At 65.8% G+C, this 54691-nt stretch carries 58 protein-coding genes and 2 pseudogenes (2 of these 60 running past the window's edge); 27 read left to right on the forward strand and 33 right to left on the reverse strand.

Going from position 1 to position 54691, the window contains the following annotated elements:
- Positions 1–99, reverse strand: partial view of a hypothetical protein gene (locus LRS09_RS09200; protein ID WP_257805449.1) — the beginning only. It extends 240 nt beyond the left edge of the window; only the first 99 of its 339 coding nucleotides appear in the window; its start codon is at positions 97–99; its stop codon lies off the left edge, out of view.
- 176 nt (positions 100–275) lie between these two features.
- On the opposite strand from LRS09_RS09200, the gene ftsE reads away from it, so the two are divergent.
- From ftsE to LRS09_RS09220, 4 genes are all read left to right on the forward strand, one after another.
- Positions 276–935 carry a cell division ATP-binding protein FtsE gene (gene ftsE / locus LRS09_RS09205; protein ID WP_257805450.1) on the forward strand — a complete coding sequence of 220 codons (660 nt, stop codon included), beginning with the start codon at positions 276–278 and terminating at the stop codon, positions 933–935.
- Complete coding sequence (locus LRS09_RS09210; protein ID WP_257805451.1) at positions 928–1899, forward strand: ABC transporter permease; 972 nt, start codon at positions 928–930, stop codon at positions 1897–1899. The genes ftsE and LRS09_RS09210 overlap by 8 nt, the downstream gene beginning before the upstream one ends.
- A 74-nt stretch (positions 1900–1973) precedes the next feature.
- Positions 1974–2672 carry a YdcF family protein gene (locus tag LRS09_RS09215; protein WP_257805452.1) on the forward strand — a complete coding sequence of 233 codons (699 nt, stop codon included), beginning with the start codon at positions 1974–1976 and terminating at the stop codon, positions 2670–2672.
- A 64-nt stretch (positions 2673–2736) separates the two neighbouring features.
- A complete protein-coding gene (locus LRS09_RS09220; RefSeq protein WP_257805453.1) occupies positions 2737–3537 on the forward strand; it encodes a 1-acyl-sn-glycerol-3-phosphate acyltransferase in 801 nt (266 codons plus the stop codon).
- Here LRS09_RS09220 and LRS09_RS09225 read toward each other — a convergent pair.
- Entirely contained in the window at positions 3528–4055 is a 528-nt protein-coding gene (locus LRS09_RS09225) for a gamma-glutamylcyclotransferase (protein ID WP_257810161.1), read from the reverse strand. The two genes, LRS09_RS09220 and LRS09_RS09225, sit on opposite strands and share 10 nt — an antisense overlap.
- A 66-nt stretch (positions 4056–4121) precedes the next feature.
- Between LRS09_RS09225 and LRS09_RS09230 the strand changes: the two genes are divergently transcribed.
- Positions 4122–5120 carry a DUF2125 domain-containing protein gene (locus LRS09_RS09230; protein WP_257805454.1) on the forward strand — a complete coding sequence of 333 codons (999 nt, stop codon included), beginning with the start codon at positions 4122–4124 and terminating at the stop codon, positions 5118–5120.
- Positions 5121–5124: 4 nt separating this feature from the next.
- Here the strand turns inward: LRS09_RS09230 and LRS09_RS09235 are convergent, their stop codons facing one another.
- From LRS09_RS09235 to LRS09_RS09285, 11 genes are all read right to left on the reverse strand, one after another.
- A complete protein-coding gene (locus LRS09_RS09235; RefSeq protein WP_257805455.1) occupies positions 5125–5646 on the reverse strand; it encodes a superoxide dismutase family protein in 522 nt (173 codons plus the stop codon).
- Positions 5647–5746: 100 nt separating this feature from the next.
- Positions 5747–6790 carry a signal peptidase I gene (gene lepB, locus LRS09_RS09240; protein WP_257805456.1) on the reverse strand — a complete coding sequence of 348 codons (1044 nt, stop codon included), beginning with the start codon at positions 6788–6790 and terminating at the stop codon, positions 5747–5749.
- 8 nt (positions 6791–6798) lie between these two features.
- Positions 6799–7191, reverse strand: coding sequence for a F0F1 ATP synthase subunit epsilon (locus tag LRS09_RS09245; protein ID WP_257805457.1), 393 nt, complete (start codon positions 7189–7191; stop codon positions 6799–6801).
- Between the two features lie 248 nt (positions 7192–7439).
- Positions 7440–9035, reverse strand: a complete 1596-nt coding sequence (gene atpD, locus LRS09_RS09250; RefSeq protein ID WP_257805458.1) for a F0F1 ATP synthase subunit beta — start codon at positions 9033–9035, stop codon at positions 7440–7442.
- Between the two features lie 52 nt (positions 9036–9087).
- Positions 9088–9969, reverse strand: a complete 882-nt coding sequence (locus tag LRS09_RS09255) for a F0F1 ATP synthase subunit gamma (protein WP_257805459.1) — start codon at positions 9967–9969, stop codon at positions 9088–9090.
- Positions 9970–10002: 33 nt separating this feature from the next.
- On the reverse strand, positions 10003–11532 hold the full coding sequence (atpA, locus tag LRS09_RS09260) for a F0F1 ATP synthase subunit alpha (protein ID WP_257805460.1): 1530 nt from the start codon (positions 11530–11532) through the stop codon (positions 10003–10005).
- Positions 11532–12092: a F0F1 ATP synthase subunit delta gene (locus LRS09_RS09265; protein ID WP_257805461.1), complete on the reverse strand. Its 561-nt coding sequence runs from the start codon at positions 12090–12092 to the stop codon at positions 11532–11534. The genes atpA and LRS09_RS09265 overlap by 1 nt, the downstream gene beginning before the upstream one ends.
- 227 nt (positions 12093–12319) lie before the next feature.
- Positions 12320–12715 (reverse strand): DUF4345 family protein, encoded by a 396-nt coding sequence (locus LRS09_RS09270; protein WP_257805462.1) that lies wholly within the window; start codon positions 12713–12715, stop codon positions 12320–12322.
- 92 nt (positions 12716–12807) lie between these two features.
- Positions 12808–13503 (reverse strand): aspartate/glutamate racemase family protein, encoded by a 696-nt coding sequence (locus tag LRS09_RS09275; RefSeq protein WP_257805463.1) that lies wholly within the window; start codon positions 13501–13503, stop codon positions 12808–12810.
- Entirely contained in the window at positions 13500–13859 is a 360-nt protein-coding gene (locus LRS09_RS09280; protein ID WP_257805464.1) for an ASCH domain-containing protein, read from the reverse strand. The genes LRS09_RS09275 and LRS09_RS09280 overlap by 4 nt, the downstream gene beginning before the upstream one ends.
- A gap of 8 nt (positions 13860–13867) precedes the next feature.
- On the reverse strand, positions 13868–16051 hold the full coding sequence (locus LRS09_RS09285; protein WP_257805465.1) for a primosomal protein N': 2184 nt from the start codon (positions 16049–16051) through the stop codon (positions 13868–13870).
- A 125-nt stretch (positions 16052–16176) separates the two neighbouring features.
- Between LRS09_RS09285 and fsa the strand changes: the two genes are divergently transcribed.
- Together fsa and LRS09_RS09295 are read left to right on the forward strand one after the other, a co-directional pair.
- On the forward strand, positions 16177–16830 hold the full coding sequence (fsa, locus tag LRS09_RS09290) for a fructose-6-phosphate aldolase (RefSeq protein WP_257805466.1): 654 nt from the start codon (positions 16177–16179) through the stop codon (positions 16828–16830).
- Between the two features lie 5 nt (positions 16831–16835).
- Complete coding sequence (locus LRS09_RS09295) at positions 16836–17645, forward strand: 2-keto-4-pentenoate hydratase (protein WP_257805467.1); 810 nt, start codon at positions 16836–16838, stop codon at positions 17643–17645.
- Between the two features lie 20 nt (positions 17646–17665).
- Here the strand turns inward: LRS09_RS09295 and LRS09_RS09300 are convergent, their stop codons facing one another.
- From LRS09_RS09300 to leuS, 4 genes are all read right to left on the reverse strand, one after another.
- Positions 17666–18232 carry a hypothetical protein gene (locus LRS09_RS09300; protein WP_257805468.1) on the reverse strand — a complete coding sequence of 189 codons (567 nt, stop codon included), beginning with the start codon at positions 18230–18232 and terminating at the stop codon, positions 17666–17668.
- Between the two features lie 56 nt (positions 18233–18288).
- On the reverse strand, positions 18289–19200 hold the full coding sequence (locus tag LRS09_RS09305) for a 1-acyl-sn-glycerol-3-phosphate acyltransferase (protein WP_257805469.1): 912 nt from the start codon (positions 19198–19200) through the stop codon (positions 18289–18291).
- Between the two features lie 120 nt (positions 19201–19320).
- Positions 19321–19878: an LPS assembly lipoprotein LptE gene (gene lptE / locus LRS09_RS09310; RefSeq protein ID WP_257805471.1), complete on the reverse strand. Its 558-nt coding sequence runs from the start codon at positions 19876–19878 to the stop codon at positions 19321–19323.
- A complete protein-coding gene (gene leuS / locus LRS09_RS09315) occupies positions 19865–22483 on the reverse strand; it encodes a leucine--tRNA ligase (RefSeq protein ID WP_257805474.1) in 2619 nt (872 codons plus the stop codon). Before leuS ends, lptE begins: the two co-directional genes overlap by 14 nt.
- A gap of 199 nt (positions 22484–22682) precedes the next feature.
- Between leuS and LRS09_RS09320 the strand changes: the two genes are divergently transcribed.
- Genes LRS09_RS09320 through LRS09_RS09330 form a run of 3 tightly spaced genes read left to right on the forward strand, consistent with a single transcriptional unit; the run spans position 22683 to position 24149 of the window.
- Positions 22683–23420: a YggS family pyridoxal phosphate-dependent enzyme gene (locus LRS09_RS09320; protein WP_257805475.1), complete on the forward strand. Its 738-nt coding sequence runs from the start codon at positions 22683–22685 to the stop codon at positions 23418–23420.
- A 52-nt stretch (positions 23421–23472) separates the two neighbouring features.
- Positions 23473–23736, forward strand: coding sequence for a type II toxin-antitoxin system Phd/YefM family antitoxin (locus LRS09_RS09325; RefSeq protein WP_257805476.1), 264 nt, complete (start codon positions 23473–23475; stop codon positions 23734–23736).
- 11 nt (positions 23737–23747) lie between these two features.
- Positions 23748–24149 carry a type II toxin-antitoxin system VapC family toxin gene (locus tag LRS09_RS09330; protein WP_257805477.1) on the forward strand — a complete coding sequence of 134 codons (402 nt, stop codon included), beginning with the start codon at positions 23748–23750 and terminating at the stop codon, positions 24147–24149.
- 30 nt (positions 24150–24179) lie between these two features.
- Here the strand turns inward: LRS09_RS09330 and LRS09_RS09335 are convergent, their stop codons facing one another.
- The gene (locus LRS09_RS09335) at positions 24180–26168 is read right to left on the reverse strand and encodes a PhoX family phosphatase (RefSeq protein WP_374684826.1); all 1989 of its coding nucleotides are present in this window, start codon (positions 26166–26168) and stop codon (positions 24180–24182) included.
- Positions 26169–26361: 193 nt separating this feature from the next.
- On the opposite strand from LRS09_RS09335, the gene LRS09_RS09340 reads away from it, so the two are divergent.
- Positions 26362–27411, forward strand: coding sequence for an aldo/keto reductase (locus tag LRS09_RS09340; RefSeq protein ID WP_257805485.1), 1050 nt, complete (start codon positions 26362–26364; stop codon positions 27409–27411).
- A gap of 286 nt (positions 27412–27697) precedes the next feature.
- On the forward strand, positions 27698–28663 hold the full coding sequence (locus LRS09_RS09345; protein WP_257805488.1) for a helix-turn-helix domain-containing protein: 966 nt from the start codon (positions 27698–27700) through the stop codon (positions 28661–28663).
- Between the two features lie 51 nt (positions 28664–28714).
- Here LRS09_RS09345 and LRS09_RS09350 read toward each other — a convergent pair whose 3' ends face one another.
- The gene (locus LRS09_RS09350) at positions 28715–29485 is read right to left on the reverse strand and encodes an SDR family NAD(P)-dependent oxidoreductase (protein WP_257805489.1); all 771 of its coding nucleotides are present in this window, start codon (positions 29483–29485) and stop codon (positions 28715–28717) included.
- Between the two features lie 178 nt (positions 29486–29663).
- Positions 29664–30098, reverse strand: a complete 435-nt coding sequence (locus LRS09_RS09355; RefSeq protein ID WP_085467305.1) for a nuclear transport factor 2 family protein — start codon at positions 30096–30098, stop codon at positions 29664–29666.
- 133 nt (positions 30099–30231) lie between these two features.
- On the opposite strand from LRS09_RS09355, the gene LRS09_RS09360 reads away from it, so the two are divergent.
- Positions 30232–30375: a hypothetical protein gene (locus LRS09_RS09360; RefSeq protein ID WP_257805492.1), complete on the forward strand. Its 144-nt coding sequence runs from the start codon at positions 30232–30234 to the stop codon at positions 30373–30375.
- On the opposite strand, the gene LRS09_RS09365 is transcribed toward LRS09_RS09360, so the two are convergent.
- On the reverse strand, positions 30356–31270 hold the full coding sequence (locus LRS09_RS09365) for a LysR family transcriptional regulator (protein WP_257805494.1): 915 nt from the start codon (positions 31268–31270) through the stop codon (positions 30356–30358). The genes LRS09_RS09360 and LRS09_RS09365 overlap by 20 nt on opposite strands.
- 108 nt (positions 31271–31378) lie before the next feature.
- On the opposite strand from LRS09_RS09365, the gene LRS09_RS09370 reads away from it, so the two are divergent.
- Both LRS09_RS09370 and LRS09_RS09375 read left to right on the forward strand, forming a co-directional pair.
- Positions 31379–32554, forward strand: coding sequence for an MFS transporter (locus LRS09_RS09370; RefSeq protein ID WP_257805496.1), 1176 nt, complete (start codon positions 31379–31381; stop codon positions 32552–32554).
- Positions 32555–32610: 56 nt separating this feature from the next.
- Positions 32611–33645 (forward strand): aldo/keto reductase, encoded by a 1035-nt coding sequence (locus tag LRS09_RS09375; protein WP_257805499.1) that lies wholly within the window; start codon positions 32611–32613, stop codon positions 33643–33645.
- Between the two features lie 59 nt (positions 33646–33704).
- Here the strand turns inward: LRS09_RS09375 and LRS09_RS09380 are convergent, their stop codons facing one another.
- Complete coding sequence (locus LRS09_RS09380; RefSeq protein WP_257805501.1) at positions 33705–33977, reverse strand: usg protein; 273 nt, start codon at positions 33975–33977, stop codon at positions 33705–33707.
- 310 nt (positions 33978–34287) lie between these two features.
- Here LRS09_RS09380 and acs point away from each other — a divergent pair, with 310 nt between their 5' ends.
- Both acs and LRS09_RS09390 read left to right on the forward strand, forming a co-directional pair.
- Positions 34288–36243 (forward strand): acetate--CoA ligase, encoded by a 1956-nt coding sequence (gene acs, locus LRS09_RS09385; protein WP_257805505.1) that lies wholly within the window; start codon positions 34288–34290, stop codon positions 36241–36243.
- Positions 36244–36652: 409 nt separating this feature from the next.
- On the forward strand, positions 36653–37228 hold the full coding sequence (locus LRS09_RS09390) for a cupin domain-containing protein (protein WP_257805507.1): 576 nt from the start codon (positions 36653–36655) through the stop codon (positions 37226–37228).
- A gap of 16 nt (positions 37229–37244) precedes the next feature.
- Here the strand turns inward: LRS09_RS09390 and LRS09_RS09395 are convergent, their stop codons facing one another.
- From LRS09_RS09395 to LRS09_RS09405, 3 genes are all read right to left on the reverse strand, one after another.
- Positions 37245–37544, reverse strand: a complete 300-nt coding sequence (locus LRS09_RS09395) for a CcdB family protein (protein WP_257805508.1) — start codon at positions 37542–37544, stop codon at positions 37245–37247.
- Positions 37544–37786, reverse strand: coding sequence for a type II toxin-antitoxin system CcdA family antitoxin (locus tag LRS09_RS09400; protein ID WP_257805510.1), 243 nt, complete (start codon positions 37784–37786; stop codon positions 37544–37546). The genes LRS09_RS09395 and LRS09_RS09400 overlap by 1 nt, the downstream gene beginning before the upstream one ends.
- Positions 37787–37869: 83 nt before the next feature.
- Positions 37870–38115 (reverse strand): type II toxin-antitoxin system CcdA family antitoxin, encoded by a 246-nt coding sequence (locus LRS09_RS09405; protein WP_257805511.1) that lies wholly within the window; start codon positions 38113–38115, stop codon positions 37870–37872.
- A 220-nt stretch (positions 38116–38335) separates the two neighbouring features.
- On the opposite strand from LRS09_RS09405, the gene LRS09_RS09410 reads away from it, so the two are divergent.
- A complete protein-coding gene (locus LRS09_RS09410; RefSeq protein ID WP_257805512.1) occupies positions 38336–39058 on the forward strand; it encodes a hypothetical protein in 723 nt (240 codons plus the stop codon).
- Positions 39059–39222: 164 nt separating this feature from the next.
- Here the strand turns inward: LRS09_RS09410 and LRS09_RS09425 are convergent.
- Positions 39223–41041 (reverse strand): annotated as a pseudogene (locus LRS09_RS09425) (ABC-F family ATP-binding cassette domain-containing protein).
- The gene (locus LRS09_RS09430) at positions 41041–41682 is read right to left on the reverse strand and encodes a thiamine diphosphokinase (protein WP_257805514.1); all 642 of its coding nucleotides are present in this window, start codon (positions 41680–41682) and stop codon (positions 41041–41043) included. Before LRS09_RS09430 ends, LRS09_RS09425 begins: the two are co-directional and overlap by 1 nt.
- A 116-nt stretch (positions 41683–41798) precedes the next feature.
- Between LRS09_RS09430 and LRS09_RS09435 the strand changes: the two genes are divergently transcribed.
- Positions 41799–42359, forward strand: a complete 561-nt coding sequence (locus tag LRS09_RS09435; protein WP_257805517.1) for an MgtC/SapB family protein — start codon at positions 41799–41801, stop codon at positions 42357–42359.
- 225 nt (positions 42360–42584) lie between these two features.
- Positions 42585–43994, forward strand: a complete 1410-nt coding sequence (gene leuC, locus LRS09_RS09440) for a 3-isopropylmalate dehydratase large subunit (protein WP_257805519.1) — start codon at positions 42585–42587, stop codon at positions 43992–43994.
- Between the two features lie 61 nt (positions 43995–44055).
- On the opposite strand, the gene LRS09_RS09445 is transcribed toward leuC, so the two are convergent.
- Positions 44056–44361 (reverse strand): hypothetical protein, encoded by a 306-nt coding sequence (locus tag LRS09_RS09445; RefSeq protein WP_257805520.1) that lies wholly within the window; start codon positions 44359–44361, stop codon positions 44056–44058.
- A 116-nt stretch (positions 44362–44477) separates the two neighbouring features.
- Here LRS09_RS09445 and LRS09_RS09450 point away from each other — a divergent pair, with 116 nt between their 5' ends.
- Entirely contained in the window at positions 44478–45704 is a 1227-nt protein-coding gene (locus LRS09_RS09450; RefSeq protein WP_257805521.1) for a GGDEF domain-containing protein, read from the forward strand.
- Positions 45705–45710: 6 nt separating this feature from the next.
- Here LRS09_RS09450 and LRS09_RS09455 read toward each other — a convergent pair whose 3' ends face one another.
- Positions 45711–46073 (reverse strand): hypothetical protein, encoded by a 363-nt coding sequence (locus tag LRS09_RS09455; protein WP_257805523.1) that lies wholly within the window; start codon positions 46071–46073, stop codon positions 45711–45713.
- Positions 46074–46333: 260 nt separating this feature from the next.
- Here LRS09_RS09455 and LRS09_RS09460 point away from each other — a divergent pair, with 260 nt between their 5' ends.
- The 6 genes and pseudogenes from LRS09_RS09460 to LRS09_RS09485 all read left to right on the forward strand — a co-directional run bounded on the left by LRS09_RS09460 (position 46334) and on the right by LRS09_RS09485 (position 50805).
- The gene (locus LRS09_RS09460) at positions 46334–46684 is read left to right on the forward strand and encodes an MliC family protein (protein ID WP_257805524.1); all 351 of its coding nucleotides are present in this window, start codon (positions 46334–46336) and stop codon (positions 46682–46684) included.
- A gap of 196 nt (positions 46685–46880) precedes the next feature.
- Positions 46881–47291, forward strand: coding sequence for a succinate dehydrogenase, cytochrome b556 subunit (gene sdhC, locus LRS09_RS09465; RefSeq protein ID WP_257805526.1), 411 nt, complete (start codon positions 46881–46883; stop codon positions 47289–47291).
- Positions 47288–47677 (forward strand): annotated as a pseudogene (gene sdhD / locus LRS09_RS09470) (succinate dehydrogenase, hydrophobic membrane anchor protein); the annotation flags it as partial. The gene sdhC and the pseudogene sdhD, both read left to right, overlap by 4 nt.
- An 11-nt stretch (positions 47678–47688) precedes the next feature.
- Entirely contained in the window at positions 47689–49566 is a 1878-nt protein-coding gene (gene sdhA / locus LRS09_RS09475) for a succinate dehydrogenase flavoprotein subunit (protein WP_257805537.1), read from the forward strand.
- Positions 49530–50024 carry a hypothetical protein gene (locus LRS09_RS09480; protein WP_257805538.1) on the forward strand — a complete coding sequence of 165 codons (495 nt, stop codon included), beginning with the start codon at positions 49530–49532 and terminating at the stop codon, positions 50022–50024. The genes sdhA and LRS09_RS09480 overlap by 37 nt, the downstream gene beginning before the upstream one ends.
- A 1-nt stretch (position 50025) precedes the next feature.
- Positions 50026–50805 carry a succinate dehydrogenase iron-sulfur subunit gene (locus LRS09_RS09485; protein ID WP_257805539.1) on the forward strand — a complete coding sequence of 260 codons (780 nt, stop codon included), beginning with the start codon at positions 50026–50028 and terminating at the stop codon, positions 50803–50805.
- 254 nt (positions 50806–51059) lie between these two features.
- Here the strand turns inward: LRS09_RS09485 and LRS09_RS09490 are convergent, their stop codons facing one another.
- The 4 genes from LRS09_RS09490 to LRS09_RS09505 form a co-directional block, all read right to left on the reverse strand.
- A complete protein-coding gene (locus tag LRS09_RS09490; RefSeq protein WP_257805541.1) occupies positions 51060–51716 on the reverse strand; it encodes a LysR family transcriptional regulator in 657 nt (218 codons plus the stop codon).
- Positions 51717–52147: 431 nt separating this feature from the next.
- Positions 52148–53881, reverse strand: coding sequence for an asparaginase domain-containing protein (locus tag LRS09_RS09495; RefSeq protein ID WP_257805543.1), 1734 nt, complete (start codon positions 53879–53881; stop codon positions 52148–52150).
- A gap of 23 nt (positions 53882–53904) precedes the next feature.
- Positions 53905–54210 carry a hypothetical protein gene (locus LRS09_RS09500; RefSeq protein WP_257805544.1) on the reverse strand — a complete coding sequence of 102 codons (306 nt, stop codon included), beginning with the start codon at positions 54208–54210 and terminating at the stop codon, positions 53905–53907.
- Positions 54211–54218: 8 nt separating this feature from the next.
- Positions 54219–54691, reverse strand: partial view of an ABC transporter substrate-binding protein gene (locus LRS09_RS09505; RefSeq protein ID WP_257805545.1) — the final stretch only. Its footprint extends 520 nt past the window's final position; the window shows 473 of its 993 coding nt (coding positions 521–993); its start codon lies off the right edge, out of view — the gene reads right to left on this strand; the stop codon is at positions 54219–54221.

Genomic DNA, 54691 nt, shown 5'->3' on the forward strand with positions numbered 1-54691 from the left:
CACGTCCGCGCCGGCCACGGTCTGGGTCTGCGCGTCCCGAGGCGCATCGCCAGCCATGATTTCGCCGGAGAGCGGCGGCATGTTCGCGGTGTCGCCCATTCGGCGCGGCCATCCTCTTCGGTTTGCCTGTCCCGGACCTTGGTCCGGCGCATACTGCGAAATGGTTAATGCTTCGCAACCATTCGCATTCCGGGGCGGGAATTTAACCCCGCATTAACCATGCGGGACGAATGGTCGGAGCGGTTGCTTCGCCGCAGTTTGTCCGGGAACGAGCCTTGATCCGTTTCGAGAATGTCGGCCTGCGCTATGGAATGGGACCGGAGATCCTCCGCGACATCACGTTCCATATCCCGCCGAAGTCGTTCCAGTTCCTCAGCGGTCCCTCCGGCGCGGGGAAGACCACCTTGCTGCGCCTGCTGTTCATGTCGCTGAAGCCGACGCGCGGGCTCATCACCGTCTTCGGCAAGGACCGCGCCGGCATCGCCCAGCGCGACCTGCCCGCGCTGCGCCGGCGCATCGGCATCGTCTTCCAGGATTTCCGCCTGCTCGACCACATGACGACCTATGAGAACGTCGCGCTGCCGCTGCGCGTGCGCGGCAAGGAGGAGATGTCCTACCGCAGCGACGTCATCGAGCTGCTCAAATGGGTCGGGCTCGGCGAGCGCATGCATGTGCTGCCGCCCGTGCTCTCCGGCGGCGAAAAGCAGCGCGCCGCGATCGCCCGCGCGCTGATCGAGCAGCCGGAGATGCTGCTCGCCGACGAGCCGACCGGCAATGTCGATCCGCCGCTCGCCCGCCGCCTGCTGCGCCTCTTCATCGAGCTCAACCGCTCCGGCACCGCCGTCGTCATCGCCACCCACGACCTGGCGCTGATGGACCAGGTCGACGCCCGGCGGATGATCCTCGCCAACGGACGGCTGGACATCCATGACTGATCCCGTCGCCGTGAAGGTCGCCCAGGCCAGGCCGGAAGCCGCGCCGCGCAAGATGCAGCCGATCGTGCCGGCCGGCACCGTCGCCGGCAACGCGCTGGTTCTGGTCATCGCGATCATGACCTTCCTGTCCTGCCTCACGCTCGGCGCCGTCACGCTTGTGCGCGACACCGCCTCGATGTGGCAGAGCCAGATCTCGCGGGAGGCGACGATCCAGGTCAAGCCGGCCGATGGGCTGGACATGGAGGCCGCGCTCGTGACCGTGCAGGAGATCGTCCGCGAATTTCCGGGCGTGCGGGAGGCCCGCATCGTCGACCGCGAGGCGACGGCCCGCCTTTTGTCGCCCTGGCTCGACGAAGGGCTCGATCTCGACGAGCTGCCGGTGCCGCGGCTGGTGATCGTGACCATCGACGAGAGCGCGCCGCCCGATTTCGCCGCGATCCGCGCCGCGCTCGCCCAGGAGGTGCCCGCCGCCAAGCTCGACGACCACCGCACCTGGATCGACCGGCTCATCTCGATGGCGCGCACCACCGTCGCCATCGGCATCGCGACGCTGGGGCTGATCCTCGCCGCCACCGTGCTGACCGTCGTCTTCGCCACCCGCGGCGCCATGGCCGGCAACGGCCAGATCATCGAGGTGCTGCATTTCGTCGGCGCGGAGGCGAGCTTCATCGCCAGCGAGTTCCGCCGCCATTTCCTGCTGATCGGCGCCAAGGGCGCGGCCGCCGGCGGCTTGGCGGCGATCCTGGTCTTCATCGCCTTCGGCTGGTGGTCCTCCCGCAACATGGCGACGCCGGAGGCCGACCAGGCCGCTGCCCTGTTCGGCAATTTCGCCATCGGCCTCGCCGGCTATCTCGGCGTCGCCGTCATCGTCGGACTGGTCGCCGTGCTCACCGCCGCCACTTCCCAGGTCACGGTCGTGTCCTATCTGCATGACATAGACGTGCCCGGACGGAGCGAGATGTGACAATATCCGTTTCGCCACATTCTGCTGGTTCCGGCTGTTCAAGGACGGCTTTCGGGATTAACCATGGAAGCGCAATGAAGGGGCATTCCGAACAGGGCCCGCACGCCGCCATCGTGACGAAGAGCGCGCGGCGCGGCCCATGGTTTTTTGTGCGCTGGCTCGCGGCCGGCACGTTCGGCTTGTGCCTGCTTTTCCTGCTCGGCTTCGCCACCTTCGCCAGCCATATCGGCAGCCTCACGGCCCCCAGTAACGTGCGCGCCGCCGACGCCATCATCGTCGTGACCGGCGGACAGTCGCGCATCGACGCCGCGGTCGACCTGCTCAGGAGCGGCAAGGGCAAGCGGCTGCTGATCAGCGGCGTCAACCCGATGGCGAAGCGCGAAGACCTGCGCGCGGCCACCGGCGGCGACCGCGGCCTGTTCGCCTGCTGCGTCGACATCGACCACGCCGCGCTCGACACGATCGGCAACGCCGAGGAAAGCGCCAAATGGGTGCGCGGCCACGCCTATGGCAGCGTCATCCTCGTCACCAACAACTACCACATGCCACGCACCATGCTGGAAATGCGCCGGCTACTCGACCACGAGGACCTGCAGCCCTATCCGGTGGTGAACACCCGCCTCGACGGCGGCGGCTGGCTGACAAAGCCCAAGGCGCTGCGCGTCCTGTTCACCGAATACACCAAATACCTCGCCGCCCTGGCGCGCGGCGCCTTCCCCGCCCCCGCCACGCATGGCGACGTCGAGATGGTCAACGCGCGGACCGCGAACTGAGCCCGCATCATTGCGTTTTCCGCCGGCTGGTGTAACCACGGCCGGGTTCTTCCGGGCAGGCCAAATGACCGTCATCCGCTCCGTCGTTTTCAACGCCGCGTTCTATCTGAACCTGATCGTCCAGATGATCCTGTGGACGCCGATCTACTTCCTGTCGCCGCGCAAGTTCGCCTGGTTCGTGCCGCGGTTCTGGTCGCGCTCCAGCCTGTGGCTGCAACGCTGGCTCGCCGGCACGAAGTCGCATATCACCGGCACGGAGAACCTGCCCGAGGGGCCGTTCATCCTCGCGCCGAAGCACCAGTCCTTCTGGGACACGATCGCCTTCTTCCCCTATCTCGACGACCCGCTCTACATCCTCAAGCGCGAGCTGACCTGGATCCCCTTCTTCGGCTGGTACATCCAGAAGATGCGGATGATCCCGGTCGACCGCGGCAAGCGCTCGGTCGCACTGAAGGCGGTCATCGCCGCCACCAACAAGGAAATGGCGCGCAACCCGCGCCAGCTCATCATCTATCCGGAAGGCACCCGCCGGCCGCCCGGCGACGTGCCGGACTACAAGCACGGCATCGTCGAGCTCTATGCCGGGTTGAACCTGCCCGTCGTGCCCGTGGCGCATATGGCGGGCCTCTACTGGCCGAGGCGCAAGTTCCTGCGCCACTCCGGCACGATCGTCGCCCGTTTCCTGCCACCGATCCCGGCGGGCCTCTCGAAGGCCGAGTTTCGCCGCCGGCTGATCAGCGAGACCGAGGCTGCCTGCGACGCGATCCTGGTCGAGACCGCGACCGGCCCGAACCCGCCGCCGCTGCCGCCCACCGCGCAGCGCCGGCTGCAGGAGCTCGGCGTCGCCCTTCCCGCTCAGGGCTGAGGCGGAACCAGCCGCTCCGCCACGCCGTCCAGCCAGTGGTCACGGATACCGAGCGCCTTGAGATGCGCGACGGTGTTGAGCACATATTCCTCGTTTGCCCCCGACAGGCCGACCGCGCCCGACACGCGCCGCGCCGCCTCGTCCACGTCCAGCGCGCCTGCATACTGCTCGTGCGCGCGATCCACGATATAGGTCAGCGCCGGCACGGTCCCGCCGCCGTCGAGCCGCACCGGCAGCAGCCGCTCCAGATAGACCAGCGTCACCAGCTCGCGCGCGCGCAGATAGCCCACCACCTCGTCCCGCAGGTCGCCGGGCACGCGAAAGGCGAGCCCGAGGCAGGAACCGCCGCGGTCAAGCCCCAGCACGAGGCCGGGCCGCTCCGGCGTGCCCCGGTGGACATGCGAGGTGACGCAGAGCGCTCGGCGATAGCCGTGCAGCCGCGCCCGCTGCGTCTCCACATGCGCGAAGCCGGGCCGCCACATCAGCGACCCGTAGCCAAACACCCAAAAATCGCCCATATCGCCTGACCGGATCGTTTGACGGCGCACGACCGCCTCGGACGACCGAGTTAGGAATCCAACCCGATGACGTCAAGCGACCACAACGCCAACAGCACCGCCGCCGCGCAACGAGGCATGAGCCGGCGTTTCGCCTGGTTCGCCTTCGCCATCGTGGCGGCGATCGGCCTCTACACGGCCGGCTGGTTCTACGCCGCCCAGCGCCTCGAGACGGCGGTGGCGCAGGCGATCGGTGATGCGCGCGGGCGCGGGGCGGAGGCCGACTGCACCAAGGCCCAGGCCCGCGGCTACCCCTTCCGCATCGGCCTGTTCTGCGACGGCATCGCCTATTCCGACCGCCGCTCGGGCATCGCGGTCTCGGGCACCGGCCTGCGCAGCGCAGCGCAGATCTATCAGCCGACGCGGGTCGTCGGCGAGCTCGACACGATCTCGATCGATCTCGCCCGCGCGGGGCTCGAGCTCGACCTGTCCGACATCCGTTATTCGACCCATTTTGCGCGCCCCCTGCCCGAGATCCTCTCGGTTGCCGGCACCGGCCTGTCGGCGGCGGAGATTGCCGGCAGCAAGCTGGCCGGGGCCTCCCAGGCGCAGTTCCACATGCGCCCGCGCGGCGCCGACATCGACCTCGCCGGCACCGTCTCCGCCCTCCGCATCGAGCCTTCGGCGGACATTCCTCCCAACCTGCCGCCGATCGACGGCGAATGGGACGTCACGCTCAGCGACGGGATCGCGCGCCTGCGCCAGGGTTCCGACAGCCTGCGCGGCGTGGCGGGCGAGATCCGCGCCCTGACGGCGCGCTCGGGCAAGGCGGGCATCGGCCTAAGCGGGCCCGTCGCCGTCGATCAAGACGGGCTGGTCGACGCCGACCTGACGGTCGCGATCTCCGATCCCGCGGCCCTCGTGGCGATCCTGCGCAAGGCGTTTCCGGCCATGCGACCGCAGCTCGGCCAGGCCGAGGTGCTCTTGACCGCGATGGGCGACAGCCCACGCCTGCCGCTCTCCATCTCGAAGGGCGAGATGCGCATGGGCTTCTTCTCGATCGGCCGCATCCCGCCGCTCGACTGAGGCGTCAGGACGGCTGCTCGATCACGCCGCAGGCGATCCGGTTGCCGGCATGGCCGGCGGGAGCGCTCGCATAGTCGTCGGGCTCGGCGTGCAGGATCACTGCCGAGCCGTCGCTATCCAGCAGCGGATTGGTGCCGCCCTCGCCGAGCGAAAGCTGCGTGGTGAAGAACTCCGCCTTCAGCACGCCGTTCTCGCCGACATGGACGTTCGGCAGGTCGCCGGCATGCGGCCCGTTCTCGTTGTTGATCCCGTGCTCCTTGCCGCCCGCATAGTGCCCGCCCGCGCTTTCGAAGCCGCCGGCCGCATCGCAGGCGCCTTTCTCATGGATGTGCAGGCCATGCGAGCCGGGCGCGAGATTGGTCATCTCGACGATGATATGCAGCACGCCGGACTTGGTCTGCGTGAAGGTGACAGTGCCCGCATCGGCCCCGTCCGCCCCAGCCATCTTCGCCGTCGCAGACATCTCCTGCGCGAAGACGGGGGTGGCGAGGCAGAGGGCGGCTGCAGCAATGATGTCTCGTCTCATGGTCTTGCTCCTTGGCTCTGTGGAGGAGCAACGAACGGTCAGCGGAATGGTTCGGGACGGAAACAAAAAGGCCGGCGCGCGAACCTGCGCCATCCTATAGTCAGCGGCCCTGTTCGATCCGCGTGCTTCGATCACCAATGGGCGTGCCGCGTGAGTTCCAGAATATCCTGTCGACACGGCCGACCAGATTCTCGAAGGGAACCAGTCCCCAGACGCGGCTGTCCGCCGAGTTGTCGCGATTATCGCCCAGCACGAAAACCATGCCATCTGCGACGACAATCTCCCGCGTGTTGTCCAGTGGGCCGTCGGCGCCCCTGTCCAATGTGTCGTAGCTAACTCCGTTCGGAAGCGTCTCGCGATAAACTGCGACGGCCTCAGGGCTGCCGGTCAGCTCTTCGTCGTCAATCAGCCCCGCCTGGACGCGGTTGATTGGCCGACCGTCGACATGAACAACGCCGCCGATCATCTGTATCCGTTCGCCGGGCAGGCCGATGACGCGTTCGACATAGTCGAGCGAAACGTCGCGCGGGTATTTGAAGACGATCAGATCACCGCGTTCCGGCGCTTTTTCCAAGACCCGGCCATCGAACGAAATTGCACTAAAGGGGAGACTATGGCGGCTGTAGCCATATGGCCACTTCGACGCTGCCACATAGTCGCCTGCCACCATGCCCGGCGCCATCGAAGAAGAGACGATGGAGAACGGATGGAATGCTAGGGTGCGAACGAGCAGCGCCGCGATGGCGATCGTCCCGAAGAAAGCCAACGCAGCCGGCAGAACCATCCAGCCCCTCGAATACCATCGCGTCGGCTCCGACGTCGGAATGAAAGCCAGCACGAGGAGCACCGACGCGATCGAGACTGCAAGTGCAGCGATGTCCGAGTATGGATTCGGGAAGACTGCCGCCGGAAACTCCGACGGCACCGGAGGCCCAAGATCCAGGAGCCCGCTCAGAACGGCGACGAATCCTGCAATCAGCAAGCCGCCGGCCACCCCGAGATAGAGAAGCGCCAGCCTGCCGCGCCCGATCCACAGGAACCCCGCAAAGGCAGTGAAGAAGAAGCTTATGATCGCGGAGGACAGAAATCCGCGGCGGCGCGGAGCCGTATCAGACGAAACCGTTGAAGCCTCGTCTGTCCCCATCGCCGCTCCTACACCGCGTCGTGCAGCGTCGCGAGATGGTTGAGGAATTCCTCGGCCTTGGTGCGCTCTTCGTCGGTCTTGGCGTCGGCGAGGTCGTCCTTTGCGTCCTGGATGCGGCTCGCAAGGTCGGCCTTGTTGATGTCGCCGACCGCGACTGCGGATTCGGCCAAAAGCGTGCAGCCTTCCGGCAGGATGTCGGCGAAGCCGCCGAACACCACATAGCGCTGCTCCGCGCCGGACACCGGCTTCACGGTGACGACGCCCGGCTTCACCGTCGCCATCACCGGCGCATGGTTCGCCATCACCGTCATCTCGCCCTCGGTGCCGGGGATGACGACGGACTCGACTTGCTCGGAGACGAGAAGTCGCTCAGGAGAAACGAGTTCGAAGGTGTAAGCCATCACTTCTTCCGTTCAATCCAGCTTGGCGGAACCCAAACCCATCGCAGCGGCGAGCCGCCGCTCCATCGTGGGTATAGCAGCTCTACCGTCCCGCTCTCCTCGTGCGGTCCCTCGACGATCCATGTTCGACCGACCAGGGACTTCAGAGCGGCAATGTCTTCGTCGTCCATGCCTGAGAAGAAACCGTCCTCAAGCCGGACCAGCCGAACCCGCTCGCCCTTCCGGAAAGCGGGTCCAGCCAATGTGCCTTAGGCAGCTTCCGCCGCCAGCTTCTGCGCCTTGGCGATGGCCATCTCGATCGAGCCGACCATGTAGAAGGCCGCTTCCGGCAGGTGGTCGTATTCGCCGTTCACGAGGCCCTTGAAGGAGCGGATCGTGTCCTCGAGCGGGACGAGCTGGCCCGGCGAACCGGTGAACACCTCGGCGACGAAGAACGGCTGCGACAGGAAGCGCTCGATCTTGCGGGCGCGGGCGACGGTGAGCTTGTCCTCTTCAGACAGCTCGTCCATGCCCAGGATCGCGATGATGTCCTGCAGCGACTTGTAGCGCTGCAGCGTCTGCTGCACCTGGCGGGCGATCTGGTAGTGCTCCTCGCCGACGACCTGCGGGTCGAGCATGCGCGAGGTGGAGTCCAGCGGGTCCACCGCCGGATAAATGCCCTTCTCGGAGATCGCACGCGACAGCACGGTCGTGGCGTCGAGGTGGGCGAACGAGGTCGCCGGCGCCGGGTCGGTCAGGTCGTCGGCGGGCACGTAGATGGCCTGCACCGAGGTGATCGAGCCCTTGGTCGTCGTGGTGATGCGCTCCTGCATCTGGCCCATGTCGGTGGCCAGCGTCGGCTGATAGCCCACCGCCGAAGGAATACGGCCGAGAAGCGCCGACACTTCCGAACCCGCCTGGGTGAAGCGGAAGATGTTGTCGACGAAGAACAGCACGTCCTGGCCCTGGTCCCGGAAATGCTCGGCGATGGTGAGACCGGTCAGCGCGACGCGGGCGCGCGCCCCCGGCGGCTCGTTCATCTGGCCGAACACCAGCGCGCACTTGGAACCTTCGGTTGAGCCGCCGTGCTCGTGCGGGTCCTTGTTCACGCCCGACTCGATCATCTCGTGATAGAGGTCGTTGCCCTCGCGGGTCCGCTCGCCGACGCCGGCGAACACCGAGTAGCCGCCGTGCGCCTTCGCGACGTTGTTGATCAGTTCCTGGATCAGCACGGTCTTGCCGACGCCGGCGCCGCCGAACAGGCCGATCTTGCCGCCGCGGGCATAGGGTGCCAGCAGGTCGATGACCTTGATGCCGGTGACGAGGATCTGCGCTTCCGTCGACTGCTCGACATAGGCCGGCGCGTCCTGGTGGATCGCGCGCTTGCCCTTGGTCTTGACCGGGCCGGCTTCGTCGACCGGCTCGCCGATGACGTTCATGATGCGGCCGAGCGTCTCGTCGCCGACCGGAACCATGATCGGCGAGCCGGTGTCGACCACCGGCTGGCCGCGCACGAGGCCTTCGGAGGAGTCCATCGCGATGGTGCGGACCGTGTTCTCGCCGAGGTGCTGGGCGACTTCGAGCACGAGGCGGTTGCCGCCGTTCATGGTCTCGAGCGCGTTCAGGATCGGCGGCAGCGTGCCCTCGAACGACACGTCGACGACGGCGCCGATGACCTGCGAAATCTTGCCGGTGGCCTTGCCGCCCGACATCGTGCCGCCGGACGTGGTCACCGCGGCGAGCGAGGACGCCGCCTTCGCGGCCTTGGGAGCGGCTGCCTTCGCAGTTGCCGCCTTGGGAGCGGCGGCTGCCTTTGCCGGAGCCTTGGCGGCTGCGGGAGCCTTCGGAGTTGCGGCCTTTGCCATCGTGACGACCCTCTTTCCTGTTTCCGTTGCGAGCGACCCTGAAGGTCCGCTGCTAGAGCGCTTCGGCGCCCGAAATGATTTCGATCAGTTCCTTGGTGATCTGAGCCTGCCGCTGGCGGTTATACGTGATCGACAGCCTGTTGATCATGTCGCCGGCATTGCGCGTGGCATTGTCCATCGCGCTCATCTTGGCGCCCATCTCGCCGGCCGCGTTTTCCAGCAGCGCGCGGAAGATCTGCACCTTGATGTTGCGCGGGATGAGGTCCGCGAGGATCTCGCCCGGCTCCGGCTCGTATTCGTAGACGGCCGCATTCGCGTCGGCCTTCGTCTCGGCGGCGACCGGGGCCGATGCCGGGATGATCTGCTGCGCGGTCGGGATCTGGCTGATCACCGACTTGAATTCCGAGTAGAACAGCGTCGCCACGTCGAATGCGCCCTGGCTGAACAGGGTCATGACCTTCTTGGCGATCATGTCGGCATGGACGAAGCCGACCTGCTTGGCGTCGCGCAGCTCGATCCGGTCGATGATCAGCGAGGCGAAGTCGCGGCGCAGGATGTCGTTGCCCTTCTTGCCGACGGTGATGATCTTCACCGTCTTGCCGGCCGCCTGCAGCTTGCGGATATGATCGCGGGCGAAGCGCGCGATCTGCGAGTTGAAGCCGCCGCACAGGCCGCGATCGGCGGTCGCCACGATCAGCAGATGCGTGTCGTCCTTGCCGGTGCCGGCCATCAGCGCCGGCGCATCGCCGCCCGAGACGGCGCCGGCGATGTTGGCCAGAACCGCGCCCATGCGCTGCGAATACGGACGCGCGGCCTCAGCCGCCTCCTGTGCACGACGCAGCTTCGCCGCGGCGACCATCTGCATCGCCTTGGTGATCTTCTGCGTCGCCTTGACGGAGGCGATCCGGTTTCTAAGGTCTTTCAGTGAAGGCATGCCGCGCTATCCAGCCCTGCTGTCTCTACCGTCTCAGGCGAAGGTCTTGGCGAACGCGTCGAGCGCCGCCTTGAGCTTTTCCTTGGTTCCGTCCGAGATCTGCTTCTCGGTGCGGATCGCGTCGAGCACCTCCTTGCCTTCGGAGCGCATGTAGCCGAGGAAGCCCTGCTCGAACTTGCCGACCTGGTTGAGCGCCAGCTTGTCGAGATAGCCGTTCACGCCGGCGAAGATCACGACCACCTGCTCTTCCGTCTTCAGCGGCGAGAACTGCGGCTGCTTCAGCAGCTCCGTCAGGCGCGCGCCGCGGTTGAGCAGGCGCTGCGTCGCTGCGTCGAGGTCCGAACCGAACTGCGCGAAGGCGGCCATCTCGCGATACTGGGCGAGCTCGCCCTTGATCGAGCCCGCGACCTGCTTCATCGCCTTGATCTGCGCCGACGAGCCGACGCGCGACACCGACAGGCCGACGTTCACGGCCGGACGGATGCCCTGGAAGAACAGGTTGGTCTCGAGGAAGATCTGGCCGTCCGTGATCGAGATCACGTTGGTCGGGATGTAGGCCGACACGTCGTTCGCCTGCGTCTCGATGACCGGCAGGGCAGTGAGCGAGCCGGCGCCGTTGTCATCGTTCATCTTCGCGGCGCGCTCGAGCAGGCGCGAATGAAGGAAGAACACGTCGCCCGGATAGGCTTCGCGGCCCGGCGGGCGACGCAGCAGGAGCGACATCTGGCGGTAGGCGACGGCCTGCTTCGACAGGTCGTCATAGGCGATCACGGCGTGCTTGCCGTTGTCGCGGAACCACTCGCCGATGGCGCAGCCGGCGAACGGCGCGATGAACTGCATCGGGGCGGCGTCGGAGGCGGTCGCCGCGATGACGACCGAATATTCCAGCGCGCCGCGCTCTTCGAGCACCTTGACGAACTGCGCGACGGTCGAGCGCTTCTGGCCAACGGCGACGTAGACGCAGTAGAGCTTGGCCTTCTCGTCGTCACCGGCATTGAGCGGCTTCTGGTTGAGGAAGGTGTCGAGGATGATGGCGGTCTTGCCGGTCTGGCGGTCGCCGATGACCAGCTCGCGCTGGCCGCGGCCGACCGGGATCAGCGCGTCGATGGCCTTGAGGCCGGTCGACATCGGCTCATGCACCGACTTGCGCGGAATGATGCCGGGCGCCTTGACGTCGACGCGGCGGCGCTCGACGGCCTCGATCGGGCCCTTGCCGTCGATCGGATTGCCGAGCGCGTCGACCACGCGGCCGAGCAGGCCCGGACCGACCGGCACGTCCACGATCGCGCCGGTGCGCTTGACGGTGTCGCCTTCCTTGATGTCGCGGTCGGAGCCGAAGATGACGACGCCGACATTGTCGGTTTCGAGATTCAGCGCCATGCCGCGCACGCCACCGGGGAACTCGACCATCTCACCGGCCTGGACGTTGTCCAGACCGTAGACGCGGGCGATGCCGTCGCCGACCGACAGAACCTGACCGACCTCCGAAACCTCGGCTTCCTTGCCGAAATTCTTGATCTGGTCCTTGAGAATTGCGGAGATTTCCGCGGCGCGGATGTCCATCAGCCGACCTCTTTAAGTGCGAGCTTGAGCGAATTGAGTTTGGTGCGGAGCGACGTGTCGATCTGGCGCGAGCCGATCTTGACGATCATTCCGCCGAGAAGCGTGGGATCGACGGTCACCGCGATGGCGACGTCCTTGCCGGCGACCGACTTCAGCGCCGTCTTGAGTTCCGTCTGCTGGGCCGCCGTCAGCGCATGGGCGGAAGTGACCTCCGCGGCGACCTCGCCGCGGCTCTCGGCGGCGATCTCGCGGAAGGAGCGGATCATCGCCGGCACGGCGAACAGGCGGCGGTTCCGCGCCACGACCTTCAGGAAGTTGCCGGTCAGCGCGGACAGGCCAGCCTTCTTCACGATCGCCGAGATGGCGTTGAACTGCTCGTCGGAAGAGAAGACCGGGCTTTCAACCAGGCGCTTCAGGTCGACGCTCTCGGAAAGCATCTTCTCGAACGCGCCGAGATCCTTTTCAACAGCCGCGACGGCCTTCGCGTCGGCGGCGAGCTCAAACAGCGAGCCCGCATATCTTTCCGCGACGCCGGAGATGGTCGAACCAGTCTTAGCCACAGATCGTCTTTTCTCTAGCCTGAGCGGCGCAAGGATTTTCCGCTGGAGTGGATCACTCTGGCTAAATCATTGGCCTTGTTGATTATTTCAACCCGGAAGCGTGGCCTTGCCGCATCCCCCGGCCAAAAGTCGATTGCCGTCTAGCACAGGCTTTCCGGAGTCGCAACACGCCCCGGCGCGCGGTTTTGGCGCAGTTTTGTCGCAGATGCGCCTACATCCGCAGACGCTCACGGAACGAGCCCGAACGCGAAGGCGAGCGGCAGCGCCGCCAGCACGATCTCCAGCGCAAGCGAAATCCAGTTGTAGAGCGTGTTTCCCCGGTCCGACATCATCGAGACGATGCGCCCGAACGCCGTCAGCGCCCAGGACGCGCCGAGCGCGATGTAGAGCATCGGCTGGGCGAAGAGGATGCAGGTGAGGCCGAGGCCGAGATAGAAGCCCGACATCGTCGCCCGCGCCTCCGCCAGCGCCTCCGGATGCTCCGGCGTCGTCTGCAGCCGCAGAAGGCGCAGCGACAGGCTAGGGGCAAAGAACAGGATCAGGCCGAACAGGACAGTGACCGCGGCCGAGGACCATGCCAGCCACTCGCCTTGGCTGAAAGGCCAGGGAAATGCGAATTCCATCGTGATTCTCCGCCGGGGACGCGCCGCCTATCTTGCAAATGCGCGGCGCGGACGCCAGACGCCGCGGCCGCGGGCGATACGGATTCCTTGCCTCACCCCAGCATGAAGTCGACGGCCGCCCGTGCATGCAGGGCGGTCGTGTCGAACACCGGGAAGTCGAAATCGTCCTGCCCGATCAGCATGGTGATCTCGGTGCAGCCCATGATCAGCCCGTCGGCCTCGCCGGCCTGCCGAAGCCGCGCGACCTCCGCCAGATAGTCCTGCTTGGAGGGCGCGGTCACGATGCCGCGCACCAGTTCCTCGTAGATGATGCGATGGACGACATCGCGGCCAGCGGGATCCGGCACAGCCGCTGTGATGCCGTGCCGGTCGCGCAGCCGGCCAGTATAGAACTCCTGCTCCATCGTGAAGCGGGTCGCGAGAAGGATCGGATGCGTCACGCCCCGGGCTGTCATCGCCTCCGCCGTCGCGTCGGCGATGTGGATCAGCGGGATCGACACGGCGCCCTCGACCTCTGCCGCCAGCTTGTGCATCGTGTTGGTGCCCAGCACCAGCGCCTCGGCGCCCGCCCCTTCCAGCCGCCGCGCGGCCTCGGCCAGCAGAACCCCCGCGCCCGCCCAGTCGCCGGCCGTCTGAAGGGATGCGATCTCGTCGAAGTCGAAAGAATAGAGCAGCAGTTTCGCCGAATGCAGCCCGCCCAGCCGCTCGCGCACGCCCTCGTTGATCAGCCGGTAATAGATCGCCGTCGATTCCCAGCTCATCCCGCCGATCAGGCCGATCGTTTTCATGGCGATTCGTTTCTCCGATCAGGATGCAAAGGCCCTGCGGACGTCTCTGCGGGCGTGAGATGCTCGACAGCCTCTACCTCGTCGTCGAGCGAGATGGACGGATAATGTTCGCGCATGCCTTCGAGCATGACGGCGTCCGGCCAGTCATCCTCCCGGCCGAGATAGCGCGCGGCGTTCCGGAGCTTCATCGTCGTGACCTTCGTCACAAGGACCAGTGCGGTGAGGGCCGGATCGCCATCACAGACATACAGCATGGGTCCCGGCACTATGCGCCGTTCGCGCCAGCGAATCGTCGATGTCTTTTCGCCGCTGACGATCTCGGGAAAAAGACGAGGAACGACGCCAAGCGATTGCATAACAGGCCTCATAGAAAACTCTGCGGATCGATATCGACCTGCACGCGCACGCTGCCGCGCAGCTTCGGCCCGGCCGCGAGCATCTCGCGCACGAAGCCCTGGAGGTGCGATTTCCGCTCGCCCTGTACCAAAAGCCGGAAACGGTGCCGCCCGCCGACGAGCGACAGGGGCGCCTCCGCCGGGCCGAGCACGTGGATATCGTTCGCGGCGGGTGCCGCGCGCCGCAGCCCTCGCGCATGGCTTTCCGCCTCCGCCCTTGTCGCCGCGCTGACGATGATGCCGGCGAGCCGCCCGAACGGCGGCAGTCCGGCCCGCTCGCGCTCGGCGATCTCGCGCTCGTAAAAGCTCTCAGCGTCGCCCGACACGATCGCCCGCATCACCGGATGGTCCGGCTGGTAGGTTTGCAGCAGGCCGCGGCTCTTCTTGCCCGTGCGCCCCGCGCGCCCGGTCACCTGGCTCAGCAGCTGGAACGTCCGCTCCGCCGCGCGCGGGTCGCCATTGGCCAGCCCGAGATCGGCGTCGACCACGCCCACCAGCGTCATGTTCGGGAAATTGTGCCCCTTGGCGACGAGCTGAGTGCCGATCACGATGTCCGCCTCGCCCTTCGCCACCGCCTCCAGTTCGAGCCTGAGCCGCCTCACCCCGCCGACAAGATCCGACGACAGCACGATGGTGCGCGCATCCGGGAAGTGTGCCACTACTTCCTCCGCGATGCGCTCCACCCCCGGCCCGCAGGCGACGAGATGGTCGAGCGTGCCGCATTCCGGGCAGGCCTCGGGCTTCTTCTCGGCATGGCCGCACTGGTGGCAGACGAGCTGTCCCCGGAACCGGTGCTCCACCAGCCAGGACAAGCAGTCCGGGCACTGGAAGCGGTGGCCGCACACCCGGCACAAGGTCAGCGGCGCATAGCCGCGCCGGTTCAGGAAAAGCAGCGACTGTTCCTCTTTCTCCAGCGTGCGGCGCATCGCCTCGATCAGCGGCGGCGACAGGAACCCGCCGCGCGCCGGCGGATGGCGTCTCAGATCGATCGAGGCCAGCTCCGGCAGTGCCGCCTCGGCATAGCGCGACGGCAGCGCCACACGGGCATAGCGCCCCGTCTGCGCATTGACGCGCGTCTCGACCGACGGCGTGGCGGACGACAGGATCACCGGGAACGCGCCGATATGGCCGCGCACCACCGCCATGTCGCGGGCATTGTAGAAGACGCGATCCTCCTGCTTGAAGGCGGGATCGTGCTCCTCGTCGACGACGATCAGGCCGAGTTCGTTGAACGGCAGGAACAGTGCCGAGCGCGCCCCGGCCACCACGCGCACCTGCCCCTCCGCCACCTGCCGCCACACCCGCTCGCGCATCCGCGGTGCAAGGTCGGAATGCCATTCGGCCGGCTTGGCGCCGAAGCGCTGCTGGAACCGTTCGAGAAAGGCGTGCGTCAGCGCAATCTCCGGCAGAAGCACCAGCACCTGCCGCCCCGCCTCCACCGCCGCCGCGATCGCCTCGAAATAGACCTCCGTCTTGCCCGATCCCGTGACGCCGTCGATCAGCGTCACCGAATAGCCGCCGGCCTTGACCGTCGCGGCGAGCCGGTCGGCCGCCGCCTTCTGGTCCGGATTGAGGTCCTGGCCGCCATAGGCCGGGTCGGGCGGCGCCACCACGGGGCGCGGCGGCAAGAGCGTGTCCTCGAAACAGCCCTGTGCCCGCATGCCGTCGATCACCGCGCCCGTCACGCCCGCGGCATGCGCCAGCCCCGAGCGCGTCCAGGCGAAGCCGTCGCCGATCAATTCCATCACGCGCCGCCGTGCATCGGTCATCCGGTCGGGCGCGTTGCCGGTCGGCTTCAGTCCCTCGATCCACGGCTCGGGATCGAAGGCCGCCGGTGCGCGCAGCGCCATCCGCGCCGCCAGCCCCGGCGGCGACAGCGTGTAGTCCGCCACCCAGTCGATGAAGCGGCGCATGTCCTTCGACAGCGGCGGGCAGTCGAAGGCTCTCGTGATCGGCCTCAGCTTCTTCGGGTCGACATTGCCCGCATCCGCGTCCCACACCACGCCCGCCACCTCGCGCGGCCCCAGCGGCACCTGCACGATCGATCCCGGCTCCACCTGCATGCCGTCCGGCACGGCATAGGTGTGCGGCCGCTCGGCCGGCATCGGCACGAGCACCGCCGCCGTTCTCGGTCGTGGCGAATCTCTGTTCATGGCGCGTGACCTTGCATCTAGTTTCGGCTAGAGCAAAGGCCGATCACGGCGGCCCCGCCGCCGAAGGCGGCTGTGCCGCGCCGAGGCCGGACCCAAGCCGGCCCAACGAATTGAAGGAGACGGCCATGAAGTTCTTTGTCGATACTGCGGACGTGAAGGATATCCGCGAACTCAACGATCTGGGTCTGCTGGACGGCGTCACCACCAACCCGTCGCTGATCCTCAAATCCGGCCGCGACATTAGGGAAGTCACCAAGGAGATCTGCGACATCGTCGACGGACCGGTCTCCGCAGAGGTCACGGCAACCGAATATGCCGAGATGATGCGCGAGGCCGACGTGCTGTCGAAGATCGCCGACAACATCTGCATCAAGCTGCCGCTCACCCTGGACGGCCTCAAGGCCTGCAAGGCGCTCACCGGCGACGGCCGCCAGACCAACGTCACGCTCTGCTTCTCCGCCAACCAGGCGCTGCTGGCGGCCAAGGCGGGCGCGACCTTCATCTCGCCCTTCATCGGCCGCCTCGACGACATGGGCTTCGACGGCGTCGAGCTGATCGCCGAGATCCGCCACATCTATGACAATTACGGCTTCGAGACGGAAATCCTCGCGGCCTCGATCCGCACGCCGGACCACGTCAAGCGCGTCGCGCTGATCGGCGCCGACGTCGCGACCGTGCCTCCGGCGACGCTTAAGGCCCTGGTCAAGCACCCGCTCACCGACAAGGGGCTGGAGCAGTTCCTCGCCGACTGGGCCAAGACCGGCCAGAAGATCGGCTGAGACCCATGCGTCCGGCCGCCGACATCGCCCGCGAGGTCCTGTCGGCGCTGGACGACCACCTCCAGATCGCGCCGTTCACCGGCCGCGACGGCGGGCTCGACGCCCGCCGGGCGCAGGCCGTCGCGCGCGAGCTGGCCCGGCTGCGGACTGCCCGCGGCCTGCGCAAGGTCGGCCGCAAGATCGGCTTCACCAACCGAGGCATCTGGCCGGAATACGGCGTCTGGGCCCCGATCTGGGGCGACGTCTGGGACGCGACGCTCACGAATGCACAGCCAGGCATGACGGTCGCCATCGCCGACCTCCTCCAGCCGCGCATTGAGCCCGAGATCATGATCGGCCTCGAAGACGACCTCGAACCCGGCATGGATGTCGAGGCAATCGCCGGGCGGATCGGCTGGATCGCGCACGGCTACGAGATCGTGCAGTCGCCGTTTCCCGACTGGCATTTCCAGGCGGCCGATTGCACCGCCGCCGGAGCCCTGCACGGAAAACTCCTCGTCGGCCCTCGCCGTCCCGTCTCGCGCGACGAACGGTCCGCCCTGCCGCAGGCCCTCGCGGACCTGACGGTCTCGCTCCATAAGAACGGCGCGGAAGCAGACCGCGGCCGCGGCGCCAATGTGCTGGACGGCCCCGTGCACGCGCTCGCCCACCTCGTCGCAGCACTGGCGGACGATCCCGACGAGGCCCCCATGCGTGCCGGCGACATCATCTCGACGGGAACGATCACGCGCGCCCTTCCGATCGCGCCCGGCGAACGCTGGCAGACGGTCCTAGGCGGCTACGACCTGCCCGGCATGGACGTCACCTTCGCATAACCGGATACCGCTGGCCGCCTTTACCACGCTCCGTAGGGCGGGCAGGCCGAATCGGGCAGACGGCTCAGAAGAAACTCACGGTCGTCCTCGCCCGCTTCCAGATTGACCGCGTTCTCCTCCTCGTCGCAGCCTTCCGTCATGCGGATCCAGCCGCCCTTGCCGAGGCTGACGAGGATCTTGTCGCCGGGGCGGCGCGTCACGGTCACGCCGCCGCCGTCGCATTCCACGCCGCAGCCGATGCCGGTACCGTCCGGGCCGCATTCGCCGCGGGCGGTCATGAGCCGGCTGTTTCCCTTCCGCTTCGCGGTCAGGGCGAAGTAGTAGTTGCGCTGGCCCTGCGGATGGAACTCGTCCGGCGGAAAGCGGTAATAGGCCAGCCGGAAGCCGATCTCCGTCACCTTCTGCTTCGGGTGCTTTGCCAGGTGCTCGGGCGTATAGACGCGCGCATAGCAGATCCGCTTGCCCGCCTCCGGCTTGAGGAAGTTCGCCAGTTCCCTCTCCTCGCCGGGCGCGATCGCCTGCGCGAAGAGCGGCACCGGCGCGGCCAGTGCTGCGCAGACCAGGGCAATACCCGCGATTCGTTTCATCACCTGCCTCCTGACGGACGGACAGGATAGTCTCCTTCCGCTAGGGAAGAAAGCTCTCAGGCCGCGCTTGGCAGCCGCGGCGCGACCGGACGGAAGACGGCGTCGGGATCGTCCGCCATCCGTACCACCGTATGCTCCTGCAGGGCGGCGGCGACCTCGGCCGGTTCGCCTTCCAGGCAGTCCGGCGCGATCGGATGGCCGATCGAGATCGCGAACTTCTGCCGCTTCTTGTTCAAGAGCTCGTGGAACAGCGTCATGTCGCGGATTTCGGTCGAGTGCTTCGACAGGAAGTAGAACAGGCCGGAATTCCGCGCCGAGATATGCGCCGGCACGACGGGATAGTTGTAGCGGCGCGCCAGCGACACGACCGAGTTCTGCCACGGCCGCTCGGTCAGCTTGCCCTCGTTCCAGAAGGCCAGCCGGCCGGACGGGAACAGCACCACGGGCCGGTTATCGGTAAAGGCCTTCGCCGTCATCTCCAGCGTGTCGCGCGACTTGCCGTAGGATTTCGCGCCGGCTCGCCACTCGACCGGGATGATCATGTCGCGGAACCCGGCCGACACGCGCAGCGCGTCGCGGTTGGCGAAGAAGGTCATGTCCGGCCGCACCGCCTTCAGCGTGTCGAAGATGGCGATGCCGTCGGCGATGCCCGTCGGGTGATTCGGGGCGAGGATGAAGCCCCCCGTCTTCGGCAGGTTCGACAGGCCGGTCAGCGTCAGGTCCAGCGACAGAAGCCCGCTGATCATCTCGAAGGCGCGCCAGCCGTCCAGCCGCGCGATCTCGTCGGCCATCTCGACGGCCTGGCGATAGTGGAGGAATCGCACCAGAACCGGCCGGATCAGCGGCCAGAGCGGATGTTTCGAGATCAACTGGGTGCGCTCGGCGATGAGCTGGTCGACGATGTGGTCGCCGCCCGTACGCAGCGTCTCCAGCCGACCGGACAGGAGCCCGAACTGGGATGTCGTCATCTTACCTCATCCAACCGGCGTGCGAGCCCCGTTCCGCTTCTCGCCAATAATGGTGACGCGAAAATGACGCTCGCCCAACAACCGACGAGTTGAAATCCGGTTCCCTGAGCCGGCGTCCGTTCAGGACGCCGGCGGCAGGCGCGCCAGATCCTGGGCAATCGCGGCGCGCAGGGTTTCGGCGAGTTCCCGCGCGGCACGGTTTTCCGCATCCCGCAGGGCGCGCACGGCGGCGAACTCCTGGCGGGGAATATCGTAGGACGCGACCATCGACCGGCGGCCGGCGGCCACGGGCTCGCCGGTCTTGTTGTCGATGATCTTGTAGCTCGCGGTGACGGTCACCTGGCCGGACGTCGGCTCGGTATCGACCGTCCGCTGGATCGTCGCGGTGTTGCTGCTGGCCGAGGACACCGTCGAATCGAACGTATAGACCGGATTGGCCGGTTCGGCGCCGCCGCCGGTCAACAGGAAGATGAGATGGTTGCGCACTTCGAGCCCGACGCGGGTCGTCGCCGGCTTGACGACGATCGACGGCCGGGCCGCGCTGCCGGCGAGCGAGCCGGTCTGCAGGCCCGCATCGCTGTAGAGCGGACGCGCCGTGCAGGCGGACATCGCCGCGAGACCAGCCAGAGCGACCAGTCCCAGCGAGAAGCGCCGTCGATTCATCTCATGCAACGACATTGACGATCCTCTGCGGCACCACGATGACCTTGCGCGGCGCCTTTCCTTCCAGAGCCTTCTGGACGAAGTCAAGCGCCAGCGCCGCCTGCTCGACGGCAGCTTGATCTGCGTCGCGGGCGATTGTCAAATCGCCGCGCTTCTTGCCGTTGATCTGCACCGGCATCACGACCTCGTTGTCTACCACTAGCGCGGGGTCGAACTCGGGCCAGGATTGTTCAGCCGCCATTCCGTCGCAGCCGATCGCCTGCCAGCATTCTTCCGCGAGGTGCGGCGTCATCGGCGCGATCATTGCGATCAGGAACTCGACCGCCTGCCGCGCCGCGCCGCTCATCGCCGCATCGGCCTTGCCGGCGGCAATGTCGGCCAGCGGGGTCTGCAGCGCGTTGGTCAGCTCATAGAGCCTCGCCACGGCCTTGTTGAAGCCCAGCCGCCCGATTTCCTCGCCCACCGCCTTCAGCGTCTTGTGCGCGATCTTCGAGACCTCGCCGGCCGCGCCCTCGGTCGCCGCCTTTGCCGCGACGCCCGACAGCGACGGCGCCGCCTCCGACACCAGACGCCAGACGCGCTGCACGAAGCGGTGCGCACCCTCGACGCCGGCCTCCGTCCAGATCACGTCGCGCTCCGGCGGCGAGTCGGACAGCATGAAGAAGCGCGCCGTATCGGCGCCGTAGGAGGCGATGATGTCGTCGGGGTCGACCACGTTCTTCTTCGACTTCGACATCTTCTCGATCGAGCCGATCTCGATCGGCGAGCCGTCGGAGGCGAGCACGGCGCTGCGCTTGCCGTCGATCTCGCTGATCTTCACTTCCGCGGGCGTGACCCAGCCGTGCGGCCCCTTGTAGGTCTCGTGCACCACCATGCCCTGCGTGAACAGGCCCTCGAACGGCTCCTCGACCGTGGTCAGATGGCCCGTCGCCTTCATCGCCCGGGCAAAGAAGCGCGAGTATAACAAGTGCAGGATCGCGTGCTCGATGCCGCCGATATACTGGTTCACCGGCAGCCAGCCCTTCGGCCCGTCGACATCTTTCAGCGTCGTCGGCTGCTCCTCGTTCCACGGGTCGGTGAAACGGGCGAAATACCAGGACGAATCGACGAACGTGTCCATCGTGTCGGTATCGCGCCGCGCCGGCTTGCCGCATTTCGGGCAGTTGGCGTGCTTCCAGGTCGGATGATGGTCGAGCGGATTGCCCGGCTTGTCGAACGACACGTCGTCCGGCAAAAGCACCGGCAATTGGTCGGCAGGCACCGGCACCGCGCCGCAATCGTCGCAGTGGATCACCGGGATCGGACAGCCCCAATAGCGCTGGCGCGAGATCAGCCAGTCGCGCAGCCGGAACTGCACCTTGCGCTTGCCCCAGCCCGCCTGCTCGAACATCGTCAGGGACGCGTCCATCGCCTGCTGGCATGTCTGCACCGTGGGCTCGCCCGCCCATTGCACGTAGCGCACCGTATCGGTCTTGGCAGGAACGAAGGCCACGTCGCCGACGCGCTCGTCGCTGTCCAGCGGCAGGAAGACGTCGATCACCGGCAGCCCGTATTTGCGGGCGAAGTCCAGGTCGCGCTGGTCGTGCGCCGGACAGCCGATGATGGCGCCCGTGCCGTAGTCCATCAAGACGAAGTTCGCGATGTAGAGCGGCAGCGTCCAGTTCGGATCGGCCGGATGCGTCACCCTGATCCCGGTGTCGAAGCCGAGCTTCTCCGCCGTGTCGATCTCCGCCTGCGACGTGCCCATGTGGTGGCACTTGTCGATGAAGGCGACGACGTCCGAGTTCGTCTCCGCCAGCTTCTTCGCCAGCGGATGGTCGGGCGACACCGCCGCAAAGGTCGGACCGTACATCGTATCCGCGCGGGTGGTGAACACCGGCAGTTTGTCGAAGCCCTCGGGCGCGCCGACCAGGCCGAACTCGAAGGCCAGCCCTTCCGAGCGGCCGATCCAGTTCGACTGCATCAGCTTGACCTTCTCCGGCCAGCGGTCGAGCGTCTCCAGCCCGTCCAGCAGCTCCTGGCTCATCGACGTGATCTTGAAGAACCACTGCGTCAGGTCGCGCAGTTCGACATCCGCGCCCGAGCGCCAGCCCTTGCCGTCGATCACCTGCTCGTTGGCGAGCACGGTCATGTCGACCGGGTCCCAGTTGACCTTGGCCGACTTGCGCTCGACCAGCCCCGCCTTCCAGAAGTCGAGGAACATCTTCTGCTGGTGCTTGTAGTAGGACGGGTCGCAGGTCGCGATCTCGCGCGCCCAGTCCAGCGACAGGCCCATCGTCTTCAGCTGGCCCTTCATCGTCTCGATATTGGCATAGGTCCAGGTGCGCGGATTGACCTTGTTGTCGCGCGCGGCGTTCTCCGCCGGCAGGCCGAACGCGTCCCACCCCATCGGATGCAGCACGTTGAAGCCCATCGCCCGGCGCCACCGCGCCACCACGTCGCCCATCGTGTAGTTGCGCACATGGCCCATATGGATGCGGCCCGACGGATAGGGGAACATCTCCAGCACGTAGTATTTCGGGCGCGGATCGTCGTTCTTCGTCTCGAAGAGCTTCGCGTCGTCCCATGCCTTGCGCCATTTCGGCTCGGCGGTGCGGGGATTGTATCGTTCGGTTGCCATCGGGGATTATTTCACACAAAGAAGCGTCGCGGCGGACCTTCACCACGGTTTGCCGGCGGAATCAATAAGAGACGACCGATCAGCGGAGGCTGTCACGGATGGAGCATCGATCGCATCCCGCCCCGGACCGCCGTCATCCTCGGGCTTGCCCCGAGGATCTACTACCCTGTGAGGTCAGTTCACGACAGGACGCGATCGCATGAATCCAAACCCATCAGCCTCGGTAGATCCTCGGGACAAGCCCGAGGATGACGGCGCGGTCAGAGGACGCCATACGCAGGACGCCGCCACCAACCTCCTCACCGTCCGCGGCCGCATCGCCGCCGCCGAAAAGGCTGCGCGCCGCCCCGCCGGTTCTGTCCAGCTCGTCGCCGTCTCCAAGACCTTCGAGGCCGACGCCATCCGCCCCGTCCTCCAGGCTGGCCAGCGCGTCTTCGGCGAGAACCGCGTGCAGGAGGCGCAAGGCAAGTGGCCCGCGCTGCGGCAGGAATTCCCCGACCTCGAACTCCACCTGATCGGCCCGCTCCAGTCCAACAAGGCGAAGGAAGCGGTCGCCCTGTTCGACGTCATCGAGACCGTCGACCGCGAGAAGATCGCCGCCGAACTGGCGAAGGAAGCCGCGAAACAGGGCCGGCAGATTCGCTTCTACGTCCAGGTGAACATCGGTCAGGAGCCGCAGAAGGCCGGCATCGACCCTCGCGAGGCAGCCACCTTCGCCGCCCGCTGCCGCGACGTCCACGGCCTCGCCATCGAGGGCCTGATGTGCATCCCGCCCGCCGACGAAAACCCCGGCCCGCATTTCGCCCTGCTGGCGAAGATCGCCGCCGAGGCCGGCTTGGAAAAACTCTCCATGGGCATGTCCGGCGACTACGAGACCGCCATCGCCTTCGGCGCCACCAGCGTCAGGGTCGGCAGCGCCATTTTCGGCCATCGTTGAAAGCGACAGACAAGAATGCTATCTATCTGGCTAGCTAGCTAGGTCCAACCCCATGAACTGGCATCTCCAGGACGCGAAGAACAATTTTTCCAAGGTCGTGCGTCAAGCGCAGACCGAAGGCCCCCAGACAGTGACGCTGCGCGGCAAGCGCACGGCAGTGGTGATGTCCGCCGAGGAATACGACCGTATCATCGGCAACGAACCGAAAAAGTCGTTCATCGAGCATTTGCTCGCCTTCCCGGAGTTGGACGACGAGACGTTGGAAGTGATCAACCACCGCAGCAAGACACCGAGCCGTCCTCCAATCGACATCTAGCGCTACGTCAGATGTATCTGATTGATACCAATGTCGTTTCGGATGCCTACAAAGGCGTTGGTGAGCCGAAAGGTTGGCTTGCGGGTGTGGAGTCGCAGCATCTTTTCCTGAGCGTCATCACGATCGGCGAGATCGAACGCGGCGTCTCCATCTCGTTTGCGAGGAGCCCACGCAAATCCACACTTTTGGCCGAGTGGCTGAAAGAGCTTCGCAGTGAACATGCGGGGCGCATCATCGAGGTTACCGAGGATATCGCAATTCAGTGGGGTCGGATCTCGATGACAAAGACCCGCGGCGATGCCGACGGCCTGATCGCCGCCACCGCCCTGGTCCACGACCTCACACTGGTCACGCGCAATGTCGCCGACTTCGCCGATACGGGCGTGCGCCTGTTCAATCCCTGGCAGGACTGAGCGGGGCCGGCCCCCCCGGCCCCTCGCCCGTCAGCTCGCAATCTTGCCGCCGCCCTGCTTCGTGATCACCACCACCGACGGCCGGGTCGGCAGGTCGGGCGAGAAATCCGGCCAGCGGGTCGACAGATCCTCGTAGTAGGACGGGCGGCCGAACTCCTTCCAGTCCTCGCCGCCGTCGCCCGGATGCTGGACCGCGACGAACATCGTCTCGTCGTCGGCCGTCAGCAGCGGCCCGCACATCTCCGCGCCGACCGGTACGCGGAAGAACAGCCGCGAGGTCGCGCGCGCGTCTCCTTCCGTATCCACCGCCCACAGCCCGTCGGTGCGGCCCGTCGCCTTGGGCGAGTTGCCGTCGGTCGACACCCACAGCCTTCCGGCGGAATCGACGGCGCAATTGTCCGGCATGCCGAACCAGCCATTGGCCGTCGTTGCGGTCGAGAAGCTGGCGCCGACCTCGGCCACCGACGGATCGCCGCACTTCAAAAGCACGTCCCACCGGCTCTTCGTCGCCGTGAAGTCGCCGTCGGCCTCGGTGATCTCGATGATGTGGCCGAAGGCGTTCTTCGCGCGCGGGTTGGCCGCGTCGGCCTCCTCGCGCTTCGTATTGTTGGTCAGCATCACATAGACCTTGCCGTTCACCGGGTTCGGCTGCACGTCCTCGGGCCGGTCCATCTTCGTGGCGCCGAGCAGGTCCGCGGCGCGTCGGGTCTCGATCAGCACGTCGGCCTGGCTTTCGAAGCCGTTTGCGGCGGTCAGCGGGCCCTGCCCGAACACCAGCGGCAGCCATTCCATCGCGCCGTACTCGGCGAACTTCGCGACATGCAGCGTGCCGTCGTCGAGCAGGTTCATGTTGGCGGCGCGGTCGTCCGGATTGAACCGGCCGGTCGTGACGAACTTATAGACGTAGTCGAAGCGCTCGTCGTCGCCGAGGTAGAACACCACGCGACCGTCCTTGGCTACGATCGATTCCGCCCCCTCGTGCTTGAAGCGGCCGAGCGCGGTGCGCTTCTTCGGCGTCGAGGTCGGATCGTTGACGTCCACCTCGACGATCCAGCCGAAGCGGTTCGGCTCGTTCGGCTCCTTGCCGACGTCATATCGGTCGTAATGCGCGGCCCATTCGTACGAGCCCTCGGGAATGCCGAGCCGCTCGTAGTTCTGCGCCTCGCGATGCCCCGCCGGCAGTTCGCCGGAGAAGTAGCCGTGGATGTTCTCCTCGGCCATGATGTAGGTGCCCCATGGCGTCACGCCGCCGGCGCAATTGTTGACGGTGCCGAGCACCTTCGTGCCCGTGGGGTCGGCTGCGGTCTTCAGCCGGTCGCTGCCGGCCGCCGGGCCGGTGATCTCCATCGGCGTGTCGGCGGTGATGCGGCGGTTGAGCTTGCCGTCGCGCACCACTTGCCATTTGCCGTCGGCCTGGCGGATCTCGGCGATCGTGCCGCCATGCGCGGCGATCTCGATGTCGACCTGCTCCTTCGTCAGCGGCTTCTGCTCGAGCTTCTTCTTGCCGTCCTTCTCGACCACCGAAACGATGCCCGGAAACATCAGGTGCGGATTGGTGTATTCGTGGTTCACCACCAGCAGCCCGTGCTCGTTCGAGCCCTCCAGCGGGATGAAGCCGACATAGTCGTTGTTGTAGCCGAACTGGCGCGCCTGCGCCGCCGCCGACTGAGCGGCCGGATCGAAATCCGGCGCATCGGCGAAGAGCGGATCGCCCCAGCGCAGCAGCACGTCGGCATCGTAGCCGGCAGCCACATGATGCTTGTCGTCGACGCCTGCCTCGACCTCATCGAAGCTGAACGCCGAACCGGTCGCCCCGGCACGCGCCTCGTCGGCCAGCATCAGCGCCATCGGGCTCACCGTCGCCGCGATCGCGGTCACCGCCAGCGAGCCTTTCAGCAGGCTGCGGCGCGAGAAGCGCGCGGCGACGATTTCGCCCATGGACGGATTGTCGGTCGGGTTGTGGCCCGGTCCCTCGTTCTCTTCGAGAAGCGTGGTGCGGAACGGCGAGGGGGTCGACATGCGTGGCATCTCCGGCTGCGTTTGTCCGGTCTCGCCCCTATCGCCGGCAGATGACATGCGCGTGACGGGAAGGCCGTGATGCCGGGACGGGCAGGGATAGTCCAGTCCGGCCAGCCCGATTGGACCATGGTCTTAAAACGAAACGATCCGTTCTTATATCAATCAGGTTTTCCTCCATCCCGGAGCCTTTCCCATGCGATACAATCAGCTTGGCCGCACAGGCCTTTTCGTTTCCGAACTGTGCCTCGGCACGATGACCTTCGGCGAGGCCGGCGCCGGCGGCCAGTGGGGCCAGATCGCCAAGGTCGATCAGGAGGCCGCGGACCGCCTCATCGAGCGGTCGCTCGCCGCCGGCATCAACTTCTTCGACACAGCCAACGTCTATTCCTTCGGCGAGTCCGAAAAGATTCTCGGCCAGTCGCTCAAGAACCTCGGCGTGCGCCGCCAGGACGTGGTCATCGCGACCAAGTTCCACGGCGTCATGGGCAGCGGCCCCAACGAGCGCGGTTCCTCGCGCGGCCATATCATGGACCAGGTCGAGCAGAGCCTGGAGCGTCTCGGCACCGACCACATCGACCTCTACCAGGTGCACGGCACCGACACGGTGACGCCGATCGACGAGACGCTGCGCGCGCTCGACGACCTCGTCTCGCGCGGCCTCGTCCGCTATGTCGGCGTCTCCAACTGGCAGGCCTGGCGCATCGCCAAGGCCCTCGGCATCTCGGAACGCAAGGACTACGCCCGCTTCGAGACGGTCCAGTCCTACTATTCCATCGCCGGCCGCGACCTCGAACGCGACATCGTGCCGATGCTGACCGAGGAGAAGCTCGGCCTGATGGTCTGGTCGCCGCTCGCCGGCGGTCTTCTGTCGGGCAAATACGGCCCCGGCGCGCCGGGCAATGGCGAGGGCCGCCGCGCCTCCTTCAACTTCCCGCCGGTCGATGAGGAAAAGGCCTGGCCGATCGTCGCCATCATGCGCGACGTCGCCAAGGCGCACGACGCCACCGTCGCCTCGGTGGCGCTCGCCTGGATCCTCGCCCGTCCCTTCGTGATGAGCATCATCATCGGCGCCTCGCGGATGGACCAGCTGGAGCAGAACCTCGCCGCGGTCGACCTGCGCCTCACCGCCGACGAGCTCGCCCGCCTCGACGAGGCAAGCGCGCTTACGCCCGAATATCCGGGCTGGATGCTGGAGCGCCAGGCCGCCGGCCGCGTGCCGGCGCCGTTCGTGCCGAAGAAATGAACCCGCCCGCCGCGAATGTCAGACGCCATAGGGCCTGGCATTCGCGGCGAGGAACGCGCGGACGCGAACCGAGCCGTGATCGCCGATGACGCAAAGATAGTCTGTTCGACTAAGTAAGAGGCATATCGTGGCCCCGCATACGCGAAGCACTCGTGGCGGCACGCAATTAAACCACTGATATCCTGCAAGATTTTCCCCGCGAAGCAAGGTACCGCGTCTTTCGGAACTGGCATAACGCTTGCTTGTTACAGCATGGCCATCGCAATGCCGCGCGCAGGGGCTCAAGGTGAGGACCTTTGATCTCAAGCAGATAGACTCGTCGACGAGATTCGGCTTCTGGCGGGAGGTTCTGTGCAACGTCTACGTTGCGCTGGACTCCGAGCCGGTCTCTCGGCACGAGTTCGTCGGCGCGGTCACGGAGCATCCGTTCTCCGACTTTTCGGTTTCCAACATCAGTTCGCAGAAGCAGCTCATTTCCCGCAACGCCAGGGGTATCCGCCGCGACACCGACTCGTTCTGCTTTCTGAATCTTCAGGTCAGAGGGTCGTGCCGCGTCGTGCAGGCGAAGCGGGAGACGGTGACGAATCCGGGCGAATTCAGCATCGTCGATTCGACCGAGCCCTTTCTGCACGACTATTTCACCGATGAATGGGAGATGCATTCCTTCAAGATCCCGAAACGGGTTCTCGATACGCATATGGACGTCCAGCACGACTGCGTGGCCCGGAAGGTAACAGACCGGACACCCGTCGGAAAGATCGCCATCGACTATCTCACGGCCATCGCGAGAAACCCGCAAAGCCTTACCGGCAACGCGATCGATCTGAACAAGATCATGGTCGATCTCATCGGACTGTCGCTGGGCCGGGCGCAGGACGTGCACGAAGGGCGCAGGAAGAGCTGGAGAGCGGGGCTCTGCCACTCCATCCTCAGCTACATCGAGCTGAACTTTGCCGATCCCGAGCTGACGCCGTCGAAGGTTGCGGCGCATTTCGGCATATCCACGCGCTACCTTCACATGATCATGGAGGAGCGCGACCAGACCTTCGGCCAGAGCCTGCTAAGGAAGCGCCTCGAGCGGAGCGCGCAAAACCTGCTCGACGAGCGCTGCGTCAACATATCGGACGCAGCGTTCAGGGCTGGCTTCAACGACCTGTCCCACTTCAGCCGGGTCTTCCGGCAGCACTATGGGATGTCTCCTCGCGAATACCGGAACTCCCTCTCGGATCCCGAGAGCCGGCCGCTGATTTGATCGGGGCCGCATGCCCGGCCTGTTCGCACGGCCGGGCACGCGTGTCCCGTATCACATGCCGGTCATGCCGCCGTCGATCGTGTACATGCTCCCGGTGATGTAGGACGCCTTGTCCGACGCGAGGAAGAGAACCAGATCCGCGATCTCCTCGGGCTCGGCATAGCGCTTGAGGCCGGTCAGGTTCTCGAACTGTCCCTTCACCGCGACCGGATCGGTGGCCGATATGCCCGCCTCGATTTCCCGCATCATGCGCGTCTCGACCGGCCCGGGGCAGACCGCATTGACGCGGACCTTGGAGGCGGCGACCTCCGCGGCCGCGGCTCGCGTGAGCCCGATCACCGCATGTTTGGAGGCGGTGTAGACGCCGAGCGAATGGAAGCCGATGAGTCCTGCCATCGAGGACGTGTTCACCACGGCCCCGCCCCCCTGGGCGATCATTTCCCGCAGCACGTATTTCAGGCCGAAGAAGCAGCCCTTCACGTTGACGTCGAGGATCTTGTCGAGCGTATCGGCGTCCGTGTCGATCAGCAGGCCTGTCTTGCCCTCGACGCCGGCATTGTTGAAGAAGACGTCGATGCGTCCGAACTTTGCCTTTGTCGCCGCGACGAAGCTCTCCACTTCGCTTTCCTTGGAGACGTCCGCCGCGATCAGGACGCAGCGGTCGGGGTCCAGTGCGAGTTCCCTGGCCATTGCCTCGAGAGACGGCTGAGCCAGATCGATGAGCACCAGCTTGGCGCCCTGTTCGAAGAACGCTTTCGTCGCGGCCTTGCCGATGCCACCGGCAGCGCCGGTGATGAGGACTGTCTTGTCTTTGAATTCCATGGCTTTGCTCCGGTTTTCTGGTCGCGCGGGTGCGGGCGGACGTTGCGCCGGCTTGCCGCCGTCGGTCCGAAAGCCCTTGCACGCCGCGAAGATGGGTTCGCCCGCTGCGGAACAGGGGCGGTGAAGTCGCTGCTGTTCGGCGCGCCTGGCCGGCTGACGAGGCGCGTCGCGACAGGTTTCAGGAAGCCTGCGTGAACTCGGTGAACTTCACCTTGTATTCGACGTCGCGCCGGCTGAACTTCCAGGCGCCGTCTTCGAGTTCGAGCCAGTCATGGTAGACGCAGATGCTGCCCTCGGCCTTGCCGTCCTTGACGCAGAAGAACTGCAGGTAGGCTTTCTGCCGCGCGGTGTTTCCGTCGAAGTCGATGACTTCGTTCGTGGTCAGGTGGTGCATCTTGCCGAAGGCGTCGTTGCAGATCTTGACGAAGGCTTCGAGCTCGGCCGGTCCCTTGGGGCGCTGCCCCTCGATCAGGGCGTTGAAGACACCGGTCTTCGTGAAGCAGGCAGCCCAGGCTTTGCCGTCGGCTTCATCGACCGCATAGTTGTATTTCGCGTTGAGCATCTTGATTTCCTGCACGTCGGCGGTGCGTGCGACGCTTGTCGTCTCGGTCATTTAGTTCCCCTTTTCTCGTTGATTTCGCGTGAGGCGTGCGCGGACAGCTCGCCTCCATCGAAATCTACGGGCTTTCCGACCGCGGCTCTTGGCGGACAGGGAAGCGAGATTTTGCAATGAGGGAAGGATTGCGGTGAGCGCCGCCATCGGGCTTGGCGCGCATCACTCCGTTCGTGGACGACATCCGGTGCTGGAGCGCCAGGCCGCCGGCCGCGTACCTGCGCCGTTCATGTCGAAGAACCGCGCCGCCGCGAATGTCAGCCGCCGTAGGGCCTGACATTCGCGGCGAGGAAGTCGAGGAAGGCGCGAACGCGGGCCGGCAGGTGGCCGCCCTGGCCGACATAGATCGCGTGCAGCGGCTCCTCGTCGCCGGGATTGAAGTCTTCCAGCACCGGCACCAGCGTTCCCGCGTCGATGTCGCGCTGCACGTGGTAGCGCGACAGCCGGCCGATCCCGCCTCCGGCCAGCGCGGCCAGCCGCATCGCTTCGCCGTCGCTGACGAGCACGTTGCCCTTCGGCGCGAAGGTTGCGACACGACCTGCGCCGTCGAGCAGCGGCCAGCCGTCCACGGCGCGCGCAAAGCCGAAGTCGAGGCAGTTGTGGTCCGCGACATCCTCCGGCAGCCGCGGCGTGCCGCGGCCGGCGAGGTAGGAAGGTGCCGCGACGATCACCATGCGGCTCTGCCACAGCTTGCGCGCGATCAGCCGCGAATCGCGCAGAGGGCCCGCCCGTATCGCAACGTCCGCGCGTTCTTCCAACAGGTCCACCACCCGGTCGGTCAGCGATACGTCCACCGTCACCCCGGGATGGCCTGCCAGGAAAGACGGCAGCAGCGGCAGCAGGTAATGCTGTCCGAAGGGAATGTTGCAATTGACCCTGAGCCTTCCCCGCGGCGTGGCGCCGGCGGCGGCCTCCCGCTCGGCCATGTCGATCTCGGCCAGGATGCGCAGCGCGGTCTCGTAGAATGCCGCGCCTTCGGGCGTGAGCTGCAGGCGCCGCGTCGTCCGGTTGATCAGCCGGGCGCCCAGGCGGTCCTCGAGGCGGCCGATCAGCTTGCTCACCGCCGACGGCGTCATGCCAAGCAGCGCCGCGGCGGCCGAGAACGATCCCCGCTCCACCACGCGGACGAACACGTCCATCTCGCCGGACCGGTTGATGTCGAGCCTTGCCATTTGTGAATTGATCTCACGAATGATGTTCTTGCCGCAAGCCTGTTGCCGTCGCCCCCGCGCACCGATCTTCGGCGGCGCGCTGATGCGCCGGACCAACGGGGACAGGACATGCCAATCGCCCTTTACGCACTTGCAGCCGGAGCCTTCGGCATCGGCGTCACGGAATTCGTCATCATGGGGCTGCTGCTCGAGGTCGGCAACGATCTCGGCGTCTCCATCTCCGCCGCCGGCCTGCTGATCTCGGGCTATGCGCTCGGCGTCGTGGTCGGCGCGCCGCTGCTGGCCGCCTTCACCGCGCGCTGGCCGCGCAAGACGGTGCTGCTCGCGCTGATGGCCGTCTTCACGCTCGGCAATCTCGCCTGTGCGCTCGCCCCCGACTACTGGATGCTGATGGCCGCCCGCGTGCTCACCGCCTTCGCGCACGCCTCCTTCTTCGGCGTCGGCTCGGTCGTGGCGACAGGCCTCGTCCCCTCCGACCGCAAGGCGACCGCGATCGCCGTCATGTTTACCGGGCTGACCGCCGCCAACGTGCTCGGCGTTCCCTTCGGCACCTGGCTCGGCCAGGCCTATGGCTGGCGCGCGACGTTCTGGGCCGTGACGCTCATCGGTCTCGCCGCCGTCGCCATCATCGCCGCCTTCGTACCGCGCGATTCCGGCGACGAGGCGCCGGAAGAGACCAGCGGCGGCGCGTTGTCGGTCCTCGGCCGCCGCACCGTGCTGATCGGCCTGCTCACCACTGTCCTGTCCTGGGTCGGCGTCTTCGCCGCCTTCACCTACATCGCCCCGATCCTCACCGGCATCTCCGGCTTCTCCGAGAGCGCCGTCTCGCCGATACTGCTCGTCTTCGGCGGCGGCCTCGTGGTCGGCAACCTCCTGGGCGGCCGCCTTGCCGACCGCCATCTCGTCCCGACAATGATCGGCAGCCTCGCCGTGCTCTCGGCGGTGCTCCTCGCAATGACCTTCGCCATGCACGACAGGATACTCGCGGTCGTCTTCGTCGGCCTGCTCGGCGCGGCCTCCTTCGCCACCGTGGCGCCGCTGCAGATGTGGGTGCTGAAGAAGGCCGACGGCGCCGGACAAAGCCTGGCATCGTCGTTCAACATCGCCGCCTTCAACCTCGGCAATGCGCTCGGCGCATGGCTCGGCGGCGTCGTCATCGACCACGGCCCCGGCCTCGGCGCGATCACGCTCGTCGCCGGCCTGGTGCCGCTCGCGGCGATCGCCTCGGCGCTGGTCGGCCTGCGCGCCGAGCGGCGCGGCGACCGGTTCGTGCCGGCGGAATAAGCCACCGGCGGCAGGCGCCGCCTCTCCACCCAACCCTGCAATCAAGGAATCTGACCATGGAATATCGTCGTCTCGGCGCATCCGGACTTAAAGTGCCCGCCCTCTCCTTCGGTGCCGGCACGTTCGGCGGCGCCGGCCCGCTCTTTGGCCACTGGGGCACCAGCGACGCCGCCGAGGCGCGGCGGCTGGTCGACATCTGCCTCGAGGCCGGCGTCAACCTGTTCGACACGGCCGACGTCTATTCGGCCGGCGCCTCGGAAGAGGTGCTGGGCGCGGCCATCAAGGGCCGCCGCAACGAGGTGCTGATCTCGACCAAGACGTCGCTGCCGATGGGCGAGGGGCCGAACGACTCCGGCTCGTCTCGCTCCCGCTTGATCAGGGCAGTGGAGGATGCGCTGCGCCGGCTCGGCACCGACCATATCGACCTGCTGCAGCTGCACGCCTTCGATGCCGGCACGCCGGTCGAGGAAGTGCTGTCGACGCTGGACACCCTCATGCGCGCCGGCAAGCTGCGCTATGTCGGCGTCTCCAACTTCTCCGGCTGGCAGTTGATGAAGTCGCTCGCCCTCGCCGACCGGCACGGCTGGCCGCGCTACGTCGCACACCAGGTCTACTATTCGCTGGTCGGGCGCGACTACGAATGGGAGCTGATGCCGCTCGGGCTCGACCAGGGGGTGGGCGCGCTGGTGTGGAGCCCGCTCGGCTGGGGCCGCCTGACCGGCAAGGTCCGGCGCGGCCAACCGCTGCCCGTAGGAAGCCGGCTGCACGAGACGGCGAGCTTCGGCCCGCCGGTCGAAGACGAGCACCTCTACCGCGTGGTCGATGCGCTCGACGAGGTCGCCCGGGAGACCGGCAGGACCGTGCCGCAGATCGCCATCAACTGGCTGCTGCGCCGCCCGACCGTGTCGTCCGTCATCATCGGCGCGCGCAACGAGGAACAGCTGCGCCAAAATCTCGGCGCGGTGGGCTGGTCGCTCGCGCCCGAGCATGTCGCGAGGCTCGATGCCGCGAGCGAGGTGACCGCGCCCTATCCCTATTTTCCCTACCGGCGGCAGGAGGGCTTCGCCCGGCTCAATCCGCCGGCGGTGTGACGGCGACGTCGGCGGACAAGCAGGCGGCCGGTCTTTTGCCGGACCGCCCCGCGCCGGCCTCAGTTCAGCAGGATCTCGCCATCGACCATCCGCCATTCCGACGGTGAGATCAGCTTCTTGTGGGTGTAGCGGATCGAGTGCAGCGGGCCTTCGAGCTTCGCGCGCCAGAAGTCGAGAAAGCTGGTGAGCACCGGAAACTTCGGCGCCAGATCGTAGTCCTGCCAGAGATAGGTCTGCAGGACGCCCGGGTGGTCGGGCATCCGGTAGAGGATTTCGGCCGTCGTCAGGCCGTAGCCCCGGAGCATCAGTTCGAGTTCCTTCGTGTCGCGCATGCTGGTCCCCGTGTGTTTCTCCTTCCTCCCAACGCAAAACTGTGCGCCCGGATCGTTACCCGTCTATTGACATTTTCGTGAAGAGAGCAGATTTAGCCAATGAATCCAGTATGTTAGCAGCATGACATATTGAGTGCTGCCAACGCCGGCCGCATCCCGCGCACCCGCAGTGCGTCAAGCCGCCGCGCGAATCCAAGGTCTAATGTTGCCGCTCCGCCCGAATTGCTAATAATGCGCCCGAATTCGCGGATGCTGAGACCGCGAAGCCACCGGCGCTCAGCCGGTGCGTGACCAGTCCGGGGAGGAAAGCATGTCGGAAGTGAATGTCCACAAGGTCCAGCCTGCGTGGAAGAAGAACGCGCTGATCGACAACGACACCTATCTCAAATGGTATGCCGCGAGCGTGAAGAACCCCGACCGGTTCTGGGGCAAGCACGGCAAGCGCATCGACTGGTTCAAGCCCTACACCAAGGTCAAGAACGCTTCGTTCAAGGGCAAGGTCTCGATCAAGTGGTTCGAGGACGGCCAGACCAACGTCTCGTACAACTGCATCGACCGTCACCTGAAGAAGCGCGGCAACCAGACCGCCATCATCTGGGAAGGCGACAACCCCTACGACGACAAGAAGATCACCTACAACGAGCTCTACGAGCACGTCTGCCGCCTCGCCAATGTGATGAAGAAGCACGGCGTCAAGAAGGGCGACCGCGTCACCATCTACATGCCGATGATCCCGGAAGCCGCCTATGCGATGCTCGCCTGCACGCGCATCGGCGCCATTCACTCGATCGTCTTCGGCGGCTTCTCGCCCGACGCGCTGGCCGGCCGCATCGTCGACTGCGAATCCACCTTCGTCATCACTGCGGATGAAGGTTTGCGTGGAGGAAAAGCGATTCCTCTGAAGGAAAACACCGACAAGGCGATCGACATCGCCGCCAAGAACCACGTGATGGTGAAGAAGGTCGTCGTCGTGCGCCGCACCGGCGGCAAGGTCGGCTGGGCGCCGGGCCGCGACGTCTGGTACCACGACGAGGTCGCCTCGGTGAAGCCCGAGTGCAAGCCGGAGAAGATGAAGGCGGAAGACCCGCTGTTCATCCTCTACACCTCTGGCTCCACCGGCAAGCCGAAGGGCGTGCTGCACACCACCGGCGGCTATCTCGTCTACGCCTCGATGACGCATCAATACGTCTTCGACTACCATGACGGGGACATCTATTGGTGCACCGCCGATGTCGGCTGGGTCACCGGCCACAGCTACATCGTCTACGGCCCGCTCGCCAACGGCGCGACGACGCTGATGTTCGAGGGCGTGCCCAACTACCCGTCCGTCTCCCGCTTCTGGGAGGTCATCGACAAGCACAAGGTCAACATCTTCTACACCGCTCCCACCGCCATTCGCGCCCTGATGGGCGCCGGCGACGCGCCCGTGAAGAAAACCTCGCGCAAGAGCCTGCGCGTGCTGGGCTCGGTCGGCGAGCCGATCAACCCGGAAGCCTGGGAATGGTATTTCAACGTCGTCGGCGAGAAGAAGGTGCCGATCGTCGACACCTGGTGGCAGACCGAGACCGGCGGCATCCTGATCACCCCGCTGCCGGGCGCGACCGACCTCAAGGCCGGCTCCGCCACGCGGCCCTTCTTCGGCGTCGAGCCGCAGCTCGTCGACAATGACGGCAAGGTGCTGGAGGGTGCCGCCGACGGCAATCTCTGCATCACCGAGTCCTGGCCGGGCCAGATGCGCACGGTCTATGGTGACCACGAGCGCTTCATCCAGACCTACTTCTCCACCTACAAGGGCAAGTATTTCACCGGCGACGGCTGCCGCCGCGACGAGGACGGCTATTACTGGATCACCGGCCGCGTCGACGACGTCATCAACGTCTCCGGCCACCGCATGGGCACGGCGGAAGTCGAGTCGGCGCTGGTCGCCCACGACAAGGTGTCGGAGGCCGCCGTCGTCGGCTACCCGCACGACATTAAGGGCCAGGGCATCTACTGCTACGTCACGCTGATGTCCGGCGTCGAGCCGACCGACGACCTGCGCAAGGAGCTCGTCGCCTTCGTCCGCAAGGAAATCGGCGCCATCGCCTCCCCCGACAAGATCCAGTTCGCCCCCGGCCTGCCCAAGACCCGCTCCGGCAAGATCATGCGCCGCATCCTGCGCAAGATCGCCGAGGACGATTTCGCCGCACTCGGCGACACGTCGACGCTGGCCGATCCGGCCGTGGTGGATGATCTGATCGGGAACCGGCAGAACAAGAAGGCTTAGGTTCGTCTGAGACGTCCCACCCTGCACGCCGTCATCCTCGGGCTTGACCCGAGGATCTGCTGCCCGTCGCGAACACGCGACGACGGTGCCGCCAGCCGGCCGAGGTTGGTAGATCCTCGGGTCAAGCCCGAGGATGACGGCAGTGTGTCAGGGAAAATCGCCGGATGCTCTCCCACTCTGCGAAAGCCGTCGACGCAGCGAATGCCCCCTCACCGTCTCGGGCTCCGCCCGATCCACCTCGCCCCCATTTCATGGGGGCGAGGAGTAGTAGCTTAGCCGTAGCGCCCTCGGCGATTGGCGTCTCCTCTCCCCCGGGCAGGGGGAGAGGTGCCACGCAAAGCGTGACGGTGAGGGGGTGATTGCCCTTCGTAGGGTCGGGTCGCTACCGTAAGACACAAGCCGGCAGATATTGAACCATCTCGCGTCCTGGCCCGTTGATCCGTCATGCCCGCCGCTACAAACCCCGCCGCCCAGATCCTCGCCCTGCGCATCCCCGCAAACGGCGGCACCCCCCAACAACGACCGCCACCCCGCGATCGTTGCCCGCGGCGCGATCCGTCCCTCACCGAATGACCCCGACGGCTCCATCCGCCGCCTGTTCGAGGCGAACGGCTGGCGCGGCACATGGACCTGGCAGGTCTTCCGCTACCACCACTTCCACCCCGACGCCTTCGAGGTGCTGGGTGTAGCCACCGGATCGGCGGTGCTGGTCATCGGCGGTGAAGCAGGCCGCCGGCTGGAGGTCGAAGCCGGCGACGTGCTGCTGCTTCCGCCGGGCTGGGGACACTGCATGTTGTCCTCATCCCCCGACTTCGCCATCTGCGGCGCCTATCCGCCGGGGCAGGAGAACTACACGGTGCGGCGGGCGAGCGAGGGATATGACGAGGGCGTGATTGCGGAGATCGCTGCGGTGGAGATTCCAGAGACGGATCCGGTGTTCGGGCCGCGAGGAGAGCTGTTGGGGAAATCGATCCCTGATCCCTAAAACCTTGAGGTTTGGATCAGTGTCCCTGCTGTAGGAAATCGATTGCGGAGATGATTTCGTCGCGATGTCCGGACAGGCTGGAGATCGGCTTCTTCAATTGTCGCGCGCTTACCGCGCTCATCAGCGGTGTCGCCATGAGCATGCGTCGGCCGCCGATTTCAAAGACTGGATACAGCCTCTGCACCGCCGGCGGACTGCCTTTCACGGGCATAAGCGGAACGACCAGGCGAGTGTCAAGATAGTCGAACGTATCGTGCTGTATGTCGAGCAGGAGCAGATTGGGCCCATCCCCCTGATAGACGTCAAATCGCGCCATCAGAACAACCTGTACTTCTCGAGCGGCAATCCGTTCTCGCGAACCCAGTCATTCCAGCTCTCGAGCGCCTCGCGATTCTCTTCCTTCCAGCGGCGGTTCTTTTCCGCTCGCACGGCATCGGTGATCGCCTCTTCGGCGATCCGCGAGACATTGAGTTCAAGTTCCTTCGCCTCGGAAATCAGCCGCTGATCCAGCGACAGGTTCGTCGCCTTGCGCTGCGGCTTAGGTGTTTTCGTCAACATGTGCATCTCCCATGCGCATAAAGTATGCGCATCAATCCTGATTTACAAGCACGGTGGTGCTGATTCCGTCGAGTGGTAGCGTGTTACTCGAAGCCCCTAAACTCGGAAAACGGCAATCCGTGTTCCGCGAAGTATCGATTGTTCTCCTCGATCGCCTCGCGGTTTTCTTCCAGCCAAAGCTCCGACTTTCTGGCTGCGACTGCTTTCGCGAGCCCCTCCTCGACAATCCGCGAAACGTCGAGCTCAAGTTCCCTCGCCTCGGCGACGACCCAGTCATCCAGCAACAGCTTCGTCGCCTTGCGCCTCGGCTCTGACATCTTCGTCGACATGCATGCCTCCAATGCGCACATGGTATGCGCACGCTCCCTGCTCCGCAATCGACCGCGCGACGCACACAAACCCCACCCGGTGGATCGATTTCCATCGATCTCCGCGTCCTCGCCTGACAAGCCATTGTTTCCGTTCGCTATTCTCCCTTTCCGATTCATTCTTTATCCCCGTTGTCCAGGGCCGGCTTAGAATCGCCTCCGCTGGTCGAAAGGGCGCGGAATGGACTGGGACGAAATCATCGACGGACAGCTTTCCGGCCTGAAGCGGATCCTCGCCATGCTCGTCGCGATGGCCGCCATAGGCGCGGGCGGCACAACGCTCAGGCGTCGGGCCTATTACGGCGTGCTCCGGCTGCTGCGGCCCGCCGAATCCGCTGCCCGTAGGCTGGTCATCATCGCCGCGCGCGGCCTCGTCGTCGCACTCCCGCCGCGCCGGCCGGCGCGGCCGCGGCCGAAGCGCAGGTCGATCTATGTCCGCCCCGGCGGTACCGGCATCGTCGTTCCCTACGGCACCGCCATGCCGGATGCCCGCCCGCCGAGCCGCACCCTCGGCTTTCGCCTCTTCGACCCGCCATACCGGATCGTCCTGCGCCGCTCGCCGCCGAGAACCTCCGTGCCGCGCATTGCGTCCTTCGGCTGGGACGGGCCGAGCCGGTCGCCCGGGCCTACCCCGCGTTCGGACACGGTCGATACGACCCGGCTCAACCTCCGCATCGCCGCGCTCGCTCGTGCCCTGGAGGATCTGCCGAAACAGGCGCTCCGCTTCGCGCGCTGGAAGGCCCGCCGGGCCGCGGGGCTGATCCCCTGGCGCTGGCCGCTCCGGCGCGGCTCCATCCCCGGGATGCCCCGCGCGCAGGTCATGCGGCGGAACGGCGAAATGGCCGAGATCCTCGACGACACGGATTACTTCGCGAAGATGGTGCTGAGCGCCGACACGTCCTGAACGCACCCGCCGGCCGAACATCGCAAACCCGTTGACCGGCCGCGGCCGAACGCGTCCGCGCGCCTCCACGTGTGGGCGGGTCCCGTTGCTTCGCAACTCCCGCCCGTTCGACGCCTATGAAAGGTCCACCGGACCTTTCATTCTGCCTGCGGCAGACCGGCGTCTCACCCCTCGATCTCCTCGCGCAGCATCTCCAGCTCCAGCCATTCCTCCTCCATGGCGTGGAGCGCGGCGCGCTCGGCATCGAGGCTGGCGGCGATCTTCTGAAAGCCGGCCGGATCTTTCGAAAACAGCGCCGGATCGGCCAGCCTCGCTTCCAGCGCCGCGATCTTCGCGCCCGCCTCCTCCATCTTCTTCGGCAGGTTTTCGAGCGCGAACTTCTGCTTGTAGGACAGCTTCTTCGACGACGGCTTGGCTGCCTGCGAGATGGAGGCCGGCGAAGCACCTTCGTCCTTGGCCGCCTTCTCCCTGCCGCCGCGTCGTTCAAACGTCTTCGACCCGCGCTGCGCCAGCATGTCTGCATAGCCGCCGGCATATTCGACCCAGCGCCCGTCGCCCTCCGGTGCGATGGTCGAGGTCACGGTGCGGTCGAGGAAGTCGCGGTCGTGGCTGACGAGGATCACCGTGCCGGCAAAGCCCGCCACCAGCTCCTGCAGCAGGTCCAGCGTCTCCATGTCGAGGTCGTTGGTCGGCTCGTCCAGCACCAGAAGGTTCGCCGGCTGCGCCAGGATGCGCGCCAGCATCAGCCGCGCCCGCTCGCCCCCCCGACAGTTCCCTGACCGGCGTCCGCATCTGCTCCGGCTTGAACAAAAAGTCCTTCATGTAGGAGGCGACGTGCTTGTCCTGTCCGTTCACCGTCAGGCTCTCGCCGCGCCCGCGCGTCAGGTAATGCGCCAGCGTCTCGTCCGGATCGAGCGACTCCCGCTTCTGGTCCAGCGTCGCGATCTCCAGGTTCACGCCCAGCCGAACCGTGCCCGCATCCGGGGCCAGGTCGCCGATCAGCATCCGGAGCAGCGTCGTCTTGCCCGCGCCATTGGGCCCGACGAGGCCGATCCGGTCGCCGCGATTGATGCGGATGGAGAAATCCCGCACCACGTCGACACCGTCATAGGCCTTGGCGATCCCCTTCGCCTCGATCACCAGCTTGCCGCTTTCGGCGGCGTCGCTGGCCGCCATCTTCGCCACGCCCTCCGCGCCGCGATGGGTGCGGTGCTTCTGCCGCATCGACTGCAGCTCGCCCAGCCGTCGCATGTTGCGCTTGCGCCGCGCCGTCACGCCATAGCGCAGCCAGTGCTCCTCGCGCACGATCTGCCGGCCGAGCTTGTGCTGGTCGCGTTCCTCTTCCTCCAGCACCTGGTCGCGCCATTCCTCGAAATGCGCGAAGCCGCGGTCCAGCCGCTTCGTCTGCCCCCGGTCCAGCCAGATCGTCGCGCGCGACACCCGTTCGAGAAAGCGCCGGTCGTGCGAGATCAGCACGATCGCCGATTTCGACCGCTGCAGTTCCTCCTCCAGCCACTCGATCGTGGCGAGGTCGAGATGGTTGGTCGGCTCGTCCAGCAAAAGGATATCCGGCTCCGGCGCCAGCACCCGGGCAAGTGCGGCCCGCCGTGCCTCGCCGCCCGACAGCGTCTTAGGGTCTTCCTCGCCGGTCAGCCCGAGATGTTCCAGCAGATAGGTCACGCGGTGCGGATCGTCCGCCGGCCCCCTCCCCGCCTCGGCATACGCCCGGACAGTGTCGAACCCGTCGAAGTCCGGCGCCTGCGGCAGGTAGCGTATGGTGGCCGAGGGATGCCGGAACACCTCCCCGTCCTGCGCCTCGACCAGCCCCGCCGCCACCTTCAGCAGCGTCGACTTACCCGACCCGTTGCGTCCGACCAGCGCGATGCGGTCCCCCGCCGTGACCGACAGGTCCGCCCCGTCGAGCAGCGGCGTGCCGCCGAAGGTCAGCCGGATGGCGTCGAGCTTGAGAAGGGGAGGTGCCATCAGGAAACAGGATCCAGAGGTTGTGCGACGAGCAGCGCCCGGCCCTTGCCGAGGACCACGATGAGCCCGCCGGTCACCCGGTTGGAGATGGTGAGCGAGGAGCCGAATTCCATGTGGATCCGGTCGAGCGGCCACTCCGCTCCCTCGATGCTCAGCCCCTCTAGATCGGTGAAGCCGAGGATCGAGAACAGCGTGCCATAGCCATAGTCATAGGAGTTGGCGCCCGGCAGCACCGGCCGCCCTTCCTGCGCGCCGCTGGAGAGCGTCACATCGAGGCCGCGCTCGGCCAGCCGCACGGCGAGCGCCAGGTGCAGGAACTCATGGTCGGTTCGGTTTCCCCCGAACGCGCCGAGGATGACGAGCGACGTCGCACCCCTTGCGATGGCGATGTCGATCGCCAGCTCGCCGTCCGTCTTGTCCTTTGCCGCCGGAAAGGTCTCGCGCGGCACGTCGCGATGCGCCTCGAAGTCGTCGGCGGATGCGGAATCGAAGTCGCCGACCCACAGCTCCGGCACGATGCCGAGCGCTGACGCATGGCGTATGCCGGAATCCGCCGCGATCACGCGCGCCCCCGCCGCAAGCCGCGCGACGCGCGGCGTCACGGTCAGCTCGCCGCCGAGAAGGATCGAGAAGAGGCTCATCGCGGCGCGTCTAACAGACCTTGGCGGGCGGCGAAAGCGTTCGGGACCGGATGCGCCGTGGAACGTTCGCCGGCTTGTCAGCGTTGTGGCGGACCTCCACGCTGAGGGGCGTCCCGATGGAATCGCTTGCGGCCGAGTTCGGCCACCCCACCTACACGCCGTTTCCGGTCATCGTCGCCCGGCTGCTGCTGGCAGCCGTGTTCGGCGCGGCCATCGGCTTTGAACGCGAATGGCGAAACCGGCCCGCCGGTCTGCGCACGCACATCCTCGTCTGCGTTGCCGCCGCTGCCTTCGCCATCCTGACGACCGAGATCGTACACGCGCCGATGTTCCGGATGGAGAATGCGCGCTTCGACCCGATCCGCGTCGTCGAGGCCGTCACCGCCGGCGTCGCCTTCCTCGCAGCCGGCGTGGTCATCTTCACGAAGGGCGAGGTCCACGGCCTCACCACGGGCGCCGGAATGTGGCTCGCCGGTGCCATCGGCGTCGCCGGCGGCCTCGGCTTCTGGCAGATCGCCCTTCTGGCGACGATCATTGCCCTGGTCGTGCTGGGCCTGCTCCACGCGCTGGAGGCGAGGCTGGACCTCGACGGGGAAGTCGCTTCGACCCGAAAGTCCGCGGAGCGGAAGACCGGGCCAAAGAGCGACGATCCGACCCATGACGAACCGGCCCGCTGACGCGAAGCTGTGAATTGCCCAATTCCCCGCGCGGTGGTATGAGCCGGCGCATGGAATGCCTGTTCGGAAATCCGAGCTACAGACAGTTCACGCTGCAGGACCGCAAGCGCCTGCCGGCGCGCTTCTATGCGGCGATTTCCGGCGCGATGACCTGCCGACTTCGGTGACCGGCCGCGGCACAGCCGCCCTGCACCGCATTCCAAGCTCCAGCCACGGATAAAAGCCATGAGCGCACCGCGCACTCTCTACGACAAGATCTTCGACGACCACATCGTCGACCGGCAGGACGACGGCACCTGCCTGCTCTACATCGACCGCCACCTCGTGCATGAGGTCACCAGCCCGCAAGCCTTCGAGGGCCTGCGCATGACCGGCCGCACGGTCCGTCATCCGGAGAAGACGCTCGCCGTCGTCGACCACAACGTGCCGACCTCCAAGGACCGCGTGAACGGCATCAAGAACGAGGAAAGCCGCATCCAGGTCGAGGCACTGGCGAAGAACGCCGCCGATTTCGGCGTCGAATACTATTCCGAGAAGGACCGCCGCCAGGGCATCGTCCACATCATCGGTCCCGAGCAGGGCTTCACCCTGCCCGGCATGACCATCGTCTGCGGCGACAGCCACACCTCGACCCACGGCGCCTTCGGCGCGCTGGCGCACGGCATCGGGACCTCGGAGGTCGAGCACGTGCTCGCCACCCAGACGCTGATCCAGCGCAAGGCGAAGAACATGCTGGTCCAGGTCGACGGCCAGCTCCCGCCCGGCGTCGGCGCCAAGGACATCATCCTCGCCATCATCGGCGAGATCGGCACGGCCGGCGGCACCGGCTACGTCATCGAATATGCCGGCGAGGCGATCCGCTCGCTGTCGATGGAAGGCCGCATGACGATCTGCAACATGTCGATCGAGGGCGGTGCGCGTGCCGGCCTGATCGCGCCGGACGAGACCACCTTCGCCTATGTGAAGGACAAGCCCCGCGCGCCCAAGGGCGCGGCGTGGGACATGGCGCTCGACTACTGGAAGACGCTGAAGACCGACGAGGGCGCGCATTTCGACCGCATCGTCAGGCTCGACGCCGCCAAGCTGCCGCCGATCGTCACCTGGGGCTCCTCGCCCGAGGACGTCGTCTCCGTCACCGGCGAAGTTCCTGATCCGGCGAAGATCGAGGACGAGAACAAGCGCGCCTCGAAATACCGTGCGCTGGAATATATGGGTCTGACCCCCGGCACCAAGATGACGGACGTCACCATCGACCGCGTCTTCATCGGCTCCTGCACCAACGGCCGCATCGAGGACCTGCGTCAGGTCGCGGCCGTCGTCGAGGGCAAAAAGGTCAACCCCAAGGTCAACGCGATGATCGTTCCGGGTTCCGGCCTGGTGAAGGCCCAGGCGGAAGCCGAAGGCCTCGACAGGATCTTCATCGAGGCCGGCTTCGACTGGCGCGAGCCGGGCTGCTCGATGTGCCTGGCGATGAACGACGACCGCCTTGCCCCGCACGAGCGCTGCGCCTCGACCTCGAACCGCAACTTCGAAGGCCGCCAGGGCTTCAAGGGCCGCACCCATCTGGTGTCGCCTGCCATGGCGGGTGCCGCCGCGATCGCCGGCCACTTCGTCGACATCCGCGACTGGAGCTGACGGCGTTCAGCCCCTTAGGGTAAGAGAGGCCCGGCATGTCCGGGCCTCTTTCCGTTCGAGTCTACCGTCGCACGATCTCGTGCCAGGAATCCCATACACCCGGGCGGTCCTTGGCCACCACGAGCGCGAGTTCTTCACGGTCGAAAACCTCGAACCAGTCGCTCCACTCGACCAGCTCGCGGCCTCCAGCATTCTGGGCGCGTTCCGCCTGGTCGGTATCCTGGTAGGCGATCTGGCCGAAGACGAGCGTGAGCATCGGCTGCGTGCCGCCCGCGGGTGAGATGTCCACGATTGCCGGCACGCCGGCTCGCGCGGCGGCCCAGTCGCGGATCGCCTCATGGTCGGTAAGGGTGACGGTGTCGGTCATGCTTCTTCTTCTCCTGACTGTAGGCGGTAAGCTCCGCCCTTGATTGCGGTTCCATCCGGCAGTTAACCAGATGTTCGCCCGCTGTCTGCTAGAACGGGATCAATACGAAGGATTTCATGAGCAGCGCCGTCTTCATCCTGATGATCAATGTCAGCGTTGCGGCGCTGCTGGCGATCACGTTTCTGGTGATCGCGAACTACGACAAGGCCTTCGTCTCCGCCCGCTGGATCAGCGCCGCCTATGCCATCGGCGCCGTCTATTCCGCGTCGGAGTTTCTCATCTCCCGTTTCCCCGCCTCGACGATCGTCGCGACCGCCTCCTATTCGGCCCTGCTCGTCGCAATGTCAGCCTACTGCGTCGGCATCGCCAGAAAATACGACGTCCGGCCGCCGTGGCGGATGCTTGTCCTCCTCCTGGTCGGCTCGATCCTGCTGAATCTCTACACGCAGACCCTGCCGCGCGAATTGATCTTGCGCAATGTACTTTGGCAGCTGCCCTATGGCGTGATCCAGGCGGTCTCGATCTGGGTGATGCTGCATGCCCGCAGGCTCGGCCGCCTCGGCAGGGGACTGGTGGGAGTGCTGGGGCTGAGCTCGATCTACTTCGTGATGAAGCCGCTGGTCGCGATCGAAACCGGTGGCCCCGGTGGCACGGCCGGTTCCTATCTCGACAGCTTCTATGCCCTGATCTCGCAGTCGACCGGCATCATCCTGGCGATCGCCGTCGCGCTGATGACGCTCGCCGTCTATGTCGGCAAGATGCTGTCGGACGCGACGCTGAAGTCGGAGACCGACACGCTGTCGGGCCTGCTCAACCGGCGCGGCTTCGTCGACCGGGCGGACGAGATCCTGCGCACCGCCGACCGCTCGGGCGGGCCGGTGACGCTCATCCTCGCCGACATCGACCATTTCAAGAACGTCAACGACACATACGGGCACGAGGCCGGCGACCGCGTTATCCAGGCCTTCGCCGGCGTAATGCGCGAGGTCGCGGGCGAGGAGCATGCCATCGGCCGCATCGGCGGCGAGGAATTTGCCATCGTCCTGTCCGGCACGGAGCTTTCGACCGCCCGGCTCATCGCCGAAGGCGCCCGCGTCGCCTTCTCGCAGTCAGCGGTCGAAGGGCTTACCGACATCGCAGCCTGCACGGCCTCGTTCGGGGTCGCGCAGCGCTATTCCGGGGAATCCTACGAACAGCTGCTGCGCCGCGCGGACATCGCCCTCTACGAGGCCAAGAATTCCGGACGCGACTGCGTCCGCACCGCCCCACCGGTCATCCGACCGAATGACAATGGCAACGGGAGCCATACGGAAAACCGCCGCATGTTCCGCGACAAGAGGTAGGTTCGCTCAATCGCAGACGCGGCGTGCCGGGGTCGGGACAACGCCGTCCGGCAGGCCGTACATGTAGCTGCGGCCCTTGAACATGCCGGGCACGGTACGGCAGTTCCGATAGGAACGGCGTTCGGCACCTTCCTCGTCATAGTATCCGTCAGGCTCGGCGACACCCTGCTGCGCCTGATACTCCGCCAGCACGTGGCCCTTCCCGACAATGATGCGCTTGTAGCCGGCAGGGCTGTACACGATCAGGTTGCCGAACGAATCCGCATGATATCGCTCGCCATATGCATCTCCGGCGAGCGCCGGGACAGCCGCGACGACCAGGCCCGCCGCAAGCGGCAGGACGCGAAGGATGGGGAATTTCGAACGCATGGCCTGTCCTTTCCGGGCGAAAGCTTCCGTTCCGTTCGATCCGAGATTTAACCATTTCTTAACCATTGTCACTGTTTGCCGTTCCCGTCGGCGCAGGGATTAAGAAACATGGTTAACGAGGATCGCGCCGGCTTGAAAAAGATCCCGGCAGGAGGCTAGCTATCGTCATGGGGGCATTCTTCAGAAAAGGCTCGCACGGAGCTCTCCTTGCGGCGGGACTGACAGCCGCGTCTCTGCTGGCCGGCTGCGCATCGGACGGTATGTCTCCCGCGACCGCCTCTCTGGCGCCCGGGGCGTCTGGTGCCGCGGCAGCGGACATAGCCGACGCAGGCGCGGACGCAGCGACCTCGGCGGAGGCCGCCTCCTATGACGACAATGCCTTCTATGCCGGCCGCGCGATCTATCGCTGCGACAATGGCGAGAGCCTCGAAGTGAACAATACCGTCACGCAGGTGGCGCTGGGCCTTCCCGACGGATCGGTGATGGAACTTCCGGCCTCGCCGGCCGATTCGCACACCCGCTATGTGAAGGATCAATACGCCTTCGTGTTCGACGGCGCGGAGGCGCTGTATTTCCGTCCCAAGGCGGCTCCGGCGACCTGCAAGCGCTGACAGACGCCGAAAGAGCGGAAATCTTCAATCGATTGAACGTCATATCGGTCAATTTCAGGTACTAAATACCGCACCCGGCACGCCTTTCCGGCTTTGACGCGGTGCAAAAACCGCACTAGAAGGCAGGCACGAAAAGTCGCATTTCGGCCAGCCAAACGCCGCACGCGGAGTAGGGCCAGCCGCTCCCGGGGGAGCCATGTCCGCACCAGCCACCCGACACAAGCCACGCCCGCTGTCGCCACATCTGCAGGTCTATAAATTCATCCCGACGATGGCGATGTCGATCTTCCATCGCATCACCGGCGGCGCGCTCTATGTCGGCACGCTGGTGATGGCCTGGTGGATCACCGCGGCCGCGGGTTCCGAAGACTATTACGGCTTCGTCAGCGGCATCGTCGGCTCGTGGTTCGGCCAACTGGTCCTGTTCGGCTTCAGCTGGGCTCTGATGTTCCATCTGCTCGGTGGCGTCCGCCACCTTATCTGGGACACCGGCGCCTATATGGAAAAGCACACCGCGACGAAGCTCGCCATTGCTACCGCCATCGGCTCGGTCGTGCTGACGCTGGCCATCTGGATCGTCGTGTTCGTGATGAGGAGCGGCGCATGAGCAAGTCTTCCACCGACATGCGCACCCCTCTCGGCCGCGTGCGCGGCCTGGGCGCGGCACATGAGGGCACCGGTCATTTCTGGGCGGTCCGCCTGACGGCGATCGCGCTGATCCCGCTCACCTTCTTCATGATCGGCCTTCTGTTCTCCATGATCGGCGCCGACTTTGTCCAGATGCGGACGACGCTGGCCAACCCGTTCGTCTGCCTGCTGCTGCTCATCACCATCGGCTCGGGCCTCTACCATATGTGGCTCGGCATGCAGGAGATCATCCTGGACTACGCGCACAGCGAATTCTGGAAATACGGTCTTCTGATCCTCAACACCTTCTTCGTCTTCGCGATCGGTGCGCTCTGCGCCTTCTCGCTGCTGAAGATCGCATTCGGAGTTCCAGCACCTTGGCCAAGGCAGCATCCTCACCCACGGCCAACGGCAAGGCCTACACCTATGTCGACCACAAGTTCGACGTCGTCGTCGTCGGCGCCGGTGGCGCGGGCCTGCGCGCAACGCTCGGCATGGCCGAGCAGGGCCTGAAGACAGCCTGCATCACCAAGGTCTTCCCGACGCGCTCGCACACCGTCGCCGCACAGGGCGGCATCGCCGCCTCGCTGCGCAACATGGGTCCCGACCACTGGCAGTGGCACCTCTACGACACCGTGAAGGGCTCCGACTGGCTGGGCGACGTCGACGCGATGGAATATCTCGCCCGCGAGGCGCCTGCCGCCGTCTACGAGCTCGAGCACTACGGCGTGCCCTTCTCCCGCACCGAGGAAGGCAAGATCTACCAGCGCCCGTTCGGCGGCCACATGCAGAACTTCGGCGACGGCCCGCCCGTGCAGCGCACCTGCGCGGCTGCCGACCGCACCGGCCACGCCATCCTGCACACGCTCTACGGTCAGTCGCTGCGCCACTCGGCCCAGTTCTTCGTCGAGTATTTCGCGCTCGACCTGATCATCGAGGATGGCCGCTGCACCGGCGTCGTCGCCTGGAACCTCGATGACGGCACCATCCACCGCTTCGCCGCCAAGATGGTGGTGCTGGCGACCGGAGGCTACGGCCGCGCCTACTTCTCCGCCACCTCTGCCCACACCTGCACCGGCGACGGCGGCGGCATGGTTGCCCGCGCCGGCCTGCCTCTGCAGGACATGGAGTTCGTCCAGTTCCATCCGACCGGCATCTACGGCGCCGGCTGCCTCATCACCGAGGGTGCGCGCGGCGAGGGCGGCTACCTGGTCAACTCCGAAGGCGAGCGCTTCATGGAGCGTTATGCGCCCTCGGCCAAGGATCTTGCCTCGCGCGACGTCGTCTCCCGCTGCATGACGCTGGAGATCCGCGAGGGCCGCGGCGTCGGCAAGAACAAGGACCACATCTTCCTGCATCTCGACCATCTCGACCCGGCCGTGTTGCACGAGCGCCTGCCCGGCATTTCCGAGAGCGCCAAGATCTTCGCCGGCGTCGACGTGACCAAGGAGCCGATCCCGGTTCTGCCGACCGTTCACTACAACATGGGCGGCATCCCGACCAATTACTGGGGCGAGGTGCTGAACCCGACGCCGGAGAACCCGGACGCGGTCTTCCCCGGTTTGATGGCCGTCGGCGAGGCCGGCTGCGCCTCCGTGCACGGCGCCAACCGCCTCGGCTCCAACTCGCTGATCGACCTCGTCGTCTTCGGCCGCGCCGCCGCGATCAAGGCCGGCCAGGTGGTCGACCGCGAGGCGGCGATCCCGACCATCAACGAAGCGGCGGTCGACAAGATCATGGACCGCTTCGATCGCCTGCGGAACGCCAACGGCTCCACCCCGACCGCGCAGCTGCGCGAGAAGATGCAGAAGGCGATGCAGGCGGACGCGGCCGTGTTCCGCACACAGGAGTCGCTGGAAAACGGCGTCAAGCGCATCTCCGAGATCTGGGGCGAGCTCAAGGACCTCAAGGTTCACGACCGGTCGATGATCTGGAACTCCGACCTGGTCGAGACGCTAGAGCTGGAGAACCTGATGGCCAACGCCATCACCACCGTCGTCGGCGCCGAGGCGCGCAAGGAAAGCCGCGGCGCGCACGCCCGCGAGGATTTCTCCTCGCGCGACGACGTCAACTGGCGCAAGCACACCCTGTCCTGGCTCGACACCGACACCGGCAGGGTCACCCTCGGCTACCGGCCGGTCCACGTCGAGACCATGCTGCCGGAGAACGAGGGCGGCATCAGCCTCGCCAAGATCGCGCCCAAGGCGCGGGTGCTGAGATGGCCCTTCAGCCGGGAGATTTCCTCAGTCTGTTAGAAATGGCGATCTCGTACGTTATCGAGCAAAGGGCTAGGAAGAATCGTCAAGAACTACTTGAAGTGCGGGACGCGTTGAAGAAACTTCGATTCTCGAAAGAGACTATTGAAATAATTAGGTCTATACAGGATGCAGATGAGGCCGACTATATTATATATCAAGCGGGGCGCGCCTCGATAAAACAACGGGATACTCGTCGATCTGTTGAAGCCTCATTCGAGATTTTGGAGCGTTTCGGCACGAAACGCGGAATTAGCATCAAAGCGGGACGATTGATCGATCAAATCAGGAATGCAAAATTTGGAATAAGACATGAGATAGAAATGTCCTATTTCAACGCAATTAAGGGCGTCTCCAAAATAGAGACAGAAATTATTACTAAGAAGATTGAAGAATTGAATGAAGCGATCGAGAAATTGGATGAAAGTCTCGGCGGCGCGATAATGTCGGAGGCCTAATATGGTTGAACTCACCCTCCCCCGGAACTCCAAGATCAATCTCGGCAAGACCTGGCCGAAGCCGGCGGGCGCCACGAACCTGCGCGAATACCGCATCTACCGCTGGTCGCCCGACGACGACCAGAACCCGCGCCTCGACACCTATTATGTCAACCTCGACGATTGCGGGCCGATGGTGCTGGACGGCCTGCTCTACATCAAGAACAAGATCGACCCGACGCTGACGCTGCGCCGCTCCTGCCGCGAGGGCATCTGCGGCTCCTGCGCGATGAACATCGACGGCACCAACACGCTCGCCTGCACCAAGGGCATGGACGACATCTCGGGCGCCGTGCGCGTCTACCCGCTGCCGCATATGCCGGTCGTGAAGGACCTCGTGCCCGACCTGACCGTTCCCTACGCCCAGCTCACCTCGATCGAGCCCTGGCTGCAGACCGTGTCGCCCGAGCCAGCCAAGGAATGGCTGCAAAGCCATGAAGACCGCCAGAAGCTCGACGGGCTTTACGAGTGCATCCTTTGCTTCTGCTGCCAGACCTCGTGCCCGAGCTACTGGTGGAACGGCGACCGCTATCTCGGCCCGGCCGTGCTGCTGCAGGCCTATCGCTGGCTGATCGACAGCCGCGACGAGGCCACCGGCGAGCGCCTCGACAACCTGGAAGACCCCTTCCGCCTCTACCGCTGCCACACCATCATGAACTGCGCCCAGGCCTGCCCCAAGGGCCTGAACCCGGCCAAGGCGATCGCAGAGATCAAGAAGATGATGGTGGAGCGGCGGGTCTGACCGGTGACATCATCCTCGGGCTCGCCCCGAGGATCTGCCGGCATGCTGGACAATAAAGCGTGGAAGCATCCTGCCGTCAGCGTGCGAAGGCAGGTGGATGCTCTGGGCAAGCCCGACTTGTTGCCGTGACCGGCAACAAGGACGAACCAGCATCGCCCGCTGGCTTGTATCCGGGTTTCCGGTGACCTCGATATTAGAAATCAGGGTTGATACAAACGGCTCGCGCGGGTGCCCCTGGTCGTCTTCGTTGAGTCTCAAACGTGGCCGCCGAGCACCGATGAAAGGAAGCTCTGGGCGCGCGCGGTCTTGGGCGCCGAGGGATAGCTGATGACCTTTTCTCCCGCGAGATCGCTCGCCGTGATGCGCTTGCGGTCCGCCAGGGCATGGCCGCGCGGCAGGAGGCAGACGATGATGCTCTTGGCCAGCGTCTTGGAGGTCACGTCCTCGTTCTCGACCGGCGAATGGACGAGGCCGAAATCATAGAGGCCCTGCGCCACCAGCGTGTGGATCTTCTGCCCGTCCAGCACGTCGACCTGCAACTGCAGGTCCGGCTGGCTCTCGCCGTAGATCTCTATCGCCATGGGCACCAGCGCGCCACCGAAGGTCGCCAGCGTCGCGATGCGCAGCGACAGGCGCCGCAGCGGCGAAGTCTCGAGCCCGAAACTCTCGATCAGCGCGAGCTGCTGGAACAGTCGCTGGCCGTGCTCGTAGAGCAGTTCGGCCTCGGGCGTCGGCCTGAGCTTGCCGCCGGAGCGGCTGAACAGCGGCACGCCCAGCGTCGTCTCCATCTGCTTCAGCGTCTTCGACGCGTTGGGCTGGGTCGTGTGCAGTTCCTGCGCCGCGACGGTGACCGAGCCGGTCTTCATGTAGACGAGGAAGCATTCGAGCTGGCGGATCTTCAGCCGATGCATGAGCGTGTTTCCTTCTCATTTGCATTCCTCTGTGGGCAATGCCTGAGCCCACAAGCGTTATCCGATCGATTCGAAGCCCGTCCATCTCAGCCTTCTTTACCTCATCAGCGGCTACGCCACGCAGGGGAATCCTGGCTGTGATCGAGGACATCGCCACCGAGTATTTGCCGGCGTGGTGGCCAAGCCCGATACGGTTATGCGCGAGGGGGAAGCGTGGGAACAAGATGATGCGTCAGCATTTCCCTGGCCACTAATCCGCGGTCCACGACGATGTGATGCGGATCGGCCGCCGCCTATGCTGGAACTTTTTGTCCCGCACGAACAGCCGACTCCTGAGTGTTTTCCTCACGGAGGGCGAGTTGAAGAAGCCGGTAAGTTCTCGGGGGAAATCAACAGCATGAACGTCACCACCGCGCACGCCGCGGAAGAGCCTAGTCAGCTTGAACAGTCAGTGCGTATCGAACACCGCCTGATAGAGCGCGAGTTTCTCGGCCGTCGCGGCGACCTCGTCCCTGGTCGGCTTGAGCGGGTCTTTGGCCGGCGGCAGCATGCCGAACTTCATGATGCACAGCATCAACAGGATGCGCGCCTTGACCGAGGTCAGGTTTGAGCCGGCGATGAACGGGCCGCCGGAGATGGCGAAACCTTCGGTGGTGCCGCGCCCGACATTGGCGACCGGGAAACCGGAATAGACCGCCTTCAACAGGATGCGCGACTTCGACGACGCAGCCGCCTTGCCGTAGGGATTGAGGCCCTCCAGCACGAAACCGGACAGCGGGGCGTTCTTCAGCTTGCTCCATGAAGGCAATCGTATCGACTTCCTGCGCGGGGTCGCTGTCGTAGTCGTCCTCGATATAGCTCGCATCCTTGACGATCGAGACCTTCGGGATCGCCGTGTCGAGCAACCTGCCGTCGCCGTCCTTCACCGCCACCTCGATCGTCTCGATTCCACCCTCTCTACCTCGTATGCCGGTCACGCTGGCAGGCAGCTTGCTGACGTTCACCTCCGACTGCCAGGTATGCTTCATCGCGGGGACGTAGCGCAGCACCGAGCCGGTCCCGCCGCCGCCCGCGCCGAGGATGCCGCCGTGGCCGCCGGCCGCGACATAGCCGCCGGGACGCGCATCGACCTTGGTCACCTCGCGCGCGGCGAAGACACGCTGGTCCTGCACCATCACCACGCCGACGCGGTTGCGGCCCTGGTCGTCCGCCCACACTTTCGAGGCGATCCAGTCGGTGCTGTCGGCGAGGTTCTTCGGCCCGTCATTGCTGATCTGGCCGTGATAGCGCTGCGAGGCATTGCAGCAGACCGGCACGGTGACATCGAGCGCGAGGCTCAGCCAGTAGCAGGTCTCCTCCACGCGGGGGCTGCCCTGCGTCCAGATCGCGCCGTCATAGTCGCCTGAACCGAGGATGTCCTGCGCCATGTTGGTGATGCGCGCCAGCGACATGCGCGGCGGCGACGCGTTGAGATGCGCCGGCCGGTAGGGGAAGAAATCCGTGCCGGACACCTCCGGCGCGATGTCGCCTTCACCTTCGTCGGTCCGCTCCGCGGCGGCGAGCCCCTTCGTGTAGCCGGCCGACGGCGCCAAGCGGTAGAAATCGACCTCGGCGACATCCGAGATCGCGTTGCCGAGTCCCATGCCGTCGACGCCGAGCCGGTCGACCTCATCGAATGTGCGCCTGCCGTCCGGCATGAAGGGCTGGCGGCTTTTCGCGCGTTCGACGCGCGGCCCGGTCCCGTCCGTCTCCCAGGCCGAGCCGTCCGCCTGCCGCGCCATGTACGGCATGGGGTAGTAGCCGTCCTCCGGCTTGAGCTCGATCCTGTAGACCGGCTTGTCGGCATCGCTCGTCCGCTCTGGCGAGAAATTCCCGGCCGCGTCCACATAGCCGTCCGGCGCGGCGTAGAGTTCAGCCACATCCTTCTCCAGCGGATGGGCGGAGAACTGCTCGACATAGACGGTGACCGGCACCGCCAGCTTCTGCGGGCGCAGCGGATCGAACCTGGAGGGCATTCCTTCGACATCCGTCAGCAGGGGCAGTCCGTGCGCCTCGCGCGCCTTGTTGGAGGTCACCAGCGGCGGCGTGTTCTGGATCGTGGCGTTCGGGCCCGCCAGGTGGGCGATACGGATCTTCTTGTTCGAATAGAGGGGGCGCAATGCCATGGAATGTCCCTGCCTGATGCGAGTTAGAGTGGGGTCTCGTCCAGCGTGAAGACGTGACGCTCGAAGCGTTGCGTGAGCGCGCCCATTTCCCTGCGCTGCGCGGCGAATTCCGGGCTGGCGTCGCGGGCGGCGAGATCGGCCTGGAAGGCGGCCTCGTCGGCGAAGGCGCATTCCCAGCGCACGTCAGGCCCCTGCCCGCCTTGGTTGACGAAGATGCGCCCTGCGGGAAGACCAAGCCGCGCGCGCAGCCGTGAGCCCTCGCGCCGCCGCTCGAGAACGGCATCGGCCATGCCGTCTTTGGCGAAATAGTTGGTCGCCTCCATGATCATGCCAGCGCTCACTGATAGTCGAGGGTGAGGATCGTCTCGGGCATCTTCTCCATGCCCAGAGCCGCCGTTCCGGCCGTTGCGACCAGCACGTCGAAGGTCTTGTGCAGCGTCTCATTGTCTTCCGGCTTGAACGACTGCAGCAGGTCGCGCCGCATCTGGTCGCGATAGAATGTCAGGGCGGGACCGGACAGCTTCATGTTGGCGCCCTGCTCTTCCCACACGCTGTCGTCCTTCATCAGGATGTCGAACACTTCCTTGTAGGCCGCCACGAACGCCTTCACGTTCTCCGGCTTCTCCTTGGCGTAGCGCTCGGTGGTGCCGATCATCAGGTAGGGCGCCAGCGGCAGGCCCAGTTCCTCGGTCACGTCGCGGATTGCGAAAGCGTTGCGGAACTTGCCGGAGGCCAGCATGTCGGGTGCGATCGACGAGAACATGATGGTGGCGTCGATGCGGCCCTGCTCCAGCGAGCCGCGCAGCAAAG

The organism is Mesorhizobium sp. J428, from assembly GCF_024699925.1.
GTDB lineage: Bacteria > Pseudomonadota > Alphaproteobacteria > Rhizobiales > Rhizobiaceae > Mesorhizobium_A.

What these genes read in the sequence shown, in the direction of transcription:
- LRS09_RS09210 (WP_257805451.1), top strand. Translation starts at nt 928, where the DNA reads ATGACTGATCCCGTCGCCGTGAAGGTCGCCCAGGCCAGGCCGGAAGCC.
- LRS09_RS09215 (WP_257805452.1), top strand. Translation starts at nt 1,974, where the DNA reads ATGAAGGGGCATTCCGAACAGGGCCCGCACGCCGCCATCGTGACGAAG.
- LRS09_RS09220 (WP_257805453.1), top strand. Translation starts at nt 2,737, where the DNA reads ATGACCGTCATCCGCTCCGTCGTTTTCAACGCCGCGTTCTATCTGAAC.
- LRS09_RS09225 (WP_257810161.1), bottom strand. Translation starts at nt 4,055, where the DNA reads ATGGGCGATTTTTGGGTGTTTGGCTACGGGTCGCTGATGTGGCGGCCC.
- LRS09_RS09230 (WP_257805454.1), top strand. Translation starts at nt 4,122, where the DNA reads ATGACGTCAAGCGACCACAACGCCAACAGCACCGCCGCCGCGCAACGA.
- LRS09_RS09235 (WP_257805455.1), bottom strand. Translation starts at nt 5,646, where the DNA reads ATGAGACGAGACATCATTGCTGCAGCCGCCCTCTGCCTCGCCACCCCC.
- lepB (WP_257805456.1), bottom strand. Translation starts at nt 6,790, where the DNA reads ATGGGGACAGACGAGGCTTCAACGGTTTCGTCTGATACGGCTCCGCGC.
- LRS09_RS09245 (WP_257805457.1), bottom strand. Translation starts at nt 7,191, where the DNA reads ATGGCTTACACCTTCGAACTCGTTTCTCCTGAGCGACTTCTCGTCTCC.
- atpD (WP_257805458.1), bottom strand. Translation starts at nt 9,035, where the DNA reads ATGGCAAAGGCCGCAACTCCGAAGGCTCCCGCAGCCGCCAAGGCTCCG.
- LRS09_RS09255 (WP_257805459.1), bottom strand. Translation starts at nt 9,969, where the DNA reads ATGCCTTCACTGAAAGACCTTAGAAACCGGATCGCCTCCGTCAAGGCG.
- atpA (WP_257805460.1), bottom strand. Translation starts at nt 11,532, where the DNA reads ATGGACATCCGCGCCGCGGAAATCTCCGCAATTCTCAAGGACCAGATC.
- LRS09_RS09270 (WP_257805462.1), bottom strand. Translation starts at nt 12,715, where the DNA reads ATGGAATTCGCATTTCCCTGGCCTTTCAGCCAAGGCGAGTGGCTGGCA.
- LRS09_RS09275 (WP_257805463.1), bottom strand. Translation starts at nt 13,503, where the DNA reads ATGAAAACGATCGGCCTGATCGGCGGGATGAGCTGGGAATCGACGGCG.
- LRS09_RS09280 (WP_257805464.1), bottom strand. Translation starts at nt 13,859, where the DNA reads ATGCAATCGCTTGGCGTCGTTCCTCGTCTTTTTCCCGAGATCGTCAGC.
- LRS09_RS09285 (WP_257805465.1), bottom strand. Translation starts at nt 16,051, where the DNA reads ATGAACAGAGATTCGCCACGACCGAGAACGGCGGCGGTGCTCGTGCCG.
- fsa (WP_257805466.1), top strand. Translation starts at nt 16,177, where the DNA reads ATGAAGTTCTTTGTCGATACTGCGGACGTGAAGGATATCCGCGAACTC.
- LRS09_RS09295 (WP_257805467.1), top strand. Translation starts at nt 16,836, where the DNA reads ATGCGTCCGGCCGCCGACATCGCCCGCGAGGTCCTGTCGGCGCTGGAC.
- LRS09_RS09300 (WP_257805468.1), bottom strand. Translation starts at nt 18,232, where the DNA reads ATGAAACGAATCGCGGGTATTGCCCTGGTCTGCGCAGCACTGGCCGCG.
- LRS09_RS09305 (WP_257805469.1), bottom strand. Translation starts at nt 19,200, where the DNA reads ATGACGACATCCCAGTTCGGGCTCCTGTCCGGTCGGCTGGAGACGCTG.
- lptE (WP_257805471.1), bottom strand. Translation starts at nt 19,878, where the DNA reads ATGTCGTTGCATGAGATGAATCGACGGCGCTTCTCGCTGGGACTGGTC.
- leuS (WP_257805474.1), bottom strand. Translation starts at nt 22,483, where the DNA reads ATGGCAACCGAACGATACAATCCCCGCACCGCCGAGCCGAAATGGCGC.
- LRS09_RS09320 (WP_257805475.1), top strand. Translation starts at nt 22,683, where the DNA reads ATGAATCCAAACCCATCAGCCTCGGTAGATCCTCGGGACAAGCCCGAG.
- LRS09_RS09325 (WP_257805476.1), top strand. Translation starts at nt 23,473, where the DNA reads ATGAACTGGCATCTCCAGGACGCGAAGAACAATTTTTCCAAGGTCGTG.
- LRS09_RS09330 (WP_257805477.1), top strand. Translation starts at nt 23,748, where the DNA reads ATGTATCTGATTGATACCAATGTCGTTTCGGATGCCTACAAAGGCGTT.
- LRS09_RS09335 (WP_374684826.1), bottom strand. Translation starts at nt 26,168, where the DNA reads ATGTCGACCCCCTCGCCGTTCCGCACCACGCTTCTCGAAGAGAACGAG.
- LRS09_RS09340 (WP_257805485.1), top strand. Translation starts at nt 26,362, where the DNA reads ATGCGATACAATCAGCTTGGCCGCACAGGCCTTTTCGTTTCCGAACTG.
- LRS09_RS09350 (WP_257805489.1), bottom strand. Translation starts at nt 29,485, where the DNA reads ATGGAATTCAAAGACAAGACAGTCCTCATCACCGGCGCTGCCGGTGGC.
- LRS09_RS09355 (WP_085467305.1), bottom strand. Translation starts at nt 30,098, where the DNA reads ATGACCGAGACGACAAGCGTCGCACGCACCGCCGACGTGCAGGAAATC.
- LRS09_RS09365 (WP_257805494.1), bottom strand. Translation starts at nt 31,270, where the DNA reads ATGGCAAGGCTCGACATCAACCGGTCCGGCGAGATGGACGTGTTCGTC.
- LRS09_RS09370 (WP_257805496.1), top strand. Translation starts at nt 31,379, where the DNA reads ATGCCAATCGCCCTTTACGCACTTGCAGCCGGAGCCTTCGGCATCGGC.
- LRS09_RS09375 (WP_257805499.1), top strand. Translation starts at nt 32,611, where the DNA reads ATGGAATATCGTCGTCTCGGCGCATCCGGACTTAAAGTGCCCGCCCTC.
- LRS09_RS09380 (WP_257805501.1), bottom strand. Translation starts at nt 33,977, where the DNA reads ATGCGCGACACGAAGGAACTCGAACTGATGCTCCGGGGCTACGGCCTG.
- acs (WP_257805505.1), top strand. Translation starts at nt 34,288, where the DNA reads ATGTCGGAAGTGAATGTCCACAAGGTCCAGCCTGCGTGGAAGAAGAAC.
- LRS09_RS09395 (WP_257805508.1), bottom strand. Translation starts at nt 37,544, where the DNA reads ATGGCGCGATTTGACGTCTATCAGGGGGATGGGCCCAATCTGCTCCTG.
- LRS09_RS09400 (WP_257805510.1), bottom strand. Translation starts at nt 37,786, where the DNA reads ATGTTGACGAAAACACCTAAGCCGCAGCGCAAGGCGACGAACCTGTCG.
- LRS09_RS09405 (WP_257805511.1), bottom strand. Translation starts at nt 38,115, where the DNA reads ATGTCGACGAAGATGTCAGAGCCGAGGCGCAAGGCGACGAAGCTGTTG.
- LRS09_RS09410 (WP_257805512.1), top strand. Translation starts at nt 38,336, where the DNA reads ATGGACTGGGACGAAATCATCGACGGACAGCTTTCCGGCCTGAAGCGG.
- LRS09_RS09430 (WP_257805514.1), bottom strand. Translation starts at nt 41,682, where the DNA reads ATGAGCCTCTTCTCGATCCTTCTCGGCGGCGAGCTGACCGTGACGCCG.
- LRS09_RS09435 (WP_257805517.1), top strand. Translation starts at nt 41,799, where the DNA reads ATGGAATCGCTTGCGGCCGAGTTCGGCCACCCCACCTACACGCCGTTT.
- leuC (WP_257805519.1), top strand. Translation starts at nt 42,585, where the DNA reads ATGAGCGCACCGCGCACTCTCTACGACAAGATCTTCGACGACCACATC.
- LRS09_RS09445 (WP_257805520.1), bottom strand. Translation starts at nt 44,361, where the DNA reads ATGACCGACACCGTCACCCTTACCGACCATGAGGCGATCCGCGACTGG.
- LRS09_RS09450 (WP_257805521.1), top strand. Translation starts at nt 44,478, where the DNA reads ATGAGCAGCGCCGTCTTCATCCTGATGATCAATGTCAGCGTTGCGGCG.
- LRS09_RS09455 (WP_257805523.1), bottom strand. Translation starts at nt 46,073, where the DNA reads ATGCGTTCGAAATTCCCCATCCTTCGCGTCCTGCCGCTTGCGGCGGGC.
- LRS09_RS09460 (WP_257805524.1), top strand. Translation starts at nt 46,334, where the DNA reads ATGTCTCCCGCGACCGCCTCTCTGGCGCCCGGGGCGTCTGGTGCCGCG.
- sdhC (WP_257805526.1), top strand. Translation starts at nt 46,881, where the DNA reads ATGTCCGCACCAGCCACCCGACACAAGCCACGCCCGCTGTCGCCACAT.
- LRS09_RS09480 (WP_257805538.1), top strand. Translation starts at nt 49,530, where the DNA reads ATGGCCCTTCAGCCGGGAGATTTCCTCAGTCTGTTAGAAATGGCGATC.
- LRS09_RS09485 (WP_257805539.1), top strand. Translation starts at nt 50,026, where the DNA reads ATGGTTGAACTCACCCTCCCCCGGAACTCCAAGATCAATCTCGGCAAG.
- LRS09_RS09490 (WP_257805541.1), bottom strand. Translation starts at nt 51,716, where the DNA reads ATGCATCGGCTGAAGATCCGCCAGCTCGAATGCTTCCTCGTCTACATG.
- LRS09_RS09495 (WP_257805543.1), bottom strand. Translation starts at nt 53,881, where the DNA reads ATGGCATTGCGCCCCCTCTATTCGAACAAGAAGATCCGTATCGCCCAC.
- LRS09_RS09500 (WP_257805544.1), bottom strand. Translation starts at nt 54,210, where the DNA reads ATGATCATGGAGGCGACCAACTATTTCGCCAAAGACGGCATGGCCGAT.